The sequence below is a fragment of the Paractinoplanes pyxinae genome (genome assembly GCF_026626335.1).
GTDB classification, from domain to species: domain Bacteria; phylum Actinomycetota; class Actinomycetes; order Mycobacteriales; family Micromonosporaceae; genus Actinoplanes; species Actinoplanes pyxinae.
This window is the reverse complement of sequence record NZ_JAPNTZ010000005.1, coordinates 336,585-391,420: the sequence shown is the minus strand read 5'-3', so window position 1 is coordinate 391,420 and position 54,836 is coordinate 336,585. Positions and strand designations below refer to the sequence as shown.

Below are 54,836 nucleotides of genomic sequence, written 5' to 3'. Positions count from 1 at the left end.
GATGCCGCCTTGGTGACGCTGCCGGTCTCCGCGATGGCGCAGACCACCTTGAGATGCCGCAGCTCCAGGTTCATAACGTGACGTTAGGACCTGGAAGACATCGAAGGCTAGCCCTATGGCGCGGTGAAAGATCCCCCACTTGTGACAAATGGGTTAACCAATCCGGTGTAATGCCTACAAATCCTTGGCGTACGTCGTCCGGCGCGTGACTGCATCGCGCAGTTTGTCCACAACGGCGACGGCCGGATCGACCACTTTGTTCCACGGCGGGGCCGACGGCGTGCCCGGATGAGGGCGGGTCGGCGCCGCCTCCTCGGCCGTCTCGAAGCGGTTGCCGACGCGGATCAGGTCCTCGATCGGCACCATCTGCACGAGGACGGGCAGCAACTCCTCGGCGTCGGCGTCCACGTGCCGGCGTACGGCGTCGGCGACGGCCCGGATCCTGTCGGCCGACAGTTCTTTCTGCAGTTGTTGCAGAGTGATCAACAGCTGGTGGTCCTCGGCCAGCTCGCGCTCGGTGAGCTCCTCGCCGCCGGGGACAGTTCGGCGTACGGCGGGGTAGAGGTATTGCTCCTCGGCGCTCAGGTGGCGCGAGAGCTCGGCGATCACGACACCGGCCAGGCGTTTGTCGTCGGGCGCGGCGACCAGGCGGTCGCACAGCTCCAGCAGCTCGCGGTGTTCCTCGGTGATCACGTCGACGACGTTGCGGCCGGTGGTCTCGCCACCCACCGGCGGCAGCGGAGGAAGATTCAAGGAAGACACGCGCGCCGCATTACCCCGACCACTGCTCCAGATAAACAGGCCCGTCCGACCGCCCCGCCCCCCGCCCTTTGATCTGACTAAAGGCTTGTTACATGCTGCTGGTAAGAAGGGGCGATGGAGACCACCGCCGCCGCCGACGAGGTCGTAGGCATCTGCCGTGACCTGCTGCGCATCGACACCACCAACACCGGCGACCCGCGCACCACGGTCGGTGAGCGCGTCGCCGCCGAGTACGTCGCCGCGAAGCTGACCGACGCCGGCATCGAGGTCGAGCTGCACGAGTCGGCGCCGAAGCGGGCCAACCTGATCGCCCGCATCCCCGGGGTCGACCGCAGCCGCGGCGCGTTGCTCGTGCACGGCCACCTCGACGTGGTGCCGGCCGACGCGAGCGAGTGGTCGGTCGACCCCTTCTCGGGCGAGGAGAAGGACGGCTACCTGTGGGGCCGCGGCGCGATCGACATGAAGGACTTCGACGCGATGATGCTCGCGGTGGTGCGCGACTGGGCCCGTACGGGCTACGTCCCCCCGCGCGACATCGTGCTCTGCTACACCGCCGACGAGGAAGCCGGCATGCAGTACGGCTCGCAGTGGCTGGTCGAGAACCACCGCGAGAAGTTCGAGGGCTGCACCGAGGCCGTCGGCGAGGTCGGCGGGTACTCCTACACGGTGAACGACGACCTGCGGCTGTACCTGGTGCAGACGGCCGAGAAGGGGCTGGACTGGCTGCGCCTGCACGCCACCGGCCGCCCCGGCCACGGCTCGTTCATCCACGACGACAACGCCGTCACCAACCTGGCCGAGGCGGTGTCCCGGGTCGGCCACCACCGGTTCCCGACCGTCGTCACGCCGACCGTGCGGGCCTTCCTCGAGCAGGTCGGCGACGCGCTGCACATCGACATCGACCCGGCCGAGCCCGAGCTGGCCATCGCCAAGCTGGGCCCGATCGCCAACCTGATCGGCGCCACCATCAGGAACACGGCCAACCCGACCCGCCTCGAGGCCGGCTACAAGGACAACGTCATTCCGGGCCGGGCGTCGGCCACGATCGACTGCCGCACGCTGCCCGGCGAGGCCGACTCGTTCCTGGCCGCCCTGCGCGATCTGATCGGGCCCGACATCGAGATCGAACACGTCCACCAGCAGCCGGCCGTGGAGACGTCGTTCGACGGCGCGCTGGTCGACGCGATGGGGGCCGCGCTGCGCGCCGAGGATCCGGGTGCGCGTACCGTGCCGTACCTGATGTCGGGCGGCACGGACGCGAAGGCGTTCTCGACTCTCGGCATCCGTTGCTTCGGGTTCGCCCCGCTGCGGCTTCCCGCCGACCTGAACTTCGCCTCGTTGTTCCACGGCATCGACGAGCGGGTCCCGGTCGAGGGGCTAAAGTTCGGCGTGCGTGTGCTCGACCGTCTGCTCCGGAACAGCTGACCTGTTGGAAGGACCCATACCGATGACCGACCAGAACCAGGAGCTCGACGCCGCCCTCGAGCGGGTGATCGAGGCCTCCCGGGCGCACCTCGCGGCGGTCAAGGCGGCCGAGGGCCGTGTTGACGACGACGGTGTCTGGCAGGCGTACGTCAACCTGAACAACGCCTCGTTCGCCTACGACGAGAAGCTGCTCGACGCGTACGGCGAGGTGACGCCGTGGGACGTCGAGTCGATCGATCCGGACGAGGCCGAGCAGCGTTTCGGCCTGGGTGTCGAGGGGGCCGACGGCGCCGGTACGGGTGACCCGTACCCCCAGGTGCTGTCGGTGCGTCAGCGCCGCGACTACCGCGTGCCCAGCGTGTCGGCCCTGCTGCGCCGGGCGGAGGACGCGCGCCGCTCCTCGGTGCCCGAGGACGAGGACGCCGGCCCGGTCGAGACGGTCGGCGAGGCCGTGCTCGAGCTGCTGCAGGCGGGTGACGGCTCGCTGTCGTCGCTGGACGTGCCCGAGCTGGAGCCGCTTGACGGCCTGCTCACCGTCAGCGAGATCGCCACGCCGCTCGACCTCGACGAGTTCGAGGACTCCGACGGCGAGGGCCCGTTCGCGCCCAAGGAGGGTGACCTGCTGGTCGGGCGGCTCGACGAGCACCCGTTCCTGCCCGACGAGGACGACCACGACCACGATCACGCCGGTCACCAGCACTGAGACGTCTGAAGTTGTGACCAGGAAAGGCCCGTCCGCACGGACGGGCCTTTCTCAGTAGCTCAGCCCCGGCTGAGGGCTGGGCTGGATGCGGCGGCGGAGCATCACCTTGCGGGTGCCGTCCCGGAAGAGCTGGACGCGGGCCAGCTCCCACCCCGAGAATTCCGCCTGAATGGCGAGCTGCGCCGCCGCGGTCAACCGATCGACATTCGAGGGCAACCGCAGCGGCGCGTATTCGTAGTCCATGGCGTCTAATATGCTCCCGCCTCCTGCCTGGGCACCAGTACCGGAGCCGGGTCGCCTCGGCCGCAGGTCACGCAGGCCGGACGCCGCCGGAGGTAATAGGCGAGAGTGGCCGCGCCCAGGGCCAGGCTCCAGAACGGCCAGGCCAGCATGGGCGCGACGACCAGCCCGTCCTCGGCCACCTTGGCCAGGAAGCCGGGCTCGGCGTAGAAGGCCACCGAGGCGGACATCACAAAGATCGTCACGAGCGTGGCCGGCACGGTCGCCAGCTTGATCGGCACCCGCCGGCCGGCCAGCCCGACCATCCATCGCGGGAAGGTCTCGCCCCACCGCTGGACCAGGCCCAGGGTGAGGATCGCGCCGGCCACGGCGAAGGACGCGAGCCCGAAGCCGGCCCAGACGAGTCCCGTCTCCTGCATCTCCCGCAGGAACTCGCGCGAGATGCCCAGCGGGATCCCGGCCACCCAGGCCAGGCGGACCACGGCGTAGCTGACCGGGATGACCGCCGCCACGCCCACCGCCCACCGGCCCCAGCGGGCCGCCGACTCGCGGGAGGTCCAGCCGGCGGCCCGCCGGTCGCGCCCGCACTCCTCGCACGCCCCCGTGACGGCGAAGTGCCAGCGCACAGCGGCCCGGACCAGCAGGAGCCCGCCGGCGACGGCGAACGCCTGGTTGGCCAGGGTCCAGGTGAAGACGGTGGAGTAGTCGACCGGCGGCCACCCGAACGGGAAGCCGACGATGAGCATCGGCAGATAGCCGGCCACGGTCAGCAGCCGGGTGTCCGGCAGCACGACCAGAAGGACGGCTGCGACCAGCCCGACGTACGCCAGAAGGGTGATCCGCAACGGCCGGGAGGCGGCCGGGCGGCCGCTCATGAACAGCAGGGCCACCGCGGTCAGCAGCAGAACTCCGGCGAACAGGGGCGCGCCGACCGAAGGGTCGAGCGCCCGCAGGGGGCTGGTCTGCATGTTGCGCTGACCCGGGCCGTACGGAAAGCCGCGGCCGGTCACCGTCCAGATCAGCGCGACGGTTCCGTAGAGGGCGGCCCAGCCGGCCGCGAGTTTCTGTGCCGTGTTCGTCATGTCTCGACGATCTCGGCGATCGGGGCGCGGCAGATCCCGGCGGAGGGGGAACGAGGTCCCTCCTCAGGGGGAGATGAAGCCCGAGCGGTACGCGGTGACGACCGCCTGCGTACGGTCGCGGACCCCGAGCTTGCCGAGGATGCTGCCGACATGGGTCTTGATCGTCTCGACGCCGAGCACCAGGCGGGCGGCGATCTCGGCGTTGGACAGGCCCTCGGCCATGAGCGCCAGCACCTCGGCCTCGCGCTCGGTCAGCCGCACGCCCGGCAGGCGGCCCTCGGCCGGACGCTGGTGGGCGGCGGCCAGGCGGCGCACGGCGGCCGGGAACAGCAGCGAGTCGCCCTGGGCGACCAGGCGCACGGCCTCGGCGATGCGTTCCGGACGGGCCCGCTTGAGCAGGAAGCCGCTGGCCCCGGCGGCCAGTGCCTCGTACACGTACTCGTCGTTCTCGAAGGTGGTCAGCACCAGCACGCGGGGCGGGTCGTCGAAGCGGTCGAGCAGCAGCCGGGTGGCCTGCAGGCCGTCGATGCGCGGCATGCGCACGTCCATCAGCACGACGTCGGGGCGCAGCTTGACCGCCTGGGGGACGACCTCGTCGCCGTCGGCCGCCTCGCCGACCACCGTCACGTCGCCGGTCGCAGTCAGGACGGCTCGCAGCCCGGCCCGGATCAGGTCGTCGTCGTCCACGATCAGCACCCGGGTCACCCGGCGTCACCCCCGTTCGGCAGGCGGGCCACGACCCGCCACACCCCGTCCTGAGCCCCGGCCTGCAGGTCGCCGCCGAGCAACCGTACGCGTTCGCGCATGCCCGCCAGACCCCGGCCGCCGGTTCTCGCCCGGGACGGCCCGATCTGATTGCTGACCTCGATGACGAGCTCGTCCTCGACGGTGATCCGGAGCCGGGTGCGGCCCCGGCCGTGCTTGGCCGCGTTGGTCAACGTTTCCTGGACGATGCGGTAGGCCTCCCGCGAGATCGGCTCGGGCACGTCCACGCCGCCGACGTCCGAGTCGACCTCGGCGGTGAGCAGGCGGTCGAGGTCGCGCAGGGTCGGCGCCTCGGCGTCCCGCAGCAGCCCGAGCACGGCGTCGAGCTCTTCCAGGGCCGTACGACCGAGCTCTTCGATGTTCTCCAGGGCTTGCCGCGCGAAGGGAAGGTCGCTGTCGAAGACCGTCCGGGCCGCGCCCGCCTGCAAGGTGACCGCGGTCAGCGCGTGCCCGACCGAGTCGTGCAGCTCGCGGGCCAGCCGGTTGCGCTCGGCCAGGCGGCGTTCCTGGGCCTCGAGGTGGGCCACCCGCTCGGCCGGCGACGGTCCGAGCAGCACCGGGGCCATGGTGGCGGCGAGCGAGCCCAGTCCGGCCGTCACGTAGAGCGTCACGACGGCCAGCGCGACGCCGACAGCGACGCCGGGCACCGGGCCGAGCAGCCGTTCCTGCCCGAAGATCGAGAGCACCGCGAGCGGAACCGCGATCAGCACGCCGGCCCCGATCACCACCCCGCTGAGCAGGTGCAGCCCGAACCACAGGGCGGCCCGCACGCGGGTCTCGCGGGCCATCGGACGGTTCCGGTCGTGCGCCGGCAGGTCGACGCCGAGCAGCGAGCGGGCCGCGGCGATCTCCAGCTCGCGGGTGCCGCCCAGGAACGGCGGGACCGCGGCGATGGCGGCGGCGACCACCCCGGTGGCGATGATGCCCGGTAGGTCTTCGTCCGCACCGGCGAACATGCCGACGATCAGCGCGCCGACCAGCACGTAGGGGAGGGCCACGACCGCGCCGAGAAGCAGGAAGACGGCCCGCCGATACGTCGTGGCGCTGATCAGCGGGCGGAACATTCAGCCTTCGCCGTCCGGGTAGCCGACACCCTCGCGTTCGGGGTAGCCGACGTCGATGGCCGAGACGTCGTCGAGCGCGTTCGCGATCTCGGCCGGCAGGGTCAGGTCCTCGCTCTGCAGCGCGCCCTGCAGCTGACCGGCCGTGCGGGCGCCCAGGATCGGCGCGGCCACCCCGGGGCGGTCGCGGATCCAGGCCAGCGCCACCTCGACCGGCGAGACGCCCAGCCCCGACGCGGCCGTGACGACCGCCTGCACGATGCTGGAGCTGCGCGGCTCGAGGTACGTCTGCACGAACGGGGCCAGATGCTCGGTGGCCGCGCGCGAGTCGAGCGGGCGGCCGTTGCGGTACTTGCCGGTCAGCACGCCCCGGCCCAGCGGCGACCAGGCCAGCACGCCGAACCCGAGCGCGGCCGAGGCGGGCAGCAGCTCGCGCTCGATGCCCCGTTCGAGCAGCGAGTACTCCATCTGGGCGGCCACGATCGGGGCCCGGCCGGGGTAGGCCGACTGCCAGGTCGAGGCCCGGGCGGTCTGCCACGCAGCGAAGTTGGACACACCCACGTACCGCACGCGGCCGCTGTTCACGGCGTGGTCGAGCGCCCCCAGCGTCTCGTCGAGCGGGGTCATCGGGTCGTTGCCGTGCACCTGCCACAGGTCGACGTAGTCGGTGCCGAGCCGGCGCAGCGACGCGTCCAGCGAGCGCAGCAGGTTGCCGCGGGAGCCGTCGCGGCGGCGGAAACCGTGCGGGGTGAGACCGGCCTTGGTGGCGATCACCACTTCGTCGCGCGGCACCAGATGGTCGAGCAGCGAGCCGATCACGGCCTCGGCGTCCCCGTCGCCGTACACGTCGGCCGTGTCGAGCAGCGTGCCGCCGGCCTCGAGAAACAGCTTGAGCTGGGCGGCCGCGTCGTCGGGGTCGGTGTCCCGGCCCCAGGTCATGGTGCCGAGGGCGAGCCGCGAAACCGCCAGCCCGCTACGGCCGAGCGGTCGTTGCAGCATGAGTGAACCTTATTCAGACGGCGCACATAGCGAAATGCCCGCACCCGCGTCAACCCCGTCGGTAACCGGACGGAAATCGGACTCGGGACAGTCAGTAGGCTTCGGGTGACGTTGTTCATGGGCGGAGGGGGACATCGTGCGGCTCGGACTCAATCTCGGCTATCAGGCGGCGTGGACGACGCCCGCCGACCATCTGGCCATGGCGCAGGAGGCGGACCGGCTCGGCTATGCCGTGGTGTGGTCGGCCGAGGCGTACGGGTCGGACTCGGTGAGCATGCTGGCCTGGATCGCCGGGCAGACGCAGCAGATCGACCTGGGCGCCGCGGTGATGCAGATTCCCGCGCGTACGCCGGCCATGACCGCCATGACCGCGGCCACCATCGACACGTTGTCGGGCGGCCGGTTCCGCCTCGGCCTGGGCGTCAGCGGCCCGCAGGTCTCCGAGGGCTGGCACGGCGTGCGGTTCGCCAAGCCGCTGTCGCGCACCCGCGAGTACGTCGAGATCGTGAAGATGGCCATCGCCCGGCAGCCGGTGTCGTACCAGGGCGAACACCACACCCTGCCGCTGCCCGACGGTCCCGGCAAGGCGCTGCGGCTCGGCTTCCACCCGCCGCGTGAGGCCGTGCCGATCTATCTGGCCGCCGTCGGCCCCAAGAACCTCGAGCTGGCGGGCGAGATCGCCGACGGCTGGCTGGCCATCTTCTTCGCGCCCGACGCGGCCGGCGAATACCTGCAGCACATCGAGCGCGGCCGGGCCAAGAAGGGCCTGGGGCTGACCGGCTTCGACGTGGCGCCCAGCGTGCCCGTCGTGATCGGCGACAACGTGGCCTGGTGCGCCGACGTCATCCGGCCCTACGCGGCGCTCTACGTGGGCGGCATGGGCAGTCGCGAGCAGAACTTCTACAACCAATTGGCCGTACGCATGGGGTACGCCGACGAGGCGGCCAGGGTGCAGGAGCTGTACCTCAGCGGCCAGAAGGCGGAAGCCGCCGAGGCCGTCCCGCAGGACTTCATCGAGCGCACCTCCATCCTGGGCAACAAGATCCAGGTCAAGGAGCGGATCAAGCAGTACGCCGCGGCCGGCGTCGGCACGCTGTCGATCAGCCCGTACGTGGGCGACCTGAAGAGCGGCATCGACACCCTGCGGATCGTCGCCGAGGCGTACGAAGAGTCCGGCGTGGCCGAGTAGTGGCCACCGTCCTGCTGCTGCGCCACGGGCGCACGACCGCCAACGCCACCGGCGAGCTGGCCGGCCGCCTGCCGGTGGAGCTCGACGACACCGGCCGGGCCCAGGCCGAGCGCGCGGGCGAACGGCTGCGCTCGCTGCCCCTGGCCGCCGTCGTGACCAGCCCGCTGATCCGTTGCCGCACCACCGTCGAGCTGGCCCTGCCCGGCCGCGCGCCGGTGGTCGACGAGGGGCTGACCGAGTGCGGCTACGGCGACTGGGAGGGCCGCCCCCTCAAAGAGCTGGCTAAAGAGCCGCTCTGGCCGGTCGTGCAGCAGCACCCCAGCGCCGCCGTCTTCCCGAACGGCGAGGCGATGGCGGCCATGTCGGCCCGCGCGATCGCCACCATCCGCCGCTGGGACGCGCAGATCTCGGCCGAGCACGGGCCCGACGCGCTGTGGCTCGCCTGCAGTCACGGTGATGTGATCAAGGCCATCGTGGCCGACGCCATGGGCCTGCACCTCGACCAGTTCCAGCGGATCGTGGCCGACCCGGCCTCGGTCAGCGTCATCCGCTACACCCCGACCAGACCCTTCGTCGTACGCCTGAACGACACCGCCGACCTGCAGTCGCTCATCCCGCCCCCGTCGGCCGACGCCGAGCGCTCCGACGCCGCGGTCGGCGGTGGCGCCGGCGGTGGGGTATGACCGTGTTTGACTGCTCTGTGTGACCGGCGTGTTACCGCCGGCTGGTGCGCGTTGCGCCCTCGGCGAACCCGGCCGTCCGGGCTGCGCGGGCCGTACCCTTCGCGGTTAGGGTTGGTCGCATGACCCACCAGGTGCACTCGTTCGAGCCGCCGGAGCGGTTCGTCGCCGGGACGGTGGGCGAGCCCGGCGACCGGACGTTCTTCCTGCAGGCCCGCGGCGGCGGACGGGTCGTCAGCGTCGCGCTGGAGAAGGTCCAGGTGTCGCTGCTCGCCGAGAAGCTCGAGGAACTGCTGGTCGAGGCCAACAAGCGCTTCGGCGTCTCGCTGCCCGAGGCGCCCGTGCTGGCCGTCCACGACAACGAGCCGCTCGACACCCCGGTCGACGAGGAGTTCCGCGTCGGCACGCTGGGGCTGGCCTTCGACGTCGACACCAGCACCGTGGTCATCGAGGCGATCGAGGCCGGCGAGGCCGAGGTCGAGATCGAGCTGGGCGGCGACGACGACGCCCCCGTCGTCGAGGACGACGAGGACGAGGACCCCGACGAGCCCGACGACGACCTCGACCGGCTCCGGGTGCGGCTGACCCCCGAGGCGACGCGCGCGTTCATCGACCGCGCCCGCCGGGTGGTGGCGGCCGGTCGCCCGCCGTGCCCGCTCTGCGGCCAGCCGCTCGACCCGGCCGGCCACCTCTGCCCCCGGCACAACGGCTACCACCGGTGACCACCGAGCCCGCCGCGGCGCTGGCCGAGGCCGACGCCCTCGAGCTGCTGGCCCGCGGCCGGCTCGAGATCGAGGGCCGTCTCGTCGACGCGTCCAACACCACGCTGCGGGCCGAGATCACGCTCGACGGCCTCACCCGCCGCTGCGTCTACAAGCCGGTGCAGGGCGAGCGCCCGCTGTGGGACTTCCCCGACGGCACCTTGGCCGGCCGTGAGGTCTCGGCGTACCTGGTGTCCAAGGCGACGGGGTGGGATCTCGTGCCGCCCACGATCCTGCGCGACGGCCCGCTCGGCTCGGGCGCGCTGCAGCTGTGGATCGACGAGCCCGAGACGGCCGAGTCGCTGATCGGCTTCGTGCCGGCCTACGACGTGCCCGAGGGCTGGCTGGCGGTGGCCAACGCCCGCGACGAGGACGGCGACGCGTACGCGCTGGCCCACGCGGACGACCAGCGCCTGGCTCGCCTGGCCGTGTTCGACGCGGTCATCAACAACGCCGACCGCAAAGGCGGCCACGTGCTCTACCCGGCCACCGGCTCGATTCACGGGGTCGACCACGGCGTCAGCTTCCACGTCGAGAACAAGCTGCGCACGGTGCTGTGGGGCTGGACCGGCAAGCCGCTGATCCCCGAGGCGGCCGAGGTGCTGCCCGCGCTGCTGTCGTCGCTCGACGGCGTACTCGGGGAATCGCTCGAAGAGCACCTGACCCTCACCGAGGTGCAGAACGTCCGGTTGCGGGCCAAGCGGCTGCTGCGACGGGGACGCTTCCCGGATCCGCCGCAGGACTGGCCCGCGATCCCCTGGCCGCCTGTGTAGTTTTGTTCACGCCGACGCGCTGGCGTACACAAGTGCTGGATAGTGTTCTGAGCATGGATTCATGGACCGGGCACGACGTGCCGACCCTGCCGGGCCAGGCCGAACTGCCGCGCCTCTACGACTCGGCCCGCCGCGAAGTCTCGTCCACGGCGCCCGGCCCCACGGCGACGATGTACGTCTGCGGCATCACGCCCTACGACGCCACCCACCTCGGTCACGCGGCCACGATGATCACGTTCGACCTGGTGAACCGGGCCTGGCGCGACGCCGGGCTCGACGTCAACTACGTTCAGAACGTCACCGACATCGACGACCCGCTGCTCGAGCGCGCGACCCGCGACGGCGAGGACTGGATCGTTCTCGGCATGCGCGAGACGGCCCTGTTCCGCGAGGACATGGAGGCGTTGCGGATCATCCCGCCGGCCCACTACGTCGGCGCGGTCGAGTCGATTCCCTCGATCGTCCAGCACGTCGCCTCGCTGATCGAGGCGGGCGCGGCGTACACGCTCGACGACGGCACGGGCGACGTCTACTACTCGATCGCGGCGGCCCCGCGCTTCGGGTACGAGTCGAACCTGTCCCGCGACGAGATGATCACGCTGTCCCGCGAGCGCGGCGGCGACCCCGACCGGGCCGGCAAGCGTGACCCGCTCGACCCGCTGCTGTGGCGCGGCGCCCGCGACGGCGAGCCGGCCTGGGACGGCGGCGACCTCGGCCCCGGGCGTCCGGGCTGGCACATCGAGTGCGCGACGATCGCGCTCGAGCGACTGGGCGACACCATCGACGTGCAGGGCGGCGGCAACGACCTGCTCTACCCGCACCACGAATGTTCGGCCGCGCACGCCGAGACGCTGACCGGGCAGGCGCCGTTCGCCACCCACTACGTGCACGCGGGCATGATCGGGCTCGACGGCGAGAAGATGTCGAAGTCCAAGGGCAACCTGGTCTTCGTGTCCCGCCTGCGCGGCGACGGCGTCGACCCGATGGCGGTGCGGCTGGGGCTGCTCTCCAGCCACTACCGGGGCGACCGCGAGTGGACCGACGAGGTGCTCAAGGCGGGCGAGGATCGCCTGGCCCGTTGGCGCTCGGCGGCGGCCGCGCCGGCCGGGCCGTCGGGGGAGGGGCTGGTGGCCGCGGTGCGTGAGGCGCTGAACGGGGATCTCGACTCGCCGGCGGCTCTGGCCGTGGTGGACGCCTGGGCCGAGGCGGCGCTGTCGGGCGCGGGGGACGACGACGAGGCGCCGGCGCTCATGGCCCGGACGGTCGACGCGCTGCTCGGCGTGCGTCTCTGACTTTGGGCTGGGCGCGGGTCGCCCCGCGACGACCCTAGACGGTCAAATGGGACTACTGGGCAGTTTCGGAACATCCAACGCGTATGGCTGGACTCGGCTCGAATAAGCCACAATTCGGTCACGACTTCAGCGAGACTTTCGGTGGTCCTGAAACCGTCCGAAAGGAAACACCATGCGTCGTCCGGTCCGTTACATCGCCGGTCTCCTGCTCGCCACCGCCGCCGGGCTCGCCTTCGCGGCCCCCGCCAGCGCCGCCGTCGCCGGCGACCCGTTCGGGGACGAGTTCTTCGTCGACCAGAGCAGCGAGGACACGTACAGCCAGTTCGCGATCCTGAACCTGCTCAGCCCCAACGGCCACGACAACACCGGCCTCAACCTGCCGATCATCGGCAACTGAGCACCGCCTGACGGCACGAGACCCGAGGCGCCCTTCGCACAGGGCACCTCGGGTCTTGTCGTTTTCCCAGGCCGCTCACCGGGCCCTCGGCTTCACGCGCCGCGCCGATCCGCCGTTGCCGGGCGGTGGCGGGCGCCCGTGCGCGAGGGTGAGCTGCCGGTCGGCTTCTTGCCCGGCGGGCGTCAGGCGAGGGCCAGGCCTGGGTCGGGGTCGGGGGCCGGCATCGGGGCGGGGATCTTGTACTCCTCGGTGAGGGTGGTCATCGGGCCGGGCCAGGTGGCCTGGGCGACCTCGATGGGCTTGCGCGTCTCGTCGAAGGCCACGTGCAGCAGGTGCAGCACCGGGGTGTCGGGCCGGATCTGCAGGATTTCGGCCTCCTCGCGGCTCGGCTGGCGGGCGCTGATCGTGTCGGTGGCGGAGGCGTAGCGCTTGCCGAGCACTTCCTCGGCTTCCTGGTAGAGGGGGCGGCCGAAGGCTTCGGCGCGTTCGAGCGACGTTCCGCTGGCGTCGGTCACCCGGAACCACGAGGCGCCGACCTCCACCGCCGCGTCGTCGGTGCGCACGATGTGCCGGCGGGCGAGCATTTCCGTGCCGTCGCGCACGCCGAATGCGTCGGCCACTTCGGGCGGGGCGGCTTCCCGCCGTACGGAAACAAGCTGCTGCCGATAGCGGGCCGCAAGATCGGCGTGGTACCCCCGATGGGCGCCGTAGCGGCCCCGGGAGAGCCGGTTGAGCCGCCGCCGCGTGCCCCGGACGTACGTGCCCGAGCCCGGCTTGGTGATCAGGATGCCCTCGACGCGCAGCTGATCGACGGTCCGCTGCACGGTCTGCTTGGCGACCCCGAACATCTCGGCCATGGCCGGAATGCTCGGCAGGCGCTCGCCGGGCTGCCAGTCCCCGCGCCGAATGCGTTCCTTGAGCTGCGCGGCTATCTGCCGATGCGGGAACTCGGCCGCCCCCGGGTTGATCGTCATCCCGACCTCCTAGGCCCTAGGTTCCTAGGATGCCGGACGCATTGTGTCCCACATCGCAACGACACGCCGTGCTCGATCGACTTCGACCGTCATCAAGCCCACAACGGCCCGGCATCAGAGCGCGGCCGGCATCTGAGGCGCTGAGCGCGTTCCCGCCGCGAAGACAACGATGACCGCTCGACGGTTCGAGGCGGCTGATGTGGACGCCGCCGCGGCCACTCGTCGCGTTGCCGCCCGGCGGCGTCTCGGTTGACCCGCGCGGTTGCATCCGCGGGCGGCGTCGGATTCGGCTAGTGCTGTTGGCTCCGCGAACGGCGTCAGGTTCGGCTAGCCCGGTTGCTCACGAGCGGCGTCGGGTTCGGTCAGCGCTGTCGGTTCCGGGGGCGGCGTCGAGTTCGGTCAGCGCTGTCGGTTCCATGAGCGGCTAGCGCGGGGTCAGGCGGATCACTGGGAGTTCGCGGTCGGTCTTTTGCTGGTACTGCGCGAAGCGGGCGGAGCTGGTGCTGATGGCGGTCCAGGCTTGGTCGCGCTCGGGGCCGGTCAGCTGCTCGGCGGTTACCGGAATCTCTCGGCCGGCCAGTTCGATGCGTACCTGGTCGGGGTGGGCGGCGAGGTTGTGGAACCAGGCGGGATTGCCGGCGGCGCCGGCGGCCGACGCGACGATCAGCCAGTTGTCGCCGTCGCGGTCGCCGGGGAAGTAGTTGACGGGATTCTGTCGCTCGACGCCGCTTTTACGACCGACGGTCGTCAACACCAGCATGTTCGAGCCGACGCCCTTGCTCTTGCGGATGCGTCGCATCATCCAGCGGTTGACCAGGGCCATCATGCGGCCGCCGGGCTGTCGCGCGCCGCGTGTGCCTCGCCGGGTGTCGAACGCCATGGTGGTCCCTTCGCCGCGGAAGTTCATGCCGTGAACCAAAGTAGTTCACGACATGAAGTTCTGCAACGTTACGATGTCGGCGTGGACGGTCACGGATTCGGCAACGCGCTGGTCGCGCTCTCGATCGTGATTCAGCGGCGGTTCGTGCAGATCTGCGGTGACCACGACCTGACGCCCGCGCAGGGGCAGCTGCTGTGCACGGTCAAAGACAGGCCCCGCCGCATGGCCGAGCTGGCCGCGGCGCTGGGCATGGCGAAAAACGCCCTCAGCCAGCTGGTCGATCGCACCGAACGCCGGGGCCTCGTCCAGCGGGAGAGCCCGGGCAGCGACCGGCGGGTGATCACCCTCTACGCGACGGCCGAGGGCAAGCTGATCGCCGACGCGCTCTACGCCGACATCGCCGAGCGGCTGCCCGACATCGCCAGCAGCCTCAGTCCCGACGACCAGCAGGCCTTCCGCCGGCTGGCCACCGCCATCGTCGCCGAACGCCTGCCCGGCCCGCTGACCTGCTGACCGCGCCGAAGTCGCGCCTCGGGAGACAGAACGCGGTGCTCACCGTGGCCGAGCAGCCGCTCGGTCCGACGACCGGTAAGCCGTCCGGCCACCGAGCCGAGCGCCTGCCCCGCGCCCTTGAGCGCGACCGACCGGCGCGAGCGAAACCGCGCGACCGAGCGGCGCGGACCGTGACCGGCGAGGGGCTACCAGGAGCCGGCGGTCGGGCCCGCGGAACCGCCGCGGCGGCGCAGGTACTTCTCGAACTCGCTGGCTATCTCGTCGCCGGTCAGGGGCTGGATGCCCTCGTCGCCGACGCGCTCTTCCAGCTCGCGGACGTATTCGCCCAGCTCGGCGTCCTGTTCGGCGGCGGCGCGGACTCGCTTCTCCCACTCGTCGGCCTCTTCGGCCAGGTCGGCCAGGGGGACGGGCAGGTCGAGCACGTCCTCGAGGCGGCTGAGCAGGGCCAGCGTGGCCTTGGGGCACGGCGGGTTGTTGGCGTAGTGCGGCACGTGCACCCAGAACGACAGGGCGTCGAGGTCGGCCCGGCCGGCCGCCTCGTGCAGGACGCCGACGATGCCGGTCGGGCCGTCGTAGCGGGTGGGGACGACCTTGTACTTGTCCTGGGCGTCGCGGTCGCTGGCCGAGCCGCTGATCGGCAGGGGGCGGGTGTACGGCACGTCGGCCAGCAGGGCGCCGAGCAGCACGATGCGGTTGACCTCGAGGCTGTGGCACACCTCGAGCACCTGCTCGCAGAAGGTGCGCCAGCGCATGCTGGGCTCGATGCCACGGATCAGCACGACGTCCCGGTCGGCGCCGGGCGGGCTGGCCACGGTGAACCGGGTGGTGGGCCACTCGATCTTGCGGGTCTCGCCCTCGGCCATGGTGATGGTCGGACGGCTGACCTGGAAGTCGTAGAAGTCCTCGGGGTCGATGGTGGTGATCTCGCGCGCCTGCCACACCTGCTCGAGATGTTCCACGGCCGCAGTGGATGCGTCCGCGGCGTCGTTCCAGCCCTCGAAGGCGGCGATCGCCACGGGGGAACGAAGCATCGGGAGGCCGTCGAACTCAGTCATGGGTAACAGCCTACGTGCGGCCGTGCGGAGCCACCCGTCGGCCGCGCCGCGCCGCGTACACCTCGGGGGAGAGGATCGCCGCGCAGCGCAGGTTGCGGTAGTGCCCGTCGTGATCCATCCCGTAGCCGACGATCAGCCCCTCGCCGACGTCGAAGCCGACATATGTGGGCGTGCTCGCGTCGAGGTGCACGGCCTCGGGCTTGCGCAGCAGGGCGCACACGGTGATCGACGCCGGTTCGCGCTGGGCCAGGTTGGCGATCAGCCACGACATGGTCAGCCCGGTGTCGATGACCCCGTCGACGATGACGACGTCCCGGCTGGCAATGTCGACGTCGAGGTCCTTGAGCAGCCGCACCGAGCCGGACGCGCGGTTGCCGGTGCTGTACGACTTCACCGCCATCCAGCCGATCTCGACCTGGGCGGGATAGGCCCGGGCCAGGTCGACCGTGAAGGTGGCGGCCCCGCCCAGCACGCCGACCAGCACCGGCGTACGGGAAAGAAATTGATCACGCAGGTCGGCGGCGAGCGCGCCGACCCGGGCGAGGATCTGCTCCTCGGTCAGGATCACTTTCTCCAGGTCGGCCGCGACATGACTAGCCTCCACCGATGGGCCTCCGTCCGATTTGTTAGCAGCGTCCTTTGCGGGGTGTTCAACTTCTAGTAAGGTCCGCGCGGTTGATCGTTCATGTTTCGGTAGCACCAGGAGATGCGGGATGACGCAGCGGTTCCCCCTTGAAGTGATCCGCGACCGCACATACAAACAGCGGGACGCGTGGTGGACCGTCGGCCTGGTCGACCCGCTGGCCTCCCGCCTGGTGTGGCTCGTCTCGCCGTGGCGGGCCGTCACGCCCAACCGGTTGACCATTCTCGCCTTCGTCGTCGGGCTCGGCAGCGCGTACGCGTTCTGGCGCGCCGACTATCCGTGGCTGCTCGTCGGCGCCCTGCTGTTCCACCTCAGCTTCGTCCTGGACTGCATGGACGGCAAGATCGCCCGCCTGAACGGGACGGGTTCGGCGTTCGGCTCGTGGCTCGACTACGTGTTCGACCGGCTGCGGGTGGCCGCCTGCGCGGTCGGCCTGTTCGGCGGGCAGTACGCGGCCACTGACAACCGCACCTACCTCTGGGTCGGCGGCGTCGTCGTGTTCCTCGACATGTTCCGCTACCTGAACGCGCTGCAGATGGGCAAGGTGCGCGCCGACGTCAACCAGGGCGCGGTTGTGATGACCGACGAGGACGCGCCGTCCGGCCCGGTGGTGGTGGCCGAGGCGACCGGCAACGAGTCGGCCGTGTGGCGGCTGCGCAACTTCCTCGTCCGCCACCGGATCCGCCCGCACCTGTTCAGCGGCATCGAGTTCATGATGTTCGTGTTCATCATCGGCCCGGTCGCCAAGCAGATCATCCCGGTCGCGATCCTGTCGTCAGTGCTGATGGTGGCGTTCGAGCTGCTGCTCATCGTCCGCCTCTACAGCTATCTGAAGAGCAAGGCGGCCAAGCCCGCGGAGCCTCGCGTGCCGGTGCCCGCCTAGAGGACGCCGTCCATCACGGTCACCTCGGGCAGGGCAGCGAATCCCGTACGGGCGTACAGCTCGATGGCCCGGACGTTGGCCGTCTCGGTCTGCAGCGAGAGGCGGTGCGCACCGCTGGCGCGCGCCTCCTCCGCGACGGCGGTCAGCAGGGCCCGGGCGACTCCGCGGCGTCGGGCGGCCGGTCTCACGTACAGGTCGCGTACGAGCCACACCGTGCGCAGAGTGAGGGCGGCCGGCACTACAGCGACGGTGCAGATGCCGTCGGCTTCGCCGGCCTCGCCGGCCAGGTAGACGCGGGCGCGGGCCGATTCGATCTGGTCGCGCAGCCAGGCGGCCACGGCCTCCGGCGCCGGGTTGGCGCCGTAGTGCTGGCGGTACTGGTCGAGGAGGTCGGCCGCCGCGTCGATGTCCCCCAGGCTGCCCAAGCGGGTCACGGTCACCCACCCATAATTGCCCACAGTCACCGCTAATCGGGGCATAATCCCTTCGTGACGCACATCGACGAGGTCCTCGGACCCGACGACGACACGGTGACGTTCTTCCAGCCCCGCGCGATGGTCTACGTCACGATGCTGTGGGTGGTCGCCGCCGTGTGGATCACCACGCTTGCCCTGTTCGCCCTGATCCGCGTGGCCATGGGCGATACCCCGACCGCCGGCGACCTGGTCGTCTACCTCGAGCTGGCGCTGATCGTGCCCGTCGTGCTGTCCGCTCTGATCCTGCTCACCGCCTGGAACCGGCTCGGCTGGCTGCACAGCTCGATGCGCGGCCTCGACTTCGCCGCCACCGGTCGCCGCCCCGTGCACATTCCGTGGGCCGGCATCGGCGAGGTGGCGCTGCGTTACCGCGGTCCCTTCACGGAACTCATCATCACCCCGGTCGACGCCGAGTTCGCCGAGCCCTTGCACGGGATCGGCCGCCCACCTCGCACCCGCCGCCGCGCCGGCCGGATCGCGTACCTCGTGGACGTGGGGCTGATGTCGCCGGCCCCCGAGGTGCTGCTGGCCGAACTGCATCGCCGCCTGCCCGCGAAAGTCTGATCAAGGGTCAAGGTCAAGAGCTTGATGTCGTAGCGGGGCGGGGGGTTGCAGACCGTCGCTCCCGCCGAGGGCCGCGGCGGGGTGAGCTGGCCGCTGGCGCGTCCAGAGCGCTCACCCCACCACGGCGACGTGCGTGAGTGGTTGCGCCCAGAAGCAAACCCGTGTTGCTTGACCGGAGTCGGGGGCGCGGTGAGTCTGGCGGGATGAGGGCGCAGATTCACTCCGTGCCGGCGGTGGTGTCGGCGGAGCCGTGCGAGGTTGCGGTCCGGGGTGTGCCGGTGGGGCTTCGGGCGTACGTGCTGGGACTTTCGGGGTTTCGGTCGGGGTCCGGCCGGCCGGTGGAACATCTGGTGCTGCCGCTGGCCTCGACGACGGTGATCGTCGACTTTGGATCGCGGTCGGGGATTGTCTCGGGGGCTCGGGAGGCTGCCTCTGCGCACGGGGGTAACCGGTGGGGGCACGGCGTCAGCGTGGGGCTCACTCCGCTGGGGGTGGCGACGCTGCTCGGGGTTCCCATGCGCGAGGTCGGCGGGAACGGGATCGAGCTGGCCGATCTGATGGGGTCTGTCGCGACCGAGCTTCCGGGGATGCTTGGTGCGCTCCGGAGCTGGGACGAGCGGTTCGACGTGCTCGAAGCCCTGCTCGGCGTCGCGTTCCGTGGAGGGTCGCGCTCCGTAAAGCTCGGCCGCGTCCGCGAAGGCGTCCGGAAGCACGGGGTCGAGCCGGAAGCGGCAGTAACCGCGGCCTGGTGGCGGCTGCAGCGGGCCGAACCGCCGCGGGTCGGAGTGCTCGCCGACGAGCTGGGGGTCAGCCGGCGGCGGTTGGAGCGCGGGTTCCGGCAGCACATCGGGATGTCGCCGGCCACCGTGGCCAGGATCGCGCGGTTCCAGCGGGTTGTCGGCCGGTTCGGAGCGGGAGCGTCGCCGGCGGACGCGGCGGCCGGCAGTGGCTTCGCCGATCAGTCGCACCTGGCCCGGGAGACTCGGGCGATGGCCGGGATGACACCGTCCGCGCTGGCTGCCCACCTGCGAACGCCGCCGATCGTCGTGTCGCAAACGTCCAAGACCGGCGGCGCCAGGCGGTTCTAGCGTGCGGGCATGACTCTCACGGGGAAGACAGCGCTGGTGACCGGGGGATCACGGGGCATCGGGCGGGCAATCGTCGAGCACCTGGCCGCCGCGGGAGCCCGGGTGGTGTTCACCTACCGGCAGGACGACGCCGCGGCCGAGAAAGTTCTCAACGACCTTCCCGGTACGACGGCCGTGCGCGCCGACCAGCAGGAGCTCACCGGGCTGGCCGCGATGTTCGAGCCGGTCCGCGACGGCCTCGACATCCTGGTCAACAACGCGGGCGTCGCCACCGCGGCGCCGATCAGCGAGCTGACGCCGGAGGACTTCGACCGCGTCTTCACGATCAACACGAAGTTCCCGCTGTTCGCCATCAAGGAAGCGACACCGCTGCTGCGCGACGGCGGCCGGGTCGTCAACATCTCGACGCTCAACACGGTCTCGCAGGCCGCCCGCCTGGCCCTCTACTGCGCGAGCAAGGCCGCCCTGGAACAAATCACGGCGGTCGCGGCCCGCGAACTGGGCCCGCGCGGCATCACGGTCAACACCGTCTCGCCGGGCGCCACTGACACCGACCTGCTGCGCTCGGTCAACCCGCCCGAAGCCCTGGAGACCGCGGCCAACCTGACCGCGCTCGGCCGCTTGGGCCGCCCGGCCGACGTGGCGGCGGTGGTCGCGTTCCTGTGCTCACCGCAGGGCGGCTGGGTGACCGGCCAGAACATCCGGGCCACCGGCGGGCTCGCGATCTGACCCGGGACCGCCAGGCCCCGCCTCAGCCCCGCCTCAGCCCCGCCTGGCCCCGCCTCAGCCCCGCCCGGACGTCGCCTCAGCCCCGCGTGATCGGCACGACAAGCCCTATAGTGCGCGCGTGCAGATCATCACGAGGAGCAACCGGCCCGACCTCGACGAGGAGGCGGCCGAGGCGTTCCGGGAGCGCTGGCCGGAGTTCATCTTCCACGACGACGTATCCAAGCGGCACCTGGAGCGGGTGCGACGCTGGTTCGGGCGCTTCGACGTGATGGCCCTCGACGACGACGGCAAGGTCATGGCCGGCGGGTGGGGTGTCCCGATCGCCTGGGACGGTACGGTCGGCGACTTGCCGGACGGCTACGACGGCGCTCTCGTGCGGGCGGTGGAGGGCCACGAGGCCGGCCGGAAGCCGACCGCGCTCAGCTTCATGGCGGCCGCGGTCGGCGCGGCTCATGATCGGCGTGGACTGGCCGGCGCCGTGCTCGGCGAGCTCAAGCGGAGGGCGTACGCGGAAGGCTTGTCGCATGTCGTCGCGCCGCTGAGGCCGACGTGGAAGCACCGCTACCCGACCGTACCGATGGCCGAATATGCGACGTGGGCCCGGCCCGACGGGCTGTCGATCGACCCGTGGATCCGGACCCACCAGCGCATGGGAGCCGTGGTGCTCGGCCCGGCCCGGCGGTCGATGGTGATCGCCGGGACCGTGGCCGAATGGGAGCAGTGGACGGACATGCTCTTCCCGGCGACCCGGGACTACGTCGTGCCGGACGCCCTGAACCTCGTGCACATCGACGTGGAGCAGGACCGCGGCGTGTACGTCGAGGAGAACCTGTGGGTCCGGCACTGACCGGCTAGATGATGGCGCGCCGGCTGGATGATGGCGCGCCGGCTAGATGATGGCGCGCAGGACGACGATCGCGAAGAAGACGATGATGAAGGCGAGGTCGATCGCGGCGCCGCCGACGCGCAGCGGCGGGATGACCCGGCGCACGGGGGCCAGGATCGGCTCGGTGACGGTGTAGACGCCCGACATGAGCCGGGCCCGGAAGCCGCCGGCCTGGGCGGGCCCGGCCAGCACGGTGCTCCAGTCGAGCACGGCCCGGGCGACCAGCAACAGCTGCACGAGCAGAAGAACGAAGTCGACGAGAGCCAGGATCAAGGGGTACCTCCGGTACCGAAAGAAGTGACCCCTCTACTGTGCGTCGCTCAGCTGTGCAATCGCTGTGCGCTTTCTGCGAGGAGCCGGCGGACCATGTCGTGCATCGACCGCTGCTCGTCGTCGTTGAGAACTCCGTCCAGAATTTCGCCCACCGCGGCGTCGTAGGAGACGGTCGCGGCGGCCAGCTGTGCACGGCCGAGAGGCGTGGTGGTGATCAGGCTGGCCCGCCGGTCGGCGGGGTCGACGGTCCGCTCGATGAGCCCGGCCGCGCGCACCCGGTCGGCCAGCTTGCTGGCGCCGCCGATCGTGATGCGCAGCTCGCGGGCCAGGTCGCCGATCCGGATCTCGCCCCCGCCGGCCACCGCCAGCAACGTCTCGTACGACGAAAGCGGCAGATCATGGTCGCGCTTGAGCCGGGCGTCGACATGCTCCCACAGCACGATCTCGAGCCGGATCAGGTCGTGGAGCCACCACACGCGCGCTGTCACCGATCCAGGTTACATTCCGCGGAATTAGATTCCATGGAATGTTGTTGGAGGCCGGCATGAGAGCCATCGTTCTGTCAGCACCCGGCCCCGTCGAGAATCTTGAGATCCGTGAGGTGCCGGTTCCGGCGCCGGGGCCGGGTGAGGTGCGCATCCGGGTCAAGGCGTTCGGTCTCAACCGGTCCGAACTTCACCTGCGCCTCGGGTACGCCGAGGGCGCCAAGCTGCCGATCGTGCCCGGCATCGAGGCGGTCGGGGTGGTCGACGCCGCGCCCGGCAGCGACCTCGAACCCGGGCAGCAGGTGGCCGCGCTGATGGGCGGCATGGGTCGCACCTTCGACGGCGGCTACGCCGACTACACCGTCGTCCCGCGGGCGCAGGTGGTCCCGTTCCGGTCCGAGCTGCCGTGGCCGGTGCTCGGCGCCGTGCCGGAAACGCTGCAGACCGCCTACGGCTCCCTGACCACCGGCCTCGACCTGCGCGCCGGTCAGACGCTGCTGATCCGGGGCGGCACCTCGGCCCTCGGCTACGCCACCGCCGCGCTGGCCCGCGACCTCGGCGCCACCGTGCTGGCCACCACCCGCCAACCGGCCCGACTGGACGAATTGGCGGCCAACGGCGTCGACCATCCGATCCTGGACGACGGCACGGTGGCCGCCCGGGTCCGCGAGCTCGTGCCGGACGGCGTCGACGCCGCGCTCGAACTGGTCGGCACGCCGACGCTGCCCGACACCTTGGCCTCGACGCGGGTGCACGGCACCGTCTGCTTCGCGGGCATGTTGTCCAACCAGTGGACGATCCCGGACTTCTATCCCATCGGGTACCTGCCCACGGGGGTGCGCCTCACGGCGTACAGCGGAAATGCCGGCAATCTGCCCGCGAGCGTTCTGCAGAGCGCGCTGGACCGGCTGGCCGCCGGCTCGCTCGTGCTCGGCCCGGTGACGTTTTATCCGTTCGAGCGCATCCGCGACGCCCACCGCGACATCGAGGAGAACCGCGTCAGCGGCAAGGTCGTTGTCCGCACCGAGTGATCGCGGCCGTCGGTAGCGGAAAGTAGTCAAGCGTTCGACGTATGGCAATCTTCGGGGCCGGGATCGATGATGACGGGAAGTTGTTACTACGAGGAGGCGCCCATGCCGGACGTGGTTGTCATCTCCGGACATCCCACTCCCGCATCGCGGACGTTGCAGCTGGCGACGGCTCTGGGGCAGCGGATCGCGCGCAGCCGGGGGAACGAAACGTTCGTCACGGTCGACGTGGCCGAGCTGGGGCCCGGCCTGCTGACGCCGGACGACGGGGCGACCGGGGCGGCGCTCATGGAAGTGCAGGACGCCGCGTTGCTGATCGTGGCCACGCCGACCTACCGCGGCACGTTCTCGGGGGCGCTGAAGGTGCTGCTCGACCAGCTGCCGGCCAACGCGCTGGCCGGGGTGCTGGCCGTCCCCGTGGTCACCGCCGAGGTGCAGTCGCAGGCCGAGACGGCCGAGGCTTTCCTGGCCCGCCTGCTGCGCGAGCTGGGCGCCGACGTCGTCGACTTCGGCCTGACCGCGACCGGGCCCGAACTGGCCGACCCGGCCACCGTCGCCGACCAGTACACGGCGGCGCTGATCGCCTGAGCGCTCAGTAGGCGTAGTTCAGGGTGCGCATCCGCTGCATGAGGGCAGTTGCCGTCTGCTCGCTCAGGTTCTCGGGGGTGAACTCGTAGCCAGGCAGCACGTCGCGCAGCGCCACGCGTAGCTGGGGGGACGTGCTGTCGACCAGGCCCATCGACCAGTCGGGGAAGCTGCGCTCGGGAATCTCGTGCACGGCGATCAGGGCTATCTCGCGGTGCCGGGGATCGTCGCTGATCGTGCGGAACGTCCGGGTCACGTCCTCGGCGTCGCCTTCGAGGCACTGCAGGAAGTAGTCGCGGTTGAACAGCAGCACGCCGGTGATGTCGTGTTCCGCGTTGTTGCGCCGCGCCTCGTCGCGGATCTCGAAGATCCCGTTGGGCGGCAGGCTGTTCTTGCGGCTGCGGTAGATCAGCTGCGTGACGCTCATTTTCCCAGGTTAAGGCCTATGTCGGGGCCAGCACGTGGGTCTGCCCGAACGCCACCGCCACGCCCGGCGAGTAGAGCACGCTCACCGGCGGCTCGGTCGGCTGGGGAAGCCCGGCCGCGCCGACCAGGGTGTCGGACAGCGACAGCAGCTCGGCCCGGTGCAGCGGCCACGGCGGGTGCTCGTTGGACAGGTGCCGGGTGCCGCCCCAGGCCGAGGTGTGCAGGCCCCAGCGCGCGGTCAGGAAGCACTCCAGCGGCGTCGGCTCGGCGATCGGGGCGCCCACCCGTACCGCCATCTGGCTGGTCGCCGCGCGCGGGCCCGGCCAGCGCCGCCGCGTCGTGTAGGTCAGCACGTCGCCGTCCCGGGTGATGCGCATGCGGGCCCACATGTACGGCAGCCGCAGCGACACCCGCGCGGCCAGCACCGGCAGCAGCCGTTCCGCCTCCAGGGACCGGAAGACCACACCCCGCCGGCCGCGCCCGTCGACGCTGTAGAGGCGCACGTTGGTCTCGGCGAAGGTTCCCAGGTACGGGATTCCGGGGCTCCCGAGGAAGCCGACCCCCTCCATCCGGAAGCCGATCAACCCCACGTATGTCACGCCGTCGAGCGTGTCGGGCGCCGTGCCGGCCGGCAGCAGCGGCGCGACCAGGGCCGGGTCGACCGCCCAGTGCAGGAAGGCCAGGTCGGTCCAGCGCTGCGCCAGCACCGACCGGCGCACCGGCCGCGGCGTGCTGAGCGTGACCGCTTCGGGGTTCAGCGCGCGACCTCGCTCATGTTGGCGTACCGGTCACCGACCGGCGGCCGGATGGCGGTGAGCCGCGACAACTGCTCGGCCGACAGGTCCAGCGCGTCGGCGGCCGCGTTCTCCTCGATCCGGACCACCCGCTTGGTGCCCGGGATGGGGGCGATGTCGTCGCCTTGTGCGAGCACCCAGGCCAGCGCGACCTGGGCCGGCGTGGCCCCGGCCTCACGCGCGACCGCCTCCACCTCGTCCACGATCCGCAGGTTCTGCTCGAAGTTGTCGCCGGTGAACCGCGGCGTGGACAGCCGGAAGTCGTCCTGGTCGAGCGCGGCCCGGTCGCGGATGGCGCCGGTGAGGAAGCCGCGGCCGAGCGGCGAGTACGGCACGAAGCCGATGCCCAGTTCGCGCAGCGTGGGCAGTATCTCGGCCTCGACGTCGCGCGTCCAGAGCGAGTACTCCGACTGCACCGCGGTGATCGGGTGCACGGCGTGGGCCCGGCGGATCGTGCCCGCGCCCGCCTCGGACAACCCGATGTGCCGGATCTTGCCCGCCTGCACGAGGTCGCCCAGCGTGCCCACGACCTCTTCGACCGGCACTTTCGGGTCGACCCGGTGCTGGTAGTAGAGGTCGATGTGGTCGGCGCCGAGCCGCCGCAGCGATCCGTCCAGCGCGGCGCGGATGTTGTCCGGGTGGCTGTCAATATTGCGCGTACGGTCGTCGCCACCGCGGTGCGTCAGGAGCCCGAACTTGGTGGCGATCTGCACCTCGCCCCACCGCCCGGCCAGTGCTCGCCCGACCAGCTCCTCGTTCGTGTACGGCCCGTACACCTCGGCCGTGTCGAAGAAGGTGACCCCGAGTTCGAGCGCCCGGTGGATCGTGCGGACCGACTCGGCGTCGTCGGAGTCCTTGCCGGTGTAGTAGGCCGACATGCCCATGCACCCCAGGCCGAGGCGGGACACGTCCAGACCCGCGAGCGATACGCGTCTCATGCCGCCGAAGTTACGCCTGCCCACGGGCCCGTGCCGCGACAGTGATGGAGTCAACAGCCGCGCGGTACCGGTCCCACGAGGGACAATGGTCGCCGACGCAACTTCTCGACCACGGAGGCTCATCCTGAACGCGCGACGACCGGCCGCGGTGCTCTTCGACATGGACGGCACGCTGGTGGACAGCGAGAAGGTGTGGGAGGTCGCGCTGCACGAGCTGGCCGCGCGGGCCGGGGGCACGCTGTCACCGGCCGCCCGGCACGCCATGATCGGCAGCAGCATGGCGAACAGCATGCGGATCTTCCGCGACGACCTGAACCTGCCCGACCGTCCCGAGGCGCCCGACGTCGAGTGGCTGACGAACCGCGTGTTCGAGCTGTTCGCCGGGGGACTGGTGTGGCGGCCCGGGGCCCAGGCCCTGCTGCACGCCGTACGGTTCGCCGGTCTGCCCACCGCGCTGGTCACCTCCACCGGCCGCAAGCTGGTCGAGGTGGCTCTCGAGACGCTGGGCCGCGAGAACTTCGACGTCATCGTCTGCGGCGACGAGGTCACCATGCCCAAGCCCGACCCGGAGCCCTACCGCGCCGCGGCCAAGCTGCTCGGCGTGGCCGTCGAGGACTGCGTGGCCATCGAGGACTCACCCACCGGCGTCTCCAGCGCCCTCGCCTCGGGCGCGGCGGTGCTGGCCGTGCCGTCCGAGCTCGAACTCCCACCGACCGACGGGGTCCACCTCCGCACCTCACTGGTGGGCGTGGACCCCGACTATCTGGCCGAGCTTCTGATCAATCGTGGGCTATTGCAGCCAGAACGTTGAGCCGGGCTGCCTTGATCGAAGGGAGCACGGCCGCCAGGACGCCGACCAGGGCGGCCAGGCCCAGGTAGAGCGCCATCTGGGTCCAGGGCAGGACCAGGTCGGTGATGCCCTCGCCGTCCAGGGCCTGTACGACGGCTGAGCCCAGGCCGGCTCCGACGATCACGCCCAGCAGGGCGCCGAAGACCGAGATGACCACGGCCTCGACGGTGACCATGCGCATCGTCTGGGCCCGGCCGAGGCCGACGGCTCGCAGCAGGCCCAGTTCCCGGGTGCGTTCCAGCACCGAGAGGGCCAGCGTGTTGATCACGCCGAGCACCGCGATCAGGATGGCCAGGCCGAGCAGCACCTGGATCATCGTGATGACCGTGTCGAACGTGCCCACCTGCTGGTTGATGTAGCTGCTGCGGTCGGTCGCGTTGACCTCGGGGCTGTCCGCCACCAGCGCCTTTACCTGGGGCAGCACCTGGGCCATGGTCGCGCCGTCGGCCAGGCGGACGAAGCCGAGCATGGGCTGGGTGATGCCGAACTCCTTGGACGCCGCCGCCGGCAGGAAGTACGTGCCGGGCATGGCGTCCTCGTCGTAGGTCGCGACGATCGTGTAGTTGTGCTCCTCGCCGCGCGGCAGCTGGATTCTCAGCACGCTGCCGACCGCCCAGCTGTGCTCGGCCGCCTCCTGCTGGCTGACCGCCATCTGGCCGTTCTTCAGCACCGGCAGGCTCGCCTGCCCGAACGCGTCGGCCATCTTGGCCAGGTTGTCCGTGGAGTCGACGTACGTGCGTTCGCCGTTGACCAGCGCCTGGTCGTTCCAGAGGCCGGCCGCCGCCCGTACGCCGGGCAGAGCCGCTGTCTTGGCCAGCACCGCGTCGTCGAAGGTGGGCGGGCGGGGCCCGTTCTGGTCGCCGCCGATCACGATCTCGGCCTTGACCGTGTTCTCGGCCTGCGCGGCGATGCTCTGCTTGGCCGAGTCCATCACCACGGTGACGCCGGTGACCAGGGCGATGCCGACCATCAGGGCGGCCGCGGTTATCGCCGTACGCCGGGGGTTGCGGCCCGAGTTGAGCCGCCCCAGCCGGCCGGGCACCGACCACGAGAACAGGCGCCCCAGACCGGCCACCACCGGCTTGCTGATCAGCGGCGTGAGCAGGGCGATCCCGATGAACGTGACCAGCACCCCGGCCAGGATCAGCCACAGCGAGCTGGTCCCGTACAGGCCGATGCCGAGCATGGTCGCGCCGGCCGCGCCGATGATCGCCCCGGTCACGGTCACCTTGGTCAGCGGGCGATCGGGTGTGGCGACGTCCTGCATGGCGGCGATCGGCGAGATCCGCGAGGCGCGCAGCGCGGGCAGCACCGCCGCGACCACGGTCACCACCACGCCGACGATCAGCGAGCTGAGGATCGCGGCCAACGGCACACCGACCGGCGCCGGATCGAGCCCGCCGCTCATCGAGCCGAACAGCGTGACCAGCAGCGCGCCCACCCCGACGCCCGCGCCCAGGCCGAACACGGCGGCGATCAGGCCGATCACCAGCGCCTCGACGAGCACCGAGTTGATCACCTGGCGACGGCCGGCGCCGAGCGCGCGCATCAGGGCGAGCTCACGGGTCCGCTGGGCCACGATGATCGAGAACGTGTTGAGGATGAGGAACGTGCCCACGAACAGGGCCACTCCCGCGAAGCCGAGCAGGATGTTGTTGAAGAAGCTCAGCGCCTCTTTGAACTGGGCGGCGCTGTCGGCGGCGAGCTGCTCGCCGGTCTTGACGTCGTAACTCCCGCCCACCCGGGCCGCAATTTGGTCCCGTACGGCGGAAGGCTCCCGACCTTTGTCGACGCGCACGGTGACCTGCGTGAAGACGCCGGTCTGGCCCAGCATCGACCGCTGCGCCTGCGGCGTGGTGAAGGCGACCTCCTGGACGCCGCCGATGCTGTCCCGGCCCTCGGTGTACCCCCACACGCCGACCAGCGTGAACGTCTTCTTCGGCAGCTGGGTGAGCACGCCCACCCGGTCGCCGACCTTGATGCCGGCCGCCTTGGCCACGGCCTCGTTGACGGCGATCTCGTTGTCCTTCTCGGGGCCGCGGCCCTGGCGCATCTGCATCAGGTCGTCGGTGCCGACCCAGTTCATGCCGATGCGGGGCGGTCCGTAGCTGGTCACCACCTTGCCGTCCGAGCCGATCACCCGGGCGCCGTCGTCGGAGATCACGCCGGTCGCCTTGGCCACGCCCGGAACGGCGGCGACCTGGTCGACCAGGGACGCGGGCAGCGGGGTCAGGACCTGCTCGCCCTCCATCTCGGACACCGCCACCTTGGGCTTGGCCATGACGGCCACGTCGGTCTGCGAGTAGCCCTCGGCGAACAGCTTGTCGAACGTACGCCCGAGCGTGTCTGTCGTGACGAAGGCGCCGGCCACGAACATGACACCGAGCACCACGGCCAGACCGGAGAGGACCAGCCGCAGCTTGCGCGCCAGCAGGCTCTTCAGCGTCGCGCGCAGCATCAGACCAGCACCTCCCCGGCCTTCATCTGCTCGAGCACCGACTCGGGGGTCGGGTTGTCGAGCTCGGCCACGATCTCGCCGTCGGCCAGGAAGATCACGCGATCGGTGTAGCTGGCCGCGACCGGGTCGTGGGTGACCATCACGATCGTCTGGCCGTGCTCCATCACGCTGCTGCGCAGGAAGGCCAGGATCTCGGCGCCCGCCTTGGAGTCGAGGTTTCCGGTCGGCTCGTCGGCGAAGATGACGTCGGGCCGGCTCATCAGCGCCCGCGCGCACGCCACCCGCTGCTGCTGGCCGCCGGAGAGCTGGCTGGGGCGGTGCCCGAGGCGGTCGCCCAGGCCCACCGTGCCGATCACCGTGTCCCACCACTGCGGGTCAGGCTTCTTGCCGGCGATGTCCAGCGGCAGCAGGATGTTCTCGGCCGCGGTCAGCGTCGGCAGCAGGTTGAACTGCTGGAAGATGAAGCCCACGCGGTCGCGGCGCAGCCGGGTCAGCGCCTTGTCGTTCAGGCCGGTGACCTCGGTGCCGCCGATGTGCACCGTGCCGCGGGTGACCGTGTCCAGCCCGGCCAGGCAGTGCATCAGCGTGGACTTGCCGCTGCCGGACGGGCCCATGATGGCCGTAAATCTGCCTCGTTCAAAACTCGCGCTCACCCCGCGCAGGGCGACCACGCGCGCCTCCTCTTTCCCGTAGACCTTCCACACGTCGTCGGCGCGCGCCGCCTTCGTCCCCATCATCTGTAGCCCCCTGGTCATGGTTTCCGCTGCGGCCCAGTGTTTCGGTGTGACAGCGTGATGACGTCAGCCCAGCGGCGTACGCGTACGCGGAGATTCGGGTACGGGAAGCACCCAGGGGTTTCTCAGGGTCGACCCTGAGATGTCAAAGTGACGGCGGACTGACACTTGACTGACGTCAGTCATGACGTCATAGTGGTGTCATGGACTTGACGCCGTACCTCGAAACACTCCGGGCAGACCTCGCGGCCGCCGCGGCGCCGGCCGGTCCCGAAACCACGCGGGCCGCCGAACTGCTCGGGCACTCACTCGAAGCGTCGGCCCGCCTGGCGCTGCTCGAGGCGCTGTCCGACGCGGCGGCCGAGATCACCACCCGGCTGCCCGACGCCAGCGTCGAAGTGCGGCTGCGCGGTCGCGAGGCCGACCTGGTGGTCAACCACCACGCCCCCGAGCCGCCGGAACCCCCGGTTCCGCCGGCCGCGCCCGCGGCGCCGGTGCCGCCCGACGGCGACCTGACCCGGCTCACCCTGCGGATGCCGGAATCGCTCAAGACCCACGTCGAGCAGACGGCGGCGGCCGAGGGCATCTCGGTCAACGCCTGGCTGGTGCGGGCGGTCACCGCGGCCGTCAACACGCCCATGCCGCCGCCGTTCCCGCCGCCGCCCTTTCCCGGCCCGGCCGGCCGCAACCCCAAGCGGGTGACCGGCTACTTCCAGGCCTGAGCAGTTCCACCCCTTGACCTTGACCCTCGGTGAGGGTCGAGCCTGATCGGCATGCCCGCAAACGGCAGGAAAGAGACCCCTCATGTACGAGTTCCAGCACCCCCAGCCCGTCACGGTGGCCCTGCACGCCCGCAGCGGCGTGGTCCGCCTGCTCGCCGAGGACCGCGACGACATCCAGGTCACCGTCGAACCGATGGACGGCAAGGACAGCTCCCGCGAGGCCGCCGACAAGACCCCGGTGCTGCTCGAAGGCGACACCCTGGTCATCGGCGAACAGAGCAGCTCGTGGACGCTGCGGCGCACGCCGAAGCTCGCCATCACCGCCCGGGTGCCCGCCGGCAGCTCGCTGGCCGGCAAGAGCGCCTCGGCCGACGTGGCCGCCACCGGCGCCTGGCAGACGGTGAAGCTCGACGTCGCCTCGGCCGACATCCAGATCGACCAGATCACCGGGGACGGCGACGTGGACAGCGCCAGCGGCGACCTGGCCGTCGGCCGCGTCGGCGGGTCGCTGCGCGTCGGCGTCGCCTCCGGCGACATCCGCGTCGGTTACGTCACCCGTGACGTCAGCGCGAAGTCGGCCAGCGGTGACGTCCGCGTCGACGCGGCCGGCGGCGCCGTCCTGGTCTCGACGGCCTCGGGCGACGTCCGGGTCGGCCGCCTGCGCGAGGGCCGCAGCCTGATCAAGACCGCCTCGGGCGACGTCCAGGTCGGCATCGAGCCCGGCGCCGGCGTCTGGCTCGACGTCAGCACCGCCTCCGGCCGAACCATCACCGACCTGACCCAGCCCGAGACGGCCCCGCCCGCCTCCGACGGCCCCGCCGTCGAACTGACCATCCGCACCGCCAGCGGAGACATCCACCTGCACCGCGCCACCGACAGGAAGGCTGCCTGAGATGCTGCCCGACAACCGCTACGGCCTCGAGAACTCCGTCCGCCGCCGCCTCCGCTCCGGCCTGCGCAAGCGCAGTGACCGCTTCACCCCGCCCGAGTGGCCGGTCAGCCGCGGCCCGACACCCAACCCGCGCCGCGAGGACTGATCCCGGCCCAGCGCCCCCGGACACGGCACCCGCCGTTCCGGGGGCGCTTCCCTGTCTCCGGTACGCGAGCGATCGCACGATGCGCTCGCCGGCCTGCGGCGCCGGCCGTCAGGCGCCGGGTTTGACGAGGCCGGTTTCGTAGGCGAGGGCGACGGCTTGGGTGCGGTCGCCGGCCGTCAGGCGCCGGGTTTGACCAGGCCGGTTTCGTAGGTGAGGACGACGGCTTGGGCGCTGTCGCCGGCCGTCAGGCGCCGGGCTTGACCAGGCCGGTTTCGTAGGCGAGGACGACGGCCTGGGTGCGGTCCCGCAGGCGGAGCTTGGTCAGGACGTGGCCGACGTGGGTTTTGATCGTGGTCTCGCTGACTTGCAGAGCGGCGGCGATCTCGGCGTTCGAGTGGCCGCGGGCCACGTGGACCAGGACCTCGCGTTCGCGGTCGGTCAGGGTGTCCAGCTTGGACGAGGTGGTGGTCTCGGGAGCGGGCAGGGCCTCGGCGACGCGGGTGAGGATGCGGGCCAGCACCGCGGGCGTGATGACGGCGCCGCCGGTGGCGACCGCCCGGACGGCGGCCACGAGTTCATCGGCCGGGGCGTCCTTGCTGAGGTAGCCGGCCGCTCCGGCGGCGATCGCGGCCAGCACGTCCTCGTCGGTGTCGTGGTCGTTGAGGACGAGCACCCGCACGGGCAGGCCCGCCTCGGACACCGCGCGCGTGACGCCCAGGCCGTCCACGCGGGGGAGGGCCAGGTCGGTGATCAGCACGTCGGGCAGCAGGCGCCGGGCCAGGTCGACCGCCTCGCCGCCGTCGCCGGTCTCGCCCGCCACCACGATCTCGTCGTCCGCCGCCCCGCCGGTAGCCAGGCCGCCGACGTGGCCACCGCCCGCCGTTGCGCCGCCGTCCCGGCCGACGGCCGGCGAAGCGCTGCCTGCCGTCAGGATGGCGCGCAGCCCCGAGCGCTGCATGGGGGCCGCGTCGGCCAGCAGGACGCGCAGCGGGCGCGGCGCTGCCGGCTGAGGACCCCCGAGCGGGCCGGACGGGGTCACCGGAGAGCCGGTAGGCGGGTGCGAGCCATGGCGGCAACCTTAGGGCCTGCGGCGAAAAGGGCGGCGCGCGGCGGCCCGCCGATCGGCCCGGTCACGCGGCGGCCACCTCGGTCACGGGGCGGGCTCGCACCGCGGCGCAGGCTCGCACCTGGTCCGGTCACGACGGCCCGCAACCCGGGTCGGGCTTGCGGCGAAAAGGGCAGCGCGCGGCGGCCCGCCCATCGGCCCGGTAACGCGGCTGCCCACCTCGGTCATGGGGCTGGCTCGGACCTCGGTGCGGGCTCGCAGCCTGGTCCGGGCACGACGGCCCGCAACCCAGATCGGGCCTGCGGCGGGGCGCGGTCAGGCCAGACGGTCGTCGTCGGTGGGGGTGGGCTGGAGCAGGTCGTCGGAGGTGGTGGGGTACGGCGGGGGAGTGCCGCCGAACTCGGGGCAGAAAGCCTGGTGGCTGCACCAGGCGCACAGGCGGCTGCGCTTGGGCAGGAAGGTCTGCTCGTGCTTGGCCCGCTCGATGGCCTGGGAGAGGGCGACCAGGGTGCGTTCGAAGCGTTCCAGCTCTTCGGCGTCGGGGCTGTAGTCGCAGACCTCGGCGTCCTTCAGGTAGACCAACCGCAGCACACGGGGGACGACGCCGCGGGTGCGCCACAGGACCAGGGCGTAGAACTTCAGCTGGAACAGGGCGCGGCCCTCGAACGCTTCGCGCGGGGCGCCGCCGGTTTTGTAGTCGACCACGCGCAGGTCGCCGGTGGGGGAGACGTCCAGGCGGTCGATGTAGCCGCGGATCAGCAGCTCGTCGTCGACCAGGGTGGACACCAGGGTCTCGCGCTCGGCCGGTTCGAGGCGGCTCGGGTCTTCCACCGCGAAGTAGCCGGGCAGCAAAGCCTGCGCGCCGGCCAGGAACGCGGCCAGGCGGGCCTGCTCGCCGGCATCGGGGCCGACGCCACCCGTCGCGTCGGCCTCGGCGTCAGCGGCCGCGGGGTCGACGAAGGCCGCGGCGAGGCCAGCGGAAGTCGCGGCGAGGTCGGCGGAAGTCGCGGCGAGGTCGGCGGAGGCCGCGGCGGGATGGACGGAAGCCCCGGAGGCACCTGTGGCCAGGCCGGGGGAGGCGGCAGTGTCGATCGGGCGGCCGGCCGCGTCGAGCAGAGAAGGGGGCTCGGTGGCGGCGGCGAAGATTTCGGCCAGCTCGGGCTCGTCGGCGAGCAGGCGCTGCCAGGAGGGGGCGACCAGGGCGGCGGCGGCCTCCGGCGTCCGCTCGGCGGCGGGCAGGTCGAACAGCGCCTCGAGGACGGCGTGGACCAGAGTTCCCCGTACCTGATCGGCGGTGGGTTGCTCGGGCAGGCGGTCGATCGTGCGGAAGCGGAACAGCAGCGGGCACGTCTTGAAATCGGCCGCGCGCGACGGTGACAGCGAGGGACCCGTGTGCGGGGCCGGGGAGTCAGCGGGGGAGACCGTCGGTGCTGTCATACCGGAAAGGCTAGGGCAGGGGTACGACAAAACGCGCTCCGGGAGTTCCCAGGGCGACTCCGTAGCATCGACGGCGTGAATGACAGCGCGGCGAGCAGCAACGGGGCCCGGCAGCGGCGCCGGACGGGGCGTGCGGCCCGCCCGGTGGGCCACGTGCTGGGCATCCCGATCTTCGTCAACGGATCGATGATCCTGCTCGCGGTGCTGGTCACGGTGGTCTACGGCAACTACGTGCGGGGTCAGCTCGACCTGCCGGAGCCCATCGCGTACCTGGTGGGTCTGGGTTTCGTCATTTGCCTGCTCGGCTCGGTGCTGCTGCACGAGCTGGGGCACGCGCTGACCGCGAAGCGCTTCAAGATCGGTGTACGCGGGATCACGCTGGAGTTGCTGGGCGGCTGGACCGAGATGGACCGGGACGCGCCCACCCCGCGGGTCGACGCCCTGGTCAGCCTGGCCGGGCCGGCCGTCAGCCTGGTGCTCGGCGGGCTGGCCACGGCGGCCTTCTTCGCCATCCCGGACCGCACGATGGCCGGTCAGATCGCGTTCCAGCTGGCCGCCAGCAACATTCTCGTCGCCATCTTCAACGTGCTGCCGGGCCTGCCGCTCGACGGCGGGCGGGCCCTGCGCGCCGGCCTGTGGGCGCTGCTGAAGGACCGCAACCACGCCACCGAGGCGGCCGGCTGGGCGGGCCGCCTGATCGCCTTCGGCACCGGCATGACCGCTTTCTGGTTCTACCGGCTGGGCACGATCACCCTGCTCGGGCTGCTGTTCGTCCTGCTGGTCGTGTTCACCCTGTGGCAGGGCGCCGGGCAGTCGATCCGGCTGGCCCGGATGACCCGCCGGTTCCCCCTGGTTGACCTCAACCAGCTGGCCCGCCCGCTGCTCACCGTGCCCGCCGGCACCCCGCTCGGCGAGGCCCAGCGCCGCCGCTCGGAGGACCCGAGACCCAACGTGGTGCTCGCCGTGTCGGACTCGGCCGGTAATCTCACCGCACTGGTCGATCCGGTCGCCGCCGAGCGCGTCCCGGTCGACCGGCGCCCGTGGGTGGCCGTCGACAGCGTGTCCCGCTCGCGCGACGCCGTGCCCGCGCTGCCGCTGGGGCTCAGCGGCGAGCAGGTCGTGCGCGCCCTGCAGGCGCACCCTGCCGCCCAGTACGTCGTCACCTCGGGCGAGGATGTGGTGGGGGTTCTGCGGGTGGGCGACGTCGCCCAGGTGCTGGAACCCCGCCGCGCCGGCCCGCCCGTGAAGCAGAAAGAGAAGTAGTGACCATTTCGCCAGCCACTGTCGTCGACGAGTCCCAGCCCGCGCACCGCGGGCCGTTCCGGGCGGGTGACCGCGTCCAGCTCACCGACCCCAAGGGCCGCATGCACACGATCGTGCTGGAACCGGGCAAGTCGTTCCACACCCACCGCGGCGCGCTGGAGCACGACGCCCTGATCGGCCTGCCCGACGGCAGCGTCGTCACCTCGTCCGGCAGCACGGCCTACCTGGCGCTGCGCCCGCTGCTCAGCGACTACGTGCTCTCGATGCCGCGCGGCGCCCAGGTCATCTACCCCAAGGACGCGGCCCAGATCGTGGCCATGGGCGACATCTTCCCCGGGGCCAAGGTGCTCGAGGCCGGGGTCGGCTCGGGCGCGCTGACCTGCTCGCTGCTGCGGGCCGTGGGAACCAGCGGCGAACTGCACTCGTACGAGCTGAGGGACGATTTCGCGGCGATCGCCCGCAAGAATGTGGAATCGTTCTTCGGTGGCCCGCACCCGGCCTGGCACCTGCACTCCGGCGACGTGGCGAGCAACCCCGAGACCGGTTTCGACCGGATCGTCCTGGACATGCTCACCCCGTGGGAGGCGCTCGACATGGTCGAGAAGGCCCTGGTGCCGGGCGGCGTGTTCATCGGCTACGTGGCCACCACCCCGCAGCTGTCCGAGCTGGTCGAGGCGCTGCGCGAGCGCGGCGGCTGGACGGAGCCGCGGGCCTGGGAGTCGCTGGTGCGCGACTGGCACGCCGAGGGCCTGGCCGTCCGGCCCGACCACCGGATGATCGCGCACACGGCGTTCCTGGTGTCGGCGCGCAAGCTGGCGCCCGGTGTCACGGCCCCGCCGCGCCGCCGCAAGCCGAGCAAGGGCGCCGAGGCGTACGCGCTCAAGCGGGCCGCCCAGGCCGCGCTGGCCGCCCAGCAGGAGCCGGACGAGGACGCGGCCGGCGACCGCTCACCGATCGAATGACGCCTCCTGGCTCGTGGATGTGACGCGGCGCTCGGCGTTCGGGTAGCTTCCAGTTCGGCAGTGGCACGGCTCGGGGAGGATCGGGTGGGCGCGATGAGTTCACCGCCGTTCGGCGGCAGCAACGAGATGCCGGCGGTCTTCCCGGACTGGTCGCCTTACCAGGATCTCGACTCGGCTGCCCGCGCCTACCTGCGCGACCCCGAGGTGGCTCTGGACGCGCTGTTCGGCGTGCTGCGCGGCGCCTCGGTGCTGTGCTTCACGCTCGAGCGCTTCGTCAACGAGGTCAACGGCGTCTGGCAAGAGGTCGTGATCTGCGACGGCAGCCGCCTGGTGCTCTGGCACGGCGAGGACGTCGCGCCCGGCGACGGCCCGGTCGGCTCGATGACCTCGTCGCTGCGCGTGGTGCCGCTCTCCACGGTGACCGAGGTGGGCTGCCGGCGGCGGCTGACCCGTACCTCCAACGGCCAGGCGCGGGTCGACAGCATCGACGTCTACCTGCTGCTGAGCTCGGTGGACGACGCGGTGCCGCCGCCCGGCATGGACGAGGGGGAGTCGCGCGCGACCATCCGCCACGACGCGCTGCGCTTCGGCAAGACCCTCGACGACGGGGGTCCGGGGCAGATCGCGCGGCTCGAGGAGTTCTCGCGCGTGGTGGCTTCCTTGGTGGGGCGCCCCACTTTGTAGGCTGCGACACAGGTTTCGCGCGTGTGACTTTTTCGGAGTTTCCGCCGTCGTCATCGACGCTTGTCGCCTTTCGGGGGAACGGCTCCCGTGTGCGCCGCAAGCGCCCGTTTCCGGTGACCCGTACTGATGCAAAGCTCCTGGCCTGGGGGTTGATGGCCCCCAATCCGGCGCGGCGGCCGAAGGGAAGCCGCCGACCGTACCGGAACCCCCCGACAAACTCCTTGCGCACACCGGCCGAATGGATCAAGACTCGGTGACGAGGGTGTTGCATGGGTCGAAATCCGGTCCGCAGCGGCTAGTGTTATCCCAAGACGTTCGAGCCCCCGGGGAGGTGGGACGTGGCACGCAGCGACGAGGCGGACAACCGCGCCGCACGTTGGGAAAAAGAGGCCAACGATCTCTCCAGCCAGGTCGCGTTCCTTCAGGAGGAACTCGCTCTTGTGCGGCGGAAGTTGACCGAAAGCCCACGACACGTCCGGCAGCTCGAGGAACGGCTCGCGGCAACGCAGGCGCAGCTGGCCCGACTGACCGAGAACAACGACCGGCTCGTGGCGACCTTGAAGGAAGCCCGGGCCCAGATCGTCACTCTCAAGGAAGAGATTGACCGGCTCGCCCAGCCGCCCAGCGGCTACGGCGTTTTCCTGACCGCCCACGAGGACGGCACCGTCGATGTCTTCACCGGCGGCCGCAAGCTCCGCGTGGCGGTCTCGCCGTCCCTCGAGGTCGAGGAACTGCAGCGCGGGCAGGAGGTCCTGCTCAACGACGCGCTCAACGTCGTCGACGCGTTCGGCTTCGAACGCAGCGGCGAGGTCGTGACGCTGAAGGAGGTCCTGCTGGGCCCCGACGGCGAACGCGGCGACCGGGCCCTGGTCGTCTCGCACGCCGACGAGGAGCGGATCGTCTTCCTGGCCGACTCGCTCGAGATCGGCAAGCTGCGGGCCGGCGACTCGCTCATGATCGAGCCGCGGTCGGCCTACGCCTACGAGCGGATCCCCAAGAGCGAGGTGGAAGAGCTCGTCCTCGAAGAGGTCCCCGACGTCGACTACACCGACATCGGCGGCCTGCACTCGCAGATCGAGCAGATCCGCGACGCGGTCGAGCTGCCCTTCCTGCACGCCGACCTGTTCCGGGAGCACCAGCTGCGCCCGCCGAAGGGCATCCTGCTCTACGGCCCGCCCGGCTGTGGCAAGACCCTGATCGCCAAGGCGGTCGCCAACTCGCTGGCGAAGAAGATCGCCGAGCGGCGCGGGGAAGAGAAGCACACCAGCTACTTCCTCAACATCAAGGGCCCGGAACTGCTCAACAAGTACGTGGGTGAGACCGAGCGGCACATCCGCCTGGTCTTCCAGCGGGCTCGGGAGAAGGCCGGCGAGGGCACCCCGGTGATCGTGTTCTTCGACGAGATGGACTCGATCTTCCGCACCCGTGGCTCCGGCGTCTCCAGCGACGTCGAGAACACGATCGTTCCCCAGCTCCTCAGCGAGATCGACGGCGTCGAGGGCCTCGAGAACGTCATCGTGATCGGCGCCTCCAACCGGGAAGACATGATCGACCCGGCCATCCTGCGCCCCGGCCGTCTCGACGTGAAGATCAAGATCGAGCGTCCGGACGCCGAGGCCGCGAAGGACATCTTCGGCAAGTACATCCTGTCCGACCTGCCGCTGAGCAGCGAAGACCTCAACGAGCACGGCAACGACCGCGACGTCACGGTGGCCGCGATGATCGAGGCGGTCGTGCTCCGGATGTACACCGAGTCCGAGGAGAACCGCTTCCTCGAGGTCACCTACGCCAACGGTGACAAGGAGGTCCTGTACTTCAAGGACTTCAACTCGGGCGCGATGATCCAGAACATCGTCGACCGCGGCAAGAAGATGGCCATCAAGGAGTTCCTCACCTCCGGCAAGAAGGGGCTGCGCCTGCAGCACCTGCTCGACAGCTGCGTCGACGAGTTCCGCGAGAACGAGGACCTCCCCAACACCACCAACCCCGACGACTGGGCCCGCATCTCCGGCAAGAAGGGCGAGCGGATCGTCTACATCCGCACGCTCGTCTCCGGCGGCAAGGGCGCCGAGGCCGGCCGCTCCATCGAGACGGCCAGCAACACCGGTCAGTACCTGTAACAGGCATTTCGAAGCGCGGGCCGGGGGTTTCCCCCGGCCCGCGCTTTCGTTTGACCCCGCATGAGGCGCCTGGACTGGCTCGATGCCCTGCGCGGGCTGGCCGCGATCACCGTCGTGCTGTTCCACCTGAGCCCGCAGGTGATCGGCGACGAGGCGCACCTGGCGGTCATGCGGCAGATCGACTTGGGCAAGTACGCGGTGCTGCTGTTCTTCCTGGTCAGCGGGTACGTGATCCCGATGTCGCTGGAGCGGCACGGATCGCTGCGGCGGTTCTGGATCGGCCGGCTGTGCCGGATCTACCCGGCCTACCTGGTCACCATCGGCCTGTTCGCGCTGCTGGCGGCGGCCGGGCTGCTGCATTGGCAGGCGTCGTTGCGGGCCGAGACCGGGGCCGGCGTGCTCGCGCACATCACGATGATGCCCGACCTGGTCGGGGTGCGCGGGGTCGTGCGGGTGTTCTGGACGCTGTCCTACGAGATGGTGTTCTACCTGGTGGTGGCGGGGCTGTTCGCCGCCCGGGCGCATCGGCACAGCGCCTGGTACGCGGCCGGGCTGGGGCTGGTGGCGGGGCTGGGCGGGGCGTATCTGCCGGAGTCGTCGACCGGGAACTCCTGGTCCGACCGTCGCCTGCTGGCCGCCGTACTGGTGCTGGTGGTGGGGTTGACCTTGATCTGGCAGGTCAAGGGTCTGGCGGCGGGGGCCATCGGGATCGCGTTCGTGTTGCTGCCGGCCCTGAACGGGCACGCCGGGCCGGGCAGTACGGTCCGCTCGTCGGCGCAGGGCCTGCTGTTGCTGGCGGTCATGTTCGCGGGCACGGTGATCTATCGGTGGCAGCACAGGCAGATCGGGGACGTCCCGGCCGTTCTCGCGCTCGTCGTCGTGACGGGGGCTCTCATCGGCGATCAAGGGCTCGGCACGGCGCTCGCGGTCGTGGCGACATTCCTTTTGGCGTACGTTTTTCGCAAGCGCGCGATGCCGCAGGGGCTCACGTGGCTCGGGCGGATCAGCTACTCGCTGTACCTGCTGCACGTCGTCGTGCTCTTCATGATCCCGCGCCTCGTCCCGGATCTCGGGACTCAGGGGCTCCCGACCAGGGTTGCGGCCGGGGTCGCGTACGTAATAATTGTCTTGACCTTGGCCGCGATCGGCTACCGCATCGTGGAACAACCGGGGCAGGCCCTCGGCCGCCGGCTCGCCGCGCGGATCGATGCATCTCATTTGCCGCACACCCAGAGTGCCGCGCCGCGCACCACGCGGGGCGATAACGCGCGCGAGAGCGTCTAGGCTCGATACATGAGCAACAGGGGCAACGTGGCGGGTGGGGTGGTCGCATGAGCGTTCGACGGATTATGGGCACCGAGGTCGAGTACGGCATCAGCGTCCCCGGGCAGCCCGGCGCCAACCCGATGGTCACCTCGTCGCAGGTGGTCAACGCGTACGGCGCGCGGCCCGAGCTCAACCGCGGCGGACGCGCCCGGTGGGACTACGAGGAGGAGTCGCCGCTGCGTGACGCGCGCGGCTTCACCTACTCCGGCGCCGCCTACGACCCGGCCGACGCCCTCGCCGACGAAGACCTCGGCCTGGCCAACGTGATACTGACCAACGGCGCCCGCCTCTACGTCGACCACGCGCACCCCGAATACAGCACGCCCGAGTGCACCAACCCGCTCGACGTCGTCAAGTGGGACAAGGCCGGCGAGCGCGTGATGGCCGAGGCGTCCCGGCGCGCGGCCACCATCCCCGGCACGCACCGCATCCAGCTCTACAAGAACAACACCGACAACAAGGGCGCCTCGTACGGGTCGCACGAGAACTACCTGATGCGGCGGCAGACCCCGTTCGCCGACATCGTCGCCCACCTCACGCCGTTCTTCGTCACCCGGCAGATCTTCACCGGCGTCGGGCGCGTCGGCCTCGGGCAGGACGGCAGCGGCTCCGGCTTCCAGATCAGCTCGCGGGCCGACTTCTTCGAGGTCGAGGTCGGGCTCGAGACGACGCTCAAGCGGCCCATCATCAACACCCGCGACGAGCCGCACGCCGACGCCGACAAGTACCGGCGCCTGCACGTCATCATCGGCGACGCCAACCTGTCCGAGATCGCCAGCTACCTCAAGATGGGCACCACCTCGCTGGTGCTCAACATGATCGAGGAGAAGGTGTTCAGCGGCGACCTGGGCATCGCCGACCCGGTCAGCGAGCTCAAGTCGGTCAGCCACGACCCCTCGCTCAAGCACCTGATCCGGCTGCGCGACGGGCGCAAGCTGACCGCGCTCGACCTGCAGTGGGCCTACTACGAGCGGGCCCGCGAATTCGTCGACCAGCGCGAGGGCGACGACGCCGACGAGCAGACGCGCGACGTGCTCGACCGCTGGGAGGACACGCTCGACAAGCTCGGGCGCGACCCCATGGAATGCGCCGACACGCTCGACTGGGTGGCCAAGCTGCGGCTGCTCGAGGGCTACCGCGAGCGCGAGAACCTGGGCTGGTCGTCGCCCAAGCTGCAGCTGGTCGACCTGCAGTACGCCGACGTGCGGCCCGAGAAGGGGCTGTACCACCGGCTGGTCGCCCGCGGGTCGATGAAGACCCTGCTCGAGCCGGACGACGTGCAGCGGGCCATGGCCGAGCCGCCGGAGGACACGCGGGCCTACTTCCGCGGGCGGTGCCTGGCCCAGTACGCGTCCGAAGTGGTCGCGGCCAGCTGGGACTCGGTCATCTTCGACGTCGGGCGCGAGTCGCTCGTGCGGGTGCCGATGATGGAGCCCGAGCGGGGGACCAAGAAGCACGTGGGCGCGCTGTTCGACAAGTGCGAGAGCGCGAAGGATCTCCTCGAAGTCATCACCGCGCGCTGAGTGGTTTTGTCACAGGCGCGAGGTAGGTTTTTCTCAACCCGTAGGCGCAGGCTTCCGGGTGGCGCAGAAGGGGGACACCGATGGCAACTCGGGACACCGGCGGGCAGTCGCAGTCGGGCAAGGGCCGGCAGGACGAGCAGATCGACGAGACCACCACTGAAGCCAACCCTGAGGTAGCCGAGCGGCACGCCGAGATCACCGAGGACGTCGACGACCTGCTCGACGAGATCGACTCCGTGCTCGAAGAGAACGCGGAAGAGTTCGTGAGGGGCTACGTCCAAAAGGGCGGAGAGTAGACCTGGTTGTCCGTTTCTGGGTCGGCTAAGCCCAGAGCGAAAAACGAGCCGCGGTGAGCCGCGGGGATCATGTGCGGCCGTCAGGTGCTTGTCTGCCTGGCGGCCGTCGCCATCAGGTCCAACACGTCGACCACGATCATCGCCTCGCCCCCTCGCCGCGGGATAGGGTTCGTCAACTGCACCGGCAGCTCTGGGGATGCCGGAGCAAACACGGAACTGAAAGGAACCACGTGGCAAAGGACTTTGATCCATCCGGGCGCATGCCGGATTACTTCACCAACGCGGGGACGTCCTCCTTCACGCAGTTCCTGACCCATGCGTCCCCGGAACTTCTGCCGGGCCGCCGGCCGCTGCCGCCGGGGCTCTCGGCCGACATCGCGCCCCACGCGACGACGATCGTGGCCATCGCGACCGCCGAGGGTGTCGTGATGGGCGGCGACCGGCGCGCGACGATGGGCAACCTGATCGCCAGCCGGGACATCGAAAAGGTGCACCCGGCCGACTCGTACTCGCTGATCGGCATCGCCGGCACGGCGGGCATCGGCATCGAGCTGATGCGGCTGTTCCAGGTCGAGCTCGAGCACTACGAGAAGATCGAGGGCACGATGCTCTCGACCGACGGCAAGGCGAACCGGCTGGCCGGCATGGTGCGCGGCAACCTGGGCGCGGCGATGCAGGGCCTGGCCGTGGTGCCGCTGTTCGCGGGCTACGACCTGGCGCCGGCCGACCCGTCCAAGGTCGGGCGCATCTTCAGCTTCGACGTGGCCGGCGGCCTGTACGAAGAGACCGGCTACGACGCGATCGGGTCGGGTTCGCTGTTCGCCAAGTCGGCTCTGAAGAAGAAGTACCGGGCCGGTCTGAGCACCGACGACGCGGTCCGGCTGGCGGTCGAGGCGCTGTACGACGCGGCCGACGACGACACGGCGACCGGTGGTCCCGACCTGACCCGCAAGATCTTCCCGGTGGTGATGTCGGCGACGGCCAACGGCACGCACCGGCTGACCGAGGCCGAGGTCACCGCGGTGGCCGAGGCCGTGGTGGCCGGGCGCATGGAGAATCCGGGCGGCTGAGTCCGGTTGGTGGTAACAGCCGAATTCACCTGGGACGAAAGGGAGTAGCCACCCGTGGCCATGCAGTTTTACGCATCGCCCGAGCAGGTCCAGCGCGACCGCTCGGAGTACGCCCGCAAGGGCATCGCCCGCGGCCGGTCGGCCGTGGTGCTGACGTATGAGGGCGGCATCCTGCTGGTCGCCGAGAACATCACGACGCTCCGCAAGATCAGCGAGATCTACGACAAGATCGGGTTCGCCGCGGTCGGGCGGTACAACGAGTTCGAGAGCCTGCGCCGGGCCGGCATCCGGATGGCCGACGTCAACGGCTACAGCTACGACCGTCGCGACGTGACCGGGCGGTTCCTGGCCAACGCGTACACGCAGACGCTGGGCGCCATCTTCACCGAGACGCAGAAGCCGTACGAGGTGGAGATCTGCATCGCCCAGGTCGGGGCCTCACCCGAGACGGACGAGCTCTACCGCATCACGTACGACGGTTCGGTGATGGACGAGCCGGGCTTCATGGCGATGGGCGGCCAGGCCGAGGCCATCTCGAACGTGCTGCGCGAGCGGCACGACTCGGCGGCCGAACTGCCGGTGGCGCTCGCGCTGGCGGCCGAGGCGCTGGGCAGCGTGGGCGGCGAGAACGGCCAGACCCGCAAGCTCGACGCCAAGCAGCTCGAGGTGGCCGTGCTCGACCGGCGGCGCAAGGGCCGCGCGTTCCGGCGCATCCACGGGGTGGCGCTGACCACCCTGCTCGAGGGCCAGAAGGACGTGCCCGAGCAGGACCTGGGCGACGTGGACGCGGCTCCGCCGCCGGCCGGCACCGACAAGCCCGCGGTGTCGGCGGCGTCCGAGCCGACCCCGACGCCGGTGACCCCGGCCGAGGGCGACCCGGCCGAGCCCACCGACGGTGTCAACGGCGACGGTTCCTGACGCGATCATGCCCCCGGTGGGTATACACCGGGGGCATGACTGACAACGTTCGTTCCTTCGCCCTGGCTTCCTCGTGCGCTGCTTTCGTCGGTGTGCCCTGCTTGGGCGCGCTGTTCGGCCGTGGTGAGCAGACGGCCCGCTACGACACGGTGATCACGCCGCCCGACTACGCGTTCGCGGTGTGGGGGCCGATCTTCGCGGGGTGCATTGCCTCGACGGTGGCCCAGTGCTTACCCGCGGGCCGCGGCGACCCGATGAGCCGGCGCACGGGGTGGCCGCTGGTCGGCGCCTATGCGGTCAACACGGCCTGGTCGCTGGCCGCGCAGAGTGGGCGCTTTGAGTTCACGCCGGGGCTGCTGCCTGTCGCTACCGCTTTCGCCGCTCTTGCTTACGGCCGGGCGCAGAGCGTCCCGCCTTCCGCCCGCCCCGGCCGTGCGCAGCGTGTGCGGTCGCTGTCCGGCCCGGCTGCCCTGACGCCCGCGAGCACCGGGTTGCTGCTCGGCTGGACGGCACTGGCCAGCACGGTCAATTTAGCCGCCGGCGCGGTGGCTGCCGGGGTCGGGAAGAACGACTCACGCCTGGTGGCGGCCTCGACGGCCGCTGTGCTTCTCGCCTCGGCCGCGGTAGCCGGAGGAGTGGCCCGCACTCAGCGGGGCGCGCTCCCGCTCGCGCTGGCGTCCATGTGGGGCCTGGCCACGACGGCCCTCACCCGCAGTCGTCCCAAGGTGGTGCGCTGGGCTGCGGCCGCGGGCTCGGCCACCATTGCCACGGCGGCCGCCGCTAGTCGCTCGTGAGGGGGCGCCACCAGTCGGGGTTGTCCCGGTACCAGCGAACGGTGCTGGTCAGGCCGGAGGCGAACTCCACCCGCGGGCGCCAGCCCAGGTCGTGGCGGATCTTGTCGTCGTCCATGGCTCGGCGCAGGTCGTGGCCGGGGCGGTCGGGGACGTAGGTGATGCGGGTGGTGGGCGCGTCCAGCTCTTCGAGCACCAGGGTGGCCAGGTCTTTGTGGGCTATCTCGACGCTGCCGGCCACGTTGTAGGTCTCGCCGGGGCGGCCGTCGGTGAGGACCAGGGCGACCGCTCGGATCAGGTCGTACACGTGCAGCCAGTCGCGGATGTGGGCGCCCTCGCCGAGCAGGGTGAGGGTTCCGCCGGTCAGGGCGGTGGTGGCGAGGCGGGGGATCAGATGGGTGGGGTGCTGGTTACCGCCGTACACGCTGCTGGGACGGACAATCGTGACCGGGAGGCCGTGCGTGCGGTGAGCGGCCAGGGCCAGCAGATCGGCGGAGGCTTTGGCGGCCGCGTATGGGGTTGTGGGCGACAGAGGCGCGCGCTCCGACCAGGCGCCGGTGGGGATCGGGCCGTACACCGCATCGGTCGAGATGTGCACAAATCGGGCCAGGTTATGGCGGCGGGCGGCGTCCAGCAGCACCTGGGTGCCCAGCACGTTCGAGGTGACGTCGGGGCCGGCGGCGAAGTGGACGATCGCGTCGTGGCGCCGGACGACCACCTCGGCCAGGGCGCTCTCGGCCACGTCGCCGGGGACGAAATCGAGACGCTTCTCGTGCGCGACCGGCCCGAGATTGGCGAAGCTCTCCGCGTACACAAGCTTGTCGAGAACCGTGACCCGCGCGCCTTCCAGACCCGGCAACCGGTCGGCCAGCATCGCGCGCACGAAGTGCGAGCCGATGAAGCCGGCGCCGCCGGTGACCAGAACGTTCATCCGTAACGACTCTACCGGCGCTGGGTGACTGCCAATGGGTGGCTTATGCGGCTAGTGTTTCGTCATGGAACGGCGAATTTTCGGCCTCGAGACCGAGTACGGCGTCACGTGTACTTACCGGGGGCAGCGGCGGCTGTCGCCCGACGAGGTGGCCCGCTACCTGTTCCGCCGAGTGGTGTCCTGGGGACGCAGCAGCAACGTTTTCCTCCGTAACGGCGCCCGCCTCTACCTCGATGTCGGTTCCCACCCCGAGTACGCGACCCCCGAGTGCGACTCCGTCACCGACCTGGTCGCGCACGACCGGGCCGGCGAGCGGATTCTCGAGGGCCTGCTGGTCGACGCCGAGAAACGGCTGCACGACGAGGGCATCGCGGGCGAGATCTACCTGTTCAAGAACAACACCGACTCCGCCGGCAACTCGTACGGCTGTCACGAGAACTACCTCGTGTCGCGCCACGGCGAGTTCGGCCGGCTCGCCGACGTCCTCATCCCGTTCCTAGTGACCCGTCAGCTCATCTGCGGCGCCGGCAAGGTGCTGCAGACCCCGCGCGGCGCCGTCTTCTGCCTCTCGCAGCGCGCCGAGCACATCTGGGAGGGCGTCTCCAGCGCGACGACGCGGTCCCGCCCGATCATCAACACGCGCGACGAGCCGCACGCCGACGCCGAGCGCTACCGCCGCCTGCACGTCATCGTGGGCGACTCCAACATGAACGAGGTGACGACGCTGCTCAAGGTGGGCAGCGCCGACATCGTGCTCCGCATGATCGAGGCCGGCGTGGTCATGCGCGACCTCTCGCTCGAGAACCCGATCCGGGCCATCCGCGAGGTCAGCCACGACATCACCGGTCGCCGCAAGATCCGCCTGGCCAACAACAAAGAGGTCAGCGCCCTCGAGATCCAGCAGGAGTACCTGGCCAAGGCGACCGAGTTCGTCGAGCGCCGCGGCGGCGACCAGACCGCCAAGCGCGTCGTCGAGCTGTGGGGCCGCGTGCTCAACGCGATCGAGACGGGCGACCTCGACCCGGTCTCGCGCGAGATCGACTGGGTCTCGAAGTACAAGCTGATCGAGCGCTACCAGGCCAAGCACCAGATCCCGATGAGCCACCCGCGGGTCGCCCAGCTCGACCTGGCCTACCACGACGTGCGCCGGGGCCGCGGCCTCTACGCGCTGATGGAGAAGCGCAAGCAGGTCGACCGCATCTCCAACGACCTCGAGATCTTCGAGGCGAAGGAGACGCCGCCGCAGACCACCCGGGCCCGCCTGCGCGGCGAGTTCATCCGCCACGCGCAGGAGAAGCGCCGCGACTTCACCGTCGACTGGGTGCACCTCAAGCTCAACGACCAGGCGCAGCGCACCGTGCTCTGCAAAGACCCGTTCCGCGCGTACGACGAGCGGGTGGAGCGGTTGATCGCCAGCATGTGAGGTTAGGCTGGTCGGGCCATGGACGGGCCCGACCAGCAACCGCGCTCCCGGGTGGAGCGCAAGCGCGACCGCATCCGGGCCGAGATCCGGCGCAATCGCGAGGGCGGCCATCGCGTCCCGACGTGGGTGCTGGCGGCTCTGCTGGGGGCGTTGCTGCTGGGCTGGCTGCTGCTGATCGTCACCTCTTAGTTCGACGAAGAGCGAAGGTCAAAGGCTGATGTCGTAGCGGGGTGGTGGGTTACAGACCGTCGCTCCCGCCGAGGGCCCGGGCGGCTTCCGCTGGCCGCTGGCGCGTCCAGAACGCGAAAACCACCCGGGCGACCTGCGTGAGTGGTTGCGCTCCTAGAACCGGACACCGTGGAAGCGCGTGATGGCCGTCATCCGGTCACCGGCCACGGTCAGGACGATGATTCCGGCCGGCTCGCCGGAGAGGGATGCCGTGAACGCTGGCTGGGCGTTGGCCCGGGTGGGGTGCAGCGTGAGGCCCCGGCCGGCGGCGTGGGACATGCTCGCCCGGAGGAAGGCCGTGATGGCGTCGCGGCCGTGGTACTCGTGCGGGGCGGGCGGCATGCGCAGCCAGGCGTCGTCGGTGAGCAGGGCGACCACTCCGTCGACGTCGCCCGCGGTGAACGCCTTCGCGAACCGTCGTGACACCTCGTCCTCAGCCCGGCGGAGTTCCGGCCGCCCCGCCCTGTTCGCGGGCCGGTCGGGTTGCGATCGTCTCGAGGCGGGAAACGACGCGGCGGGGGCGGCGGCTCGTGCACGTTGCAGGGTGCCCTTGACGGCTGTCTCGGTCGTGTCGAGCATCGCCGCGACGTCCCGCAGCGGGTAGCCGAGGACGTCGCGCAGGATGAGGGTGGCGGCCTGGCGGGGCGGCATGCGCTGCAGGGCGGTGATGAACGCCAGTTGCACCGCCTCCTGCGTCTCGTAGCGGGCGTCCGGGCCGGGTGTGTGCTCCGGCAGGCCTTCGAGCAGGCTGTCGGCGTACGGCTGAAGCCAGGTGACCTCGCCGCGCCGGGTCGGTGGGGGCACGGCGAACGGGGCGACGGGTTCCGGCGGTATGCGGCGGCCGGCGCGGAGGGCGTTGAGGCAGCGGTTCGTGGCTATGCGGTAGAGCCAGGTGCGTACAGAGGAGCGGCCCTCGAAAGCGGGCAGGCCGCGCCACGCGGCGAGCATCGTGTCCTGCAGGAGGTCTTCGGCGTCGGTCAGAGAACCGAGCATCCGGTAGCAGTGCAGCAGCAGTTCGCGCTCGTGCGGCGCGGTCAGCGTGCGAAAGGCGTCGGCGTCGCCGCTGCGGGCCCGGTCCAGCGTGCCTTGGTCCACCGGCGAATGGTGCCACGGGCAGTCCGCGAACCCGGGGAAATGTGCGCGGCCGGCGTTCCGATCTCGATGGCGGCGGTGTCAGTACCGGCGAAAGATCCTGACGATCGGAGATCACCGTGAGTACTGCCCTGAAGGTCGCCCTCGCCTACCACGAGGCCTGGAAGAGCCGGGACCTCGAACGAGCCATGTCCTACATCGCCGACGACATCGTCTGCGACGCTCCGGCCGGTCGGCTCGAGGGCGCCGACGCCTACCGGGCCTTCCTGTCGCCGTTCGTCCAGATGCTCAGGAGCGCGACCATGCTGGCCGCCTTCGGCGACGACGAGACGGCCCTGGTGATGTACGACGCCGAGACGGTTCCGGTGCCGTCGGCCCCGGGCGCCGAGTGCGTCACCGTTCGAGCGGGCCGGATCGTCTACAGCCGCTTCCTGTTCGACCGCGCCCCGTTCGACGCCGCCCGGCGCCAGGCGGTTTGATACGCCGTTGCGGCCCGCCGCTCGCCTCGGCGGGCGGGGCGAGGGGCGGGCCGTTCACTCCAGCTTGGCATGGCTCGAGATGGCGGTTCAGCGGGTGGCGGCAGCCAGGATTTCGGCGACCTGCCGCGCCACGGCAGGCTGAGCCAGCAGGGCGGTGAAGCGCTGCACGTCGCCGACAGCCGGCTCGGTCGGCTGGGCGGTGAAGCGCTGGACGTCGCTGACGGCCGGCTCGCCCAACTGGGCGGTGGAGCGCTGGACGTCGCCGGGCGGGAGGGGAGCGGGTTCGTCCACCCGGACGGCGATCTGGATGGGGACGCCGAGACGACGGGCCAGAGCCTCGGTGAGGACGGGGCGCAGGCGGGACTCGATGACGTCGCGGGTGAAGGCGTCGGGCACGGACACGAGCGCCACGCCCTCGACGATGGCCACCAGGCGGGTCGGTTGCAGAAAGGCCCGCTCCTGCCGGGAGGCGATCTGGCCTCGGCAGTCGCTCAGCGTCGCAGCCCACAACTCGGCCGGCGCGCCCGGCGAACCGGTTGATGAGCCGGCCGGGTCGGGCGGCGTCCCGCGCGGATCGGGTGGCGTGGCGGGCGAGGTTGAGGGGGTCGCGGCGGGCGAGGCCGAGAGGGTGGTGGCGGGCGAGGCCGAGGGGGTCGCGGGGGCGCAGCGGGCGCGGCCGGTGGCGGTCAGCCATTGGGCGACGCTGAGGTCGGCCGCCCGGGCCCGGGCCGCGAAGAGGTCGTAGTCGGCTGGGGCGATCTTCACCTTCGGCATCGGCCCATCCAAGACCTTCAGAGGCGCGACACGCGAGTCCGTGGCCGCGCGACACGCACCCGCATGAGGGCTATTCCGGGGCTGGGCCGGCCAGGCCGATCAGGTTGCCCTCGGGGTCGGTGAAGTGGGCGACCATGAGCGCCGTGCCGGGGGAGCGGACCGGGCCCATCACGCGGGCTCCGCCCAGGCTCTCGGCCTTGGCCAGCGCTGCCTCCACATCGGGCACTCCGACGTAGAAGACGGTCTGCGGTTTGTAGCCGGGACCGCCGCCCACGCCGCCGGGGATGTGCTCGCCCTCGGTGAAGCCGTAGTTGCCGGCCTCGGAGACGGGCTCGGCCACCGGGCCGCCGGTGGCGAACTGCCAGCCGAACAAATCTCCGTAGTAGCCGCGCAGGGCGGCGGGGTCGGTTCCGATGATCTCGAAGTGCACCACTGGCTGCGCCATGGCCATCATCATGCGGCATTCCCGGCCGGCGTGCGGGTCACGGACGCAGCGGAACCTCACGGCCCTCGACGAACAACCGCGCCTGCGGGGTCACGGCCTGGATGAGACGGGCCAGCACGCGTACGCCCAGGGCGGGATGCCGGCCGTCGAGCGCGCCGACCCGGTTGGCGAAAACCAGGTCGTACGGCTCCTCACCGGGGTCGAGAACGAAGTGCTCGGCGGCTACCTGCCGGACGCTCATGCGGCCCGACGCGATCTCGGCTGCCGAGCCCGCGGTGGCCTGGGCGATGGCGGTCGCCGAACGGTCGGTGGCCAGGATGTGGCCGGTGGTCAGGCGGGCGGCCACCAGCCGGGCCGCTACGCCGGGGCCGCAGCCGATCTCGAGCACACGCAAGTCGGGGCGCAGCGGCAACGCGTCGACGGCCGCGAGCAACCGGGGTGAGGCGGGCACGGCCCAACACTAGTGACGGTCGTGCTGAAGCTGGGCGTCGATGGCGTCGGGGGCTCCGCCGAACTCGTCGGCCACCTCGCCGGCCACGGCGGGCTCGGCGGCGTCGTGGGCCATGTGCGCGTCGGCGTCGGACAGCATGCGGTGGCCGGTGGCCAGCACCAGGACGCCCAGCAGGACGGCGACCGCGCCGGCCACGAAGGGGACGTGGATGTTCCAGTGGTCGACCATCTTGCCGGCCACGAAGGGGGCCAGGCCGCCGCCGATGAAGCGGACGAAGCCGTACGTGGCGGAGGCGATCGGGCGCTCCACGGGGGACACCAGCATGACGGCCTGGGTGGTCAGCGTGTTGTTGATGCCGACCGTGACGCCGGACAGGATCACGCAGGTGATCAGGGCCCACCGCACATCCGTGAACAGGCCGATCAGGAGCAGCAGCACGGAAAATGCGCCCAGTGCCCCGTACAAGGAAGGCGCCGTACCGAAGCGAGCCTGCAGCCTCGGCGCGCCGGCGATGGAGAAAATCGCGACCAGCAAGCCCCAGCCGAAGAACACGAAGCCGAGTTGGATGGCCGACAGTTCCATCGGGTACGGCGCGTAGCCGAGCATGGTGAAGAAGCCCCAGTTGTAGAACAGGGCGGCCACACACATCGTGAGCAGCGACCGGTGGCGCAGGGCCTTCAGGGGCTCGGCCAGCGAAATCTTGCGGGGCGGCGGGGGCGTCTTGTCGAGCAGCGTCACCGTGGCGATCAGCGCGATGGCCATCAGGGCAGCCACGCCGAAGAACGGGCCGCGCCAGCTGATGTCGCCGAGCAGGCCGCCGATCAGCGGGCCGGCCGCGATGCCGAGACCGAGCGCCGCCTCGTAGAGCACGATCGCCCCGGCGAAGCCGCCCGAGGCGGAGGCGACGATGACCGCCAGCGAGGTGGCGATGAACATGGCGTTGCCGAGGCCCCAGCCGGCCCGGAAGCCGACGATGCCGCCGATCGAACCGGACAGGCCGGCCAGCGCCGAGAACACCACGATGACGGCCAGGCCGGTGATCAGGGTGCGCTTGGGGCCGATGCGGCTGGAGACCCAGTTGACGCCGAGCATGGCCACCGCGGTGACCACCAGGTAGCTGGTGAACAGCAGGCTGACCTGGCTCGGGGTGGCGTGCAGCTGGGACGACAGCGCGGGCAGGATCGGGTCGACCAGGCCGATGCCCATGAAGCTGACCACGCAGGCGAAGGCCACCGCGAAGACAGCCTTGGGCTGCTTGAAGAGGGCAGGGGATGAACTCACCGGCAAAGCATAAGTGCCTTATGCATCCTGCCGCAAAGGGGTGAGACGTACCAGACTGGCGCGATGGACATCATCGATCCCGCCGTCAGCGACTACCTGCTCGAGCACTGCACCCCGGCCGACGACGTGCTGCGCGATCTGGCCGCCGAGACGCAGAAGGCCTTCCCGGACGCCGCCGGCATGCAGATCTCGCACGACGAGGGCGAGCTGCTGACCATGCTGGTGCGGCTCATCGGGGCCCGCGTCGCGGTCGAGGTCGGGGTGTTCACCGGCTACTCGTCGATCTGCGTGGCCCGCGGCCTGCCCAAGGACGGCCGGCTGCTGGCCTGCGACGTCTCCGAGGAGTTCACGAACGTGGCCCGGCGCTACTGGTCCCGCGCGGGCGTCGACGACGTGATCGAGCTGAACCTGGGGCCGGCCGTCGACACCCTGCGCGCGCTGAGCCCCGACCCGATCGTGGACTTCTCGTTCGTCGACGCCGACAAGATCGGTTACCCGGCCTACTACGAAGAGCTTGTTCCCCGTACGCGACCCGGCGGCCTGATCGTGCTGGACAACACGCTGCGCGACGGCCGCGTGCTCGACCCGACGCACGAGTGGGACATCGCGGTGCGGGATCTCAACGACCGCATCGTGGCCGACGACCGCGTCGAATCGGTCATGCTGCCCGTTCGGGACGGGGTGACCCTCGTCCGCAAGCGGGGTTAGCTCAACCGGCCCCGCCGCGCCCGGCCGTCATTTGTACTGGAGGCATGTCCAAGGTCTTCGCGACGGCGGTGGTCGCGGCGGTCGTCGTGAACCAGGTGCTGCCGGACGACCAACGGACGACCAGCGCCTTCCAGACCGCCGTGGGCTACGCGGCGGTGGCGGCCGTGTTGATCGGCGCGTCCCGGCTGCCGCGCCGCGACCGGCTGCCCTGGTGGCTGTTCGCGGCCGGGCTGGGCGCGAACAGCACCGGCATCGTGGTGCGGACGGTGCTGGGCGGCGAGGTGCCCGCGCCCAGCGACCCGCTCTTCCTGGCGCTGTACCCGTTCTGCGCGGCCGCGATCGCCGTGCTCATCCGCCGCCGCGAGATCGGCCGGGACCGGACCGCCGCCGTCGACGCGGCCACCATCACCACCGGCCTGGGCCTGCTGGCCTGGGTGTACGTGATCGCTCCGGCCGCCGCCGACGGCGGGGTCACGATGCTGGGCCAGGCCACGCTGGCCGCCTACCCCGTCGGCGACCTGATCCTGCTGGCCATGATGGTGCGGCTGCTGCGCGGTCGGGGCGCCCGCGGCGCGCCGTTCTGGTGGGTCACCGCCTCGATGGCCGCGTTCCTGATCGGCGACACGGCCTGGGTCGTGCTGCGCTACCTGCTCGAGGTCGGCTACGGGGTCGACCACGTGGCCACGCTCAACCGCAGCGTCGAGTCGTTGTTCCTGGTGGCGATGATGCTGCTGCCGGTGGGTGCGCTGCACCCGGACGCGCGGTGGATCGCCGCCCCGGCCGGGGCCGAGGGCACGAGGCTGAGCCGGGTGCACCTGACCCTGATGGCCGCGGCCTCGCTGATCGCCCCGGTGGTGCTGGCCGTGCAGCTGGCCCAGGGGGCGGTGGTCAACGGGACGGCCATCGTGATCTGCTCGGCCGCGCTCTTCCTGCTCGTCGTGTTCCGGATGTGGCAGGCGTTGCGCGAGGTGGAGAACCAGGCCCGGCAGGTGCGCGAGCTGGCGCGCTGCGACGAGCTGACCGGGCTGCCCAACCGGCGGGCCTGGAACGACGAGCTGCCCCGGGCCCTGGAGAGCGCCCGCCGCGACGGCCGCCCGGTCAGCGTGGCCGTGCTCGACCTCGACCGGTTCAAGCTGTTCAACGACACGTTCGGCCATCCGGCGGGGGACCGGCTGCTCAAGTCGGCCGCGGCGGCCTGGCACGGCAGCCTGCGCGCGGTGGACACGCTGGCCCGGTACGGCGGCGAGGAGTTCGTCGTGCTGCTGCCGAACGCCGGCGAGACCGAGGCGTGCCGGGTGATCGAGCGGGTGCTGGCGGCCACCCCGCTCGAGCAGACCTTCTCGGCCGGGGTAGCCGTCTGGGACGGCCGCGAGACCTCGGACGAGCTGATCGAGCGGGCCGACGCCGCCCTCTACCGGGCCAAGGCGAACGGCCGCAACCAGATCGCACCCGCGAACGACCCGGTTTCCAACCTGCCGGGGTTGTCCTGAACGGATGCCGATCGTCTTCGCGGTGGCCGCCGCTCTGGCCATTGCCGTGTACCAGGTGCTGCCCGACGATCCGTGGCTGATCGGCGGCTGGCAGATGGCGGTCGGCTACGCCGGCGCGGTGGCGGTGCTGGTGGGAGCGCGCCGGCTGCCGCGGAAGGACCGGCTGCCGTGGTGGCTGTTCGCGGTGGGCCTGGCGGCCAACGTGACCGGCATCGGCGTGGCGATCCTGTGCTCCGAGGTGTGGCACCTGGTCGACCTGCCGACGCCGGCCGACCCGCTGTTCCTGTTGCTCTACCCGTTCTGCGCGGCCGGCATCGCGGTGCTGATCCGCCGCCGCGAGAGCGGCCGCGACTGGACCGCCATGATCGACGCGACCACGATCACCACCGGGTTCGGGCTGCTGGCCTGGATCTACGTGATCGCGCCGTCGGCCGACGGCGGCAAGATCACCATGCTGGGCGAGGCGACGCAGTCCGCCTACCCGATCGGCGACCTCGTCATGATCGCGATGATGACCCGCCTGCTGCGCGGCAGCGGCCCTCGCGGCGGACCGTTCTGGCTGCTCACCGGGTCGCTGGGCGCCTTCCTGGCGGGCGACACGGCCTGGGTCGTCATGGGCAACCTGATCGACCAGGGCTATCCGGTGGAGGACATCGTCTGGCTCAACCGCGGCATCTCGTCCATCTTTCTGGTGGCGTTCGCGCTGTTCGGGGCGGCCGCCCTGCACCGGGACGCGCGCACGCTGGGCGCGCCGGCCGGACCGGCCGTGGCGCGCCTGGGACGCGTACACCTGGCGCTGTTGACCCTGGCCTCGCTGGTGGCGCCGGCCCTGCTCGCGGTGCAGCTGGCCCACGGGCAGGTGACCGACGGGATGGCCATCGTGGTCGCCTCGGCCGCCCTGTTCCTGCTGGTCGTGACGCGGATGGCC

General features: G+C 71.0%; 63 protein-coding genes (2 of these 63 cut by a window edge). 36 read left to right on the top strand and 27 right to left on the bottom strand.

All coding sequences use genetic code 11. The features are described from left to right. Nucleotides 1–74, bottom strand: the 5' portion of a protein-coding gene (locus tag OWR29_RS16235; RefSeq protein WP_267563662.1) for a LysR family transcriptional regulator. The gene continues 916 nt to the left of window position 1, outside the view; the window shows 74 of its 990 coding nt (coding positions 1–74); the start codon lies at nt 72–74; the stop codon falls past the left edge of the window. A 100-nt stretch (nt 75–174) separates the two neighbouring features. Next, nucleotides 175–753, bottom strand: a complete 579-nt coding sequence (locus OWR29_RS16230; RefSeq protein ID WP_267563877.1) for a hemerythrin domain-containing protein — start codon at nt 751–753, stop codon at nt 175–177. A gap of 123 nt (nt 754–876) precedes the next feature. On the opposite strand from OWR29_RS16230, the gene OWR29_RS16225 reads away from it, so the two are divergent. Then, the gene (locus OWR29_RS16225; RefSeq protein ID WP_267563661.1) at nt 877–2,187 is read left to right on the top strand and encodes a M20/M25/M40 family metallo-hydrolase; all 1,311 of its coding nucleotides are present in this window, start codon (nt 877–879) and stop codon (nt 2,185–2,187) included. Between the two features lie 22 nt (nt 2,188–2,209). Further along, entirely contained in the window at nt 2,210–2,890 is a 681-nt protein-coding gene (locus OWR29_RS16220) for a hypothetical protein (RefSeq protein WP_267563660.1), read from the top strand. A gap of 51 nt (nt 2,891–2,941) precedes the next feature. Here the strand turns inward: OWR29_RS16220 and OWR29_RS16215 are convergent, their stop codons facing one another. The 5 genes from OWR29_RS16215 to OWR29_RS16195 all read right to left on the bottom strand — a co-directional run bounded on the left by OWR29_RS16215 (nt 2,942) and on the right by OWR29_RS16195 (nt 7,037). Then, nucleotides 2,942–3,133, bottom strand: a complete 192-nt coding sequence (locus OWR29_RS16215) for a DUF5703 family protein (RefSeq protein ID WP_267563659.1) — start codon at nt 3,131–3,133, stop codon at nt 2,942–2,944. 5 nt (nt 3,134–3,138) lie between these two features. Next, nucleotides 3,139–4,212, bottom strand: a complete 1,074-nt coding sequence (locus OWR29_RS16210; RefSeq protein ID WP_267563658.1) for a hypothetical protein — start codon at nt 4,210–4,212, stop codon at nt 3,139–3,141. A 63-nt stretch (nt 4,213–4,275) separates the two neighbouring features. Then, entirely contained in the window at nt 4,276–4,917 is a 642-nt protein-coding gene (locus OWR29_RS16205) for a response regulator transcription factor (protein ID WP_267563655.1), read from the bottom strand. Further along, complete coding sequence (locus tag OWR29_RS16200; protein ID WP_267563654.1) at nt 4,914–6,041, bottom strand: sensor histidine kinase; 1,128 nt, start codon at nt 6,039–6,041, stop codon at nt 4,914–4,916. The genes OWR29_RS16205 and OWR29_RS16200 overlap by 4 nt, the downstream gene beginning before the upstream one ends. Continuing rightward, complete coding sequence (locus tag OWR29_RS16195; protein ID WP_267563653.1) at nt 6,042–7,037, bottom strand: aldo/keto reductase; 996 nt, start codon at nt 7,035–7,037, stop codon at nt 6,042–6,044. A 136-nt stretch (nt 7,038–7,173) separates the two neighbouring features. Here OWR29_RS16195 and OWR29_RS16190 point away from each other — a divergent pair, with 136 nt between their 5' ends. From OWR29_RS16190 to OWR29_RS16165, 6 genes are all read left to right on the top strand, one after another. Continuing rightward, nucleotides 7,174–8,226, top strand: a complete 1,053-nt coding sequence (locus tag OWR29_RS16190; protein ID WP_267563652.1) for an LLM class F420-dependent oxidoreductase — start codon at nt 7,174–7,176, stop codon at nt 8,224–8,226. Continuing rightward, on the top strand, nt 8,226–8,909 hold the full coding sequence (locus OWR29_RS16185; protein WP_267563651.1) for a histidine phosphatase family protein: 684 nt from the start codon (nt 8,226–8,228) through the stop codon (nt 8,907–8,909). Before OWR29_RS16190 ends, OWR29_RS16185 begins: the two co-directional genes overlap by 1 nt. A 119-nt stretch (nt 8,910–9,028) precedes the next feature. Further along, nucleotides 9,029–9,628, top strand: a complete 600-nt coding sequence (locus OWR29_RS16180; protein WP_267563650.1) for a DUF3090 domain-containing protein — start codon at nt 9,029–9,031, stop codon at nt 9,626–9,628. Then, entirely contained in the window at nt 9,625–10,440 is an 816-nt protein-coding gene (locus OWR29_RS16175) for an SCO1664 family protein (protein WP_438872599.1), read from the top strand. The genes OWR29_RS16180 and OWR29_RS16175 overlap by 4 nt, the downstream gene beginning before the upstream one ends. Nucleotides 10,441–10,493: 53 nt before the next feature. After that, on the top strand, nt 10,494–11,732 hold the full coding sequence (mshC, locus tag OWR29_RS16170) for a cysteine--1-D-myo-inosityl 2-amino-2-deoxy-alpha-D-glucopyranoside ligase (protein ID WP_267563649.1): 1,239 nt from the start codon (nt 10,494–10,496) through the stop codon (nt 11,730–11,732). A 172-nt stretch (nt 11,733–11,904) separates the two neighbouring features. Then, nucleotides 11,905–12,129, top strand: coding sequence for a hypothetical protein (locus tag OWR29_RS16165; protein WP_267563648.1), 225 nt, complete (start codon nt 11,905–11,907; stop codon nt 12,127–12,129). A gap of 182 nt (nt 12,130–12,311) precedes the next feature. On the opposite strand, the gene OWR29_RS16160 is transcribed toward OWR29_RS16165, so the two are convergent. Together OWR29_RS16160 and OWR29_RS16155 are read right to left on the bottom strand one after the other, a co-directional pair. Further along, nucleotides 12,312–13,103, bottom strand: a complete 792-nt coding sequence (locus tag OWR29_RS16160; RefSeq protein WP_267563647.1) for a GntR family transcriptional regulator — start codon at nt 13,101–13,103, stop codon at nt 12,312–12,314. 424 nt (nt 13,104–13,527) lie between these two features. Beyond that, complete coding sequence (locus tag OWR29_RS16155; RefSeq protein ID WP_267563646.1) at nt 13,528–13,983, bottom strand: nitroreductase family deazaflavin-dependent oxidoreductase; 456 nt, start codon at nt 13,981–13,983, stop codon at nt 13,528–13,530. A gap of 81 nt (nt 13,984–14,064) precedes the next feature. On the opposite strand from OWR29_RS16155, the gene OWR29_RS16150 reads away from it, so the two are divergent. Beyond that, nucleotides 14,065–14,496, top strand: coding sequence for a MarR family winged helix-turn-helix transcriptional regulator (locus tag OWR29_RS16150; RefSeq protein WP_267563645.1), 432 nt, complete (start codon nt 14,065–14,067; stop codon nt 14,494–14,496). A 185-nt stretch (nt 14,497–14,681) separates the two neighbouring features. On the opposite strand, the gene OWR29_RS16145 is transcribed toward OWR29_RS16150, so the two are convergent. Together OWR29_RS16145 and OWR29_RS16140 are read right to left on the bottom strand one after the other, a co-directional pair. Next, nucleotides 14,682–15,551, bottom strand: a complete 870-nt coding sequence (locus tag OWR29_RS16145) for a PAC2 family protein (RefSeq protein ID WP_267563644.1) — start codon at nt 15,549–15,551, stop codon at nt 14,682–14,684. 10 nt (nt 15,552–15,561) lie between these two features. After that, nucleotides 15,562–16,155, bottom strand: coding sequence for a phosphoribosyltransferase (locus OWR29_RS16140; protein ID WP_267563643.1), 594 nt, complete (start codon nt 16,153–16,155; stop codon nt 15,562–15,564). A gap of 109 nt (nt 16,156–16,264) precedes the next feature. On the opposite strand from OWR29_RS16140, the gene OWR29_RS16135 reads away from it, so the two are divergent. Further along, nucleotides 16,265–17,077, top strand: a complete 813-nt coding sequence (locus OWR29_RS16135) for a CDP-alcohol phosphatidyltransferase family protein (RefSeq protein ID WP_267563642.1) — start codon at nt 16,265–16,267, stop codon at nt 17,075–17,077. Here OWR29_RS16135 and OWR29_RS16130 read toward each other — a convergent pair. After that, complete coding sequence (locus OWR29_RS16130) at nt 17,074–17,517, bottom strand: GNAT family N-acetyltransferase (protein WP_267563641.1); 444 nt, start codon at nt 17,515–17,517, stop codon at nt 17,074–17,076. The genes OWR29_RS16135 and OWR29_RS16130 overlap by 4 nt on opposite strands. A 48-nt stretch (nt 17,518–17,565) precedes the next feature. On the opposite strand from OWR29_RS16130, the gene OWR29_RS16125 reads away from it, so the two are divergent. From OWR29_RS16125 to OWR29_RS16110, 4 genes are all read left to right on the top strand, one after another. Then, entirely contained in the window at nt 17,566–18,117 is a 552-nt protein-coding gene (locus OWR29_RS16125; RefSeq protein ID WP_267563640.1) for a hypothetical protein, read from the top strand. A 338-nt stretch (nt 18,118–18,455) separates the two neighbouring features. Next, on the top strand, nt 18,456–19,205 hold the full coding sequence (locus tag OWR29_RS16120; RefSeq protein WP_267563639.1) for a helix-turn-helix domain-containing protein: 750 nt from the start codon (nt 18,456–18,458) through the stop codon (nt 19,203–19,205). A gap of 9 nt (nt 19,206–19,214) precedes the next feature. Then, a complete protein-coding gene (locus OWR29_RS16115) occupies nt 19,215–19,934 on the top strand; it encodes an SDR family oxidoreductase (protein WP_267563638.1) in 720 nt (239 codons plus the stop codon). 118 nt (nt 19,935–20,052) lie between these two features. Then, nucleotides 20,053–20,781, top strand: a complete 729-nt coding sequence (locus tag OWR29_RS16110) for a hypothetical protein (RefSeq protein WP_267563637.1) — start codon at nt 20,053–20,055, stop codon at nt 20,779–20,781. A gap of 42 nt (nt 20,782–20,823) precedes the next feature. Here the strand turns inward: OWR29_RS16110 and OWR29_RS16105 are convergent, their stop codons facing one another. After that, nucleotides 20,824–21,093: a YggT family protein gene (locus OWR29_RS16105; RefSeq protein ID WP_267563636.1), complete on the bottom strand. Its 270-nt coding sequence runs from the start codon at nt 21,091–21,093 to the stop codon at nt 20,824–20,826. Between the two features lie 47 nt (nt 21,094–21,140). Then, nucleotides 21,141–21,581, bottom strand: coding sequence for a MarR family winged helix-turn-helix transcriptional regulator (locus OWR29_RS16100; protein WP_267563635.1), 441 nt, complete (start codon nt 21,579–21,581; stop codon nt 21,141–21,143). A gap of 56 nt (nt 21,582–21,637) precedes the next feature. On the opposite strand from OWR29_RS16100, the gene OWR29_RS16095 reads away from it, so the two are divergent. Then, nucleotides 21,638–22,609 carry an alcohol dehydrogenase catalytic domain-containing protein gene (locus OWR29_RS16095; protein WP_267563634.1) on the top strand — a complete coding sequence of 324 codons (972 nt, stop codon included), beginning with the start codon at nt 21,638–21,640 and terminating at the stop codon, nt 22,607–22,609. Nucleotides 22,610–22,711: 102 nt separating this feature from the next. Next, entirely contained in the window at nt 22,712–23,194 is a 483-nt protein-coding gene (locus tag OWR29_RS16090; protein WP_267563633.1) for an NADPH-dependent FMN reductase, read from the top strand. A 4-nt stretch (nt 23,195–23,198) separates the two neighbouring features. Here OWR29_RS16090 and OWR29_RS16085 read toward each other — a convergent pair whose 3' ends face one another. Genes OWR29_RS16085 through OWR29_RS16075 form a run of 3 tightly spaced genes read right to left on the bottom strand, consistent with a single transcriptional unit; the run spans nt 23,199 to nt 25,349 of the window. Further along, entirely contained in the window at nt 23,199–23,618 is a 420-nt protein-coding gene (locus OWR29_RS16085) for a BLUF domain-containing protein (protein WP_267563632.1), read from the bottom strand. A 16-nt stretch (nt 23,619–23,634) separates the two neighbouring features. After that, entirely contained in the window at nt 23,635–24,336 is a 702-nt protein-coding gene (locus OWR29_RS16080) for a YqjF family protein (RefSeq protein WP_438872598.1), read from the bottom strand. Between the two features lie 35 nt (nt 24,337–24,371). Continuing rightward, complete coding sequence (locus OWR29_RS16075; protein ID WP_267563631.1) at nt 24,372–25,349, bottom strand: aldo/keto reductase; 978 nt, start codon at nt 25,347–25,349, stop codon at nt 24,372–24,374. 148 nt (nt 25,350–25,497) lie between these two features. Between OWR29_RS16075 and OWR29_RS16070 the strand changes: the two genes are divergently transcribed. Next, nucleotides 25,498–26,160 carry an HAD family hydrolase gene (locus tag OWR29_RS16070; protein ID WP_267563630.1) on the top strand — a complete coding sequence of 221 codons (663 nt, stop codon included), beginning with the start codon at nt 25,498–25,500 and terminating at the stop codon, nt 26,158–26,160. On the opposite strand, the gene OWR29_RS16065 is transcribed toward OWR29_RS16070, so the two are convergent. Next, nucleotides 26,129–28,657: an ABC transporter permease gene (locus OWR29_RS16065; RefSeq protein WP_267563629.1), complete on the bottom strand. Its 2,529-nt coding sequence runs from the start codon at nt 28,655–28,657 to the stop codon at nt 26,129–26,131. The genes OWR29_RS16070 and OWR29_RS16065 overlap by 32 nt on opposite strands. After that, nucleotides 28,657–29,412 (bottom strand): ABC transporter ATP-binding protein, encoded by a 756-nt coding sequence (locus tag OWR29_RS16060; protein ID WP_438872597.1) that lies wholly within the window; start codon nt 29,410–29,412, stop codon nt 28,657–28,659. The genes OWR29_RS16065 and OWR29_RS16060 overlap by 1 nt, the downstream gene beginning before the upstream one ends. A gap of 182 nt (nt 29,413–29,594) precedes the next feature. Between OWR29_RS16060 and OWR29_RS16055 the strand changes: the two genes are divergently transcribed. The 3 genes from OWR29_RS16055 to OWR29_RS16045 all read left to right on the top strand — a co-directional run bounded on the left by OWR29_RS16055 (nt 29,595) and on the right by OWR29_RS16045 (nt 31,150). Beyond that, nucleotides 29,595–30,113: a hypothetical protein gene (locus OWR29_RS16055; RefSeq protein ID WP_267563627.1), complete on the top strand. Its 519-nt coding sequence runs from the start codon at nt 29,595–29,597 to the stop codon at nt 30,111–30,113. Nucleotides 30,114–30,195: 82 nt separating this feature from the next. Beyond that, nucleotides 30,196–31,005, top strand: a complete 810-nt coding sequence (locus OWR29_RS16050; protein WP_267563626.1) for a DUF4097 family beta strand repeat-containing protein — start codon at nt 30,196–30,198, stop codon at nt 31,003–31,005. 1 nt (nt 31,006) lies between these two features. Continuing rightward, complete coding sequence (locus OWR29_RS16045; protein WP_267563625.1) at nt 31,007–31,150, top strand: hypothetical protein; 144 nt, start codon at nt 31,007–31,009, stop codon at nt 31,148–31,150. Nucleotides 31,151–31,394: 244 nt separating this feature from the next. On the opposite strand, the gene OWR29_RS16040 is transcribed toward OWR29_RS16045, so the two are convergent. Continuing rightward, the gene (locus tag OWR29_RS16040; protein WP_438872607.1) at nt 31,395–32,108 is read right to left on the bottom strand and encodes a LuxR C-terminal-related transcriptional regulator; all 714 of its coding nucleotides are present in this window, start codon (nt 32,106–32,108) and stop codon (nt 31,395–31,397) included. Nucleotides 32,109–32,531: 423 nt separating this feature from the next. Next, a complete protein-coding gene (locus OWR29_RS16035; RefSeq protein ID WP_267563623.1) occupies nt 32,532–33,653 on the bottom strand; it encodes a RecB family exonuclease in 1,122 nt (373 codons plus the stop codon). 153 nt (nt 33,654–33,806) lie between these two features. Between OWR29_RS16035 and OWR29_RS16030 the strand changes: the two genes are divergently transcribed. The 10 genes from OWR29_RS16030 to OWR29_RS15985 all read left to right on the top strand — a co-directional run bounded on the left by OWR29_RS16030 (nt 33,807) and on the right by OWR29_RS15985 (nt 44,609). After that, nucleotides 33,807–34,916, top strand: a complete 1,110-nt coding sequence (locus OWR29_RS16030) for a site-2 protease family protein (RefSeq protein WP_438872606.1) — start codon at nt 33,807–33,809, stop codon at nt 34,914–34,916. After that, complete coding sequence (locus OWR29_RS16025; RefSeq protein WP_324291247.1) at nt 34,916–35,878, top strand: tRNA (adenine-N1)-methyltransferase; 963 nt, start codon at nt 34,916–34,918, stop codon at nt 35,876–35,878. The genes OWR29_RS16030 and OWR29_RS16025 overlap by 1 nt, the downstream gene beginning before the upstream one ends. Nucleotides 35,879–35,971: 93 nt before the next feature. Beyond that, complete coding sequence (locus OWR29_RS16020) at nt 35,972–36,562, top strand: hypothetical protein (protein WP_221379373.1); 591 nt, start codon at nt 35,972–35,974, stop codon at nt 36,560–36,562. Nucleotides 36,563–36,900: 338 nt separating this feature from the next. Next, nucleotides 36,901–38,682 (top strand): proteasome ATPase, encoded by a 1,782-nt coding sequence (arc, locus tag OWR29_RS16015; protein ID WP_267563622.1) that lies wholly within the window; start codon nt 36,901–36,903, stop codon nt 38,680–38,682. A gap of 60 nt (nt 38,683–38,742) precedes the next feature. Further along, complete coding sequence (locus tag OWR29_RS16010) at nt 38,743–39,966, top strand: acyltransferase family protein (RefSeq protein ID WP_267563621.1); 1,224 nt, start codon at nt 38,743–38,745, stop codon at nt 39,964–39,966. Nucleotides 39,967–40,013: 47 nt separating this feature from the next. Continuing rightward, complete coding sequence (dop, locus tag OWR29_RS16005) at nt 40,014–41,531, top strand: depupylase/deamidase Dop (RefSeq protein WP_369077352.1); 1,518 nt, start codon at nt 40,014–40,016, stop codon at nt 41,529–41,531. An 80-nt stretch (nt 41,532–41,611) separates the two neighbouring features. Next, on the top strand, nt 41,612–41,827 hold the full coding sequence (locus OWR29_RS16000; RefSeq protein WP_215787104.1) for a ubiquitin-like protein Pup: 216 nt from the start codon (nt 41,612–41,614) through the stop codon (nt 41,825–41,827). Between the two features lie 230 nt (nt 41,828–42,057). Next, nucleotides 42,058–42,897, top strand: a complete 840-nt coding sequence (prcB, locus tag OWR29_RS15995) for a proteasome subunit beta (protein WP_267563620.1) — start codon at nt 42,058–42,060, stop codon at nt 42,895–42,897. Between the two features lie 54 nt (nt 42,898–42,951). After that, nucleotides 42,952–43,815 (top strand): proteasome subunit alpha, encoded by an 864-nt coding sequence (gene prcA, locus OWR29_RS15990; RefSeq protein WP_267563619.1) that lies wholly within the window; start codon nt 42,952–42,954, stop codon nt 43,813–43,815. 35 nt (nt 43,816–43,850) lie between these two features. Next, on the top strand, nt 43,851–44,609 hold the full coding sequence (locus tag OWR29_RS15985) for a TspO-related membrane protein (protein ID WP_267563618.1): 759 nt from the start codon (nt 43,851–43,853) through the stop codon (nt 44,607–44,609). Here OWR29_RS15985 and OWR29_RS15980 read toward each other — a convergent pair. Beyond that, nucleotides 44,596–45,537 (bottom strand): dTDP-glucose 4,6-dehydratase, encoded by a 942-nt coding sequence (locus OWR29_RS15980; protein WP_267563617.1) that lies wholly within the window; start codon nt 45,535–45,537, stop codon nt 44,596–44,598. The two genes, OWR29_RS15985 and OWR29_RS15980, sit on opposite strands and share 14 nt — an antisense overlap. 64 nt (nt 45,538–45,601) lie before the next feature. Here OWR29_RS15980 and pafA point away from each other — a divergent pair, with 64 nt between their 5' ends. Then, a complete protein-coding gene (gene pafA / locus OWR29_RS15975) occupies nt 45,602–46,960 on the top strand; it encodes a Pup--protein ligase (protein WP_267563616.1) in 1,359 nt (452 codons plus the stop codon). A gap of 18 nt (nt 46,961–46,978) precedes the next feature. Then, nucleotides 46,979–47,149, top strand: coding sequence for a hypothetical protein (locus tag OWR29_RS15970; RefSeq protein ID WP_267563615.1), 171 nt, complete (start codon nt 46,979–46,981; stop codon nt 47,147–47,149). A 153-nt stretch (nt 47,150–47,302) separates the two neighbouring features. On the opposite strand, the gene OWR29_RS15965 is transcribed toward OWR29_RS15970, so the two are convergent. Next, complete coding sequence (locus OWR29_RS15965) at nt 47,303–48,283, bottom strand: RNA polymerase subunit sigma-70 (RefSeq protein WP_267563614.1); 981 nt, start codon at nt 48,281–48,283, stop codon at nt 47,303–47,305. A 116-nt stretch (nt 48,284–48,399) separates the two neighbouring features. On the opposite strand from OWR29_RS15965, the gene OWR29_RS15960 reads away from it, so the two are divergent. Continuing rightward, nucleotides 48,400–48,759: a nuclear transport factor 2 family protein gene (locus OWR29_RS15960; protein WP_267563613.1), complete on the top strand. Its 360-nt coding sequence runs from the start codon at nt 48,400–48,402 to the stop codon at nt 48,757–48,759. 87 nt (nt 48,760–48,846) lie between these two features. On the opposite strand, the gene OWR29_RS48280 is transcribed toward OWR29_RS15960, so the two are convergent. The 4 genes from OWR29_RS48280 to OWR29_RS15940 form a co-directional block, all read right to left on the bottom strand. Continuing rightward, nucleotides 48,847–49,533, bottom strand: coding sequence for a chromosomal replication initiator protein DnaA (locus OWR29_RS48280; protein WP_438872596.1), 687 nt, complete (start codon nt 49,531–49,533; stop codon nt 48,847–48,849). Between the two features lie 70 nt (nt 49,534–49,603). Beyond that, complete coding sequence (locus tag OWR29_RS15950) at nt 49,604–49,978, bottom strand: VOC family protein (RefSeq protein ID WP_267563612.1); 375 nt, start codon at nt 49,976–49,978, stop codon at nt 49,604–49,606. Nucleotides 49,979–50,015: 37 nt separating this feature from the next. Next, entirely contained in the window at nt 50,016–50,429 is a 414-nt protein-coding gene (locus OWR29_RS15945) for a class I SAM-dependent methyltransferase (protein WP_267563611.1), read from the bottom strand. A 9-nt stretch (nt 50,430–50,438) separates the two neighbouring features. Beyond that, complete coding sequence (locus OWR29_RS15940) at nt 50,439–51,710, bottom strand: MFS transporter (protein WP_267563610.1); 1,272 nt, start codon at nt 51,708–51,710, stop codon at nt 50,439–50,441. 63 nt (nt 51,711–51,773) lie between these two features. Here OWR29_RS15940 and OWR29_RS15935 point away from each other — a divergent pair, with 63 nt between their 5' ends. The 3 genes in view from OWR29_RS15935 to OWR29_RS15925 are tightly spaced (at most 44 nt apart) and all read left to right on the top strand, a layout consistent with a single transcriptional unit that may run on beyond the window. After that, nucleotides 51,774–52,418, top strand: coding sequence for an O-methyltransferase (locus tag OWR29_RS15935; protein ID WP_267563609.1), 645 nt, complete (start codon nt 51,774–51,776; stop codon nt 52,416–52,418). A gap of 44 nt (nt 52,419–52,462) precedes the next feature. Next, nucleotides 52,463–53,908 carry a GGDEF domain-containing protein gene (locus tag OWR29_RS15930; protein WP_267563608.1) on the top strand — a complete coding sequence of 482 codons (1,446 nt, stop codon included), beginning with the start codon at nt 52,463–52,465 and terminating at the stop codon, nt 53,906–53,908. A 4-nt stretch (nt 53,909–53,912) separates the two neighbouring features. After that, nucleotides 53,913–54,836 carry the 5' portion of a GGDEF domain-containing protein gene (locus OWR29_RS15925; RefSeq protein WP_267563607.1) on the top strand. It continues 537 nt past the right edge of the window, so only the first 924 of its 1,461 coding nucleotides appear in the window; it begins with the start codon at nt 53,913–53,915; its stop codon lies off the right edge, out of view.

Coding starts and splice junctions, on each gene's coding strand:
- OWR29_RS16225 (WP_267563661.1), top strand. CDS start 877: ATGGAGACCACCGCCGCCGCCGACGAGGTCGTAGGCATCTGCCGTGAC.
- OWR29_RS16220 (WP_267563660.1), top strand. CDS start 2,210: ATGACCGACCAGAACCAGGAGCTCGACGCCGCCCTCGAGCGGGTGATC.
- OWR29_RS16215 (WP_267563659.1), bottom strand. CDS start 3,133: ATGGACTACGAATACGCGCCGCTGCGGTTGCCCTCGAATGTCGATCGG.
- OWR29_RS16210 (WP_267563658.1), bottom strand. CDS start 4,212: ATGACGAACACGGCACAGAAACTCGCGGCCGGCTGGGCCGCCCTCTAC.
- OWR29_RS16200 (WP_267563654.1), bottom strand. CDS start 6,041: ATGTTCCGCCCGCTGATCAGCGCCACGACGTATCGGCGGGCCGTCTTC.
- OWR29_RS16195 (WP_267563653.1), bottom strand. CDS start 7,037: ATGCTGCAACGACCGCTCGGCCGTAGCGGGCTGGCGGTTTCGCGGCTC.
- OWR29_RS16180 (WP_267563650.1), top strand. CDS start 9,029: ATGACCCACCAGGTGCACTCGTTCGAGCCGCCGGAGCGGTTCGTCGCC.
- mshC (WP_267563649.1), top strand. CDS start 10,494: ATGGATTCATGGACCGGGCACGACGTGCCGACCCTGCCGGGCCAGGCC.
- OWR29_RS16165 (WP_267563648.1), top strand. CDS start 11,905: ATGCGTCGTCCGGTCCGTTACATCGCCGGTCTCCTGCTCGCCACCGCC.
- OWR29_RS16160 (WP_267563647.1), bottom strand. CDS start 13,103: ATGACGATCAACCCGGGGGCGGCCGAGTTCCCGCATCGGCAGATAGCC.
- OWR29_RS16155 (WP_267563646.1), bottom strand. CDS start 13,983: ATGGCGTTCGACACCCGGCGAGGCACACGCGGCGCGCGACAGCCCGGC.
- OWR29_RS16145 (WP_267563644.1), bottom strand. CDS start 15,551: ATGACTGAGTTCGACGGCCTCCCGATGCTTCGTTCCCCCGTGGCGATC.
- OWR29_RS16135 (WP_267563642.1), top strand. CDS start 16,265: ATGACGCAGCGGTTCCCCCTTGAAGTGATCCGCGACCGCACATACAAA.
- OWR29_RS16115 (WP_267563638.1), top strand. CDS start 19,215: ATGACTCTCACGGGGAAGACAGCGCTGGTGACCGGGGGATCACGGGGC.
- OWR29_RS16095 (WP_267563634.1), top strand. CDS start 21,638: ATGAGAGCCATCGTTCTGTCAGCACCCGGCCCCGTCGAGAATCTTGAG.
- OWR29_RS16090 (WP_267563633.1), top strand. CDS start 22,712: ATGCCGGACGTGGTTGTCATCTCCGGACATCCCACTCCCGCATCGCGG.
- OWR29_RS16085 (WP_267563632.1), bottom strand. CDS start 23,618: ATGAGCGTCACGCAGCTGATCTACCGCAGCCGCAAGAACAGCCTGCCG.
- OWR29_RS16075 (WP_267563631.1), bottom strand. CDS start 25,349: ATGAGACGCGTATCGCTCGCGGGTCTGGACGTGTCCCGCCTCGGCCTG.
- OWR29_RS16065 (WP_267563629.1), bottom strand. CDS start 28,657: ATGCTGCGCGCGACGCTGAAGAGCCTGCTGGCGCGCAAGCTGCGGCTG.
- OWR29_RS16060 (WP_438872597.1), bottom strand. CDS start 29,412: ATGACCAGGGGGCTACAGATGATGGGGACGAAGGCGGCGCGCGCCGAC.
- OWR29_RS16055 (WP_267563627.1), top strand. CDS start 29,595: ATGGACTTGACGCCGTACCTCGAAACACTCCGGGCAGACCTCGCGGCC.
- OWR29_RS16050 (WP_267563626.1), top strand. CDS start 30,196: ATGTACGAGTTCCAGCACCCCCAGCCCGTCACGGTGGCCCTGCACGCC.
- OWR29_RS16045 (WP_267563625.1), top strand. CDS start 31,007: ATGCTGCCCGACAACCGCTACGGCCTCGAGAACTCCGTCCGCCGCCGC.
- OWR29_RS16040 (WP_438872607.1), bottom strand. CDS start 32,108: ATGCAGCGCTCGGGGCTGCGCGCCATCCTGACGGCAGGCAGCGCTTCG.
- OWR29_RS16035 (WP_267563623.1), bottom strand. CDS start 33,653: ATGACAGCACCGACGGTCTCCCCCGCTGACTCCCCGGCCCCGCACACG.
- OWR29_RS16020 (WP_221379373.1), top strand. CDS start 35,972: ATGAGTTCACCGCCGTTCGGCGGCAGCAACGAGATGCCGGCGGTCTTC.
- OWR29_RS16010 (WP_267563621.1), top strand. CDS start 38,743: ATGAGGCGCCTGGACTGGCTCGATGCCCTGCGCGGGCTGGCCGCGATC.
- dop (WP_369077352.1), top strand. CDS start 40,014: ATGAGCGTTCGACGGATTATGGGCACCGAGGTCGAGTACGGCATCAGC.
- OWR29_RS16000 (WP_215787104.1), top strand. CDS start 41,612: ATGGCAACTCGGGACACCGGCGGGCAGTCGCAGTCGGGCAAGGGCCGG.
- OWR29_RS15985 (WP_267563618.1), top strand. CDS start 43,851: ATGACTGACAACGTTCGTTCCTTCGCCCTGGCTTCCTCGTGCGCTGCT.
- OWR29_RS15980 (WP_267563617.1), bottom strand. CDS start 45,537: ATGAACGTTCTGGTCACCGGCGGCGCCGGCTTCATCGGCTCGCACTTC.
- pafA (WP_267563616.1), top strand. CDS start 45,602: ATGGAACGGCGAATTTTCGGCCTCGAGACCGAGTACGGCGTCACGTGT.
- OWR29_RS15970 (WP_267563615.1), top strand. CDS start 46,979: ATGGACGGGCCCGACCAGCAACCGCGCTCCCGGGTGGAGCGCAAGCGC.
- OWR29_RS48280 (WP_438872596.1), bottom strand. CDS start 49,533: ATGCCGAAGGTGAAGATCGCCCCAGCCGACTACGACCTCTTCGCGGCC.
- OWR29_RS15950 (WP_267563612.1), bottom strand. CDS start 49,978: ATGGCGCAGCCAGTGGTGCACTTCGAGATCATCGGAACCGACCCCGCC.
- OWR29_RS15935 (WP_267563609.1), top strand. CDS start 51,774: ATGGACATCATCGATCCCGCCGTCAGCGACTACCTGCTCGAGCACTGC.
- OWR29_RS15930 (WP_267563608.1), top strand. CDS start 52,463: ATGTCCAAGGTCTTCGCGACGGCGGTGGTCGCGGCGGTCGTCGTGAAC.